Raw genomic sequence first — 57,671 nt, 5'->3', positions numbered from 1 at the left:
ACATTAATTCTGCTGGTTTTACCCGGATCAAATATCGCGCTGCGTATGGGTGAAGGGTGAAGTTCATAACCCGAGACCCGATGCTCATCAATTAACCCATCCGGTCTGACAACGACCCACTCAATATTCGGGTTGTCCTGGCCTACCTGCTTTCGAAGAAAGTTTGCCGCTGCTTCATTATCCGCATGCGGAGGCAGAAGTAGCCTTAGAAGAGTAACTATCGCTTTCTGTGCTATAGAAATCTGCTCATTCAAATCCGTGTTGCGACATCCCGTGGAATTCATCAACACAAACTTACGAACGCCATTGGGTTCCAGAGTCTGAATCTCACGACAGACACGTTCAACACTGTCTTTCACCAAGCGCCGAGGCTCACCGTACATGCCTTGCCAGCTGACGTTATGGCCTAAACAGCTGATCACAGAGGTTGCTTCTTTCACTAAATAGCCAATCTCAGAGGTATTTAATTCGGTGACACTCACCTCAACCACATGCAGTAAGGCATGAGACAATAGCTCTACAGGTAAGGAATCTTTTGATCGAACGACTGCAATAACACTGATATCTTTTTGCAGTAACGCTTCGACAACTAAACGTCCGGTCTGTCCATTGGCTCCTAATACTAACGTTGTCATTGCTATCCCTATCTCCTTGACGAGGACTTAAGGAACCTCTGAACAAGTCCGCTCTAGCTCAGCGGGCGCTAGAAGCCTTGTCAGCCCGAAAACGCTAGAACAAGGCGAGCTTCGTAGAGAATGTCTAGACCTTCAGTCCGAGACCTTTTCAAGAAGTTCAACACATAACGTGGTTACCAGTTATAACGTTTTTAAAGCACCGCCCTTCGGGGCCTTAAGAGAAATGCCTCTTTTTTGTTGCGGCTTTTTGACGTAACCCTTCGGGTCGAACCCGTTATGCCTTCAAAACCGCGCCTCAAATAGCCATTTCTCTTATAGGCCTGAGCAGAGAGGGACTTATTCAGAGGTTCCTTAGATCTGGTTACTTATTTAAAGATTGAGTGTAACCCATGAATTAAGGAGAAAATGTAACAACTTGAAACGGCACAACTTCATTAATTGCGCGAAGAAAAGCTATAATCCTGTGGCCTGGGAACCAAAAGGTATCGAATCAGACTATGTAATCTACTGATTAAATTTGTAATCAATTTTATGTCTGGTCTTGAATGGGAAAATGTCGGAAAGACAACGGAAGATCCTGCAACAGATAATGGAAATCATGGACGATATTATTAACACAGTGCAAGACGCACAAACTCACAGAAACGTAACGACCTCCAAGAAGCGGCTCGTCACCCCGTCTCTGTTTTCAGTGCCCTTTCCTTTTCTCACACGATTTCTATTTATCACGTCATTGCTCATCTCCTCTTTTAGTTGGTCAAATGGCTGGTCCAATAACTGTACATCGCTTAGCGTCGCCGGTTCTGATCAGTGGATACCGTTTGCCTATGCAGATAGCCAAAAGCCCGACCACCCAATTGGGATTGCGTTTGATGTGGTTCGTCTGCTTACGGAAGATTTAGGTCTGGAGCTCACTTTTCAGGCCCGCCAGCCCTGGAAACGCATTGAACAGAAAATGAATACCGGCCACGTGGACATTTTGGCAGGCAACTACTGGAACGAAGAAAGAGCTCAGAAGTGGGCAATAACAGATGCTATTTCAAAAGACGAGGTTCGGGTATTCGTGCATCGTCAAAACGAATTCCCGTTTCATGAACTCAAAGACCTTAAAGACCGTCATGGTCTGATTCCCAGCGGCGTGAGCTTTGGTCAGGCATTTGATCATTACAAAAGCTTGCTGAATATTAAGGAAGTCAAAACCCACTCACAAATGATGGCCATGCTGAGTCTGCAACGTACGGATTACATCGTCCTACCCTATTTCAACACACAACGAAAAATTCATGCTCTGGGTTATCAAGATAAAATCGTAGCACTCCCAACACCTTTGGACGTCAATAATGTCCATCTGTCCCTGTCGAAACAGTCGCCATGCTACTCCACCGAGTTGCTTCAACGATTTAATGAATCAATCCGGCGCTTGAAACAGGCGGGGTCGATACAAAAGATTGAAGCAAACTATCTCAATTCCTCCGCCGAAGCCAAGATCCCGCTAGAAAGCTAAAGCCGATTCTATTTACTCTATTCCTTTACGCCGGGTTCAGTCTCAACGCCCTTGGTGATTGGCCGGCAAGCGCTTTTATGGCTCTTGAAAACGAACTGAGCTCGGTGTACCCCATGAGCAGTGCGATCTCATGAATACTCGCCTCAGACGCCTCCAACAACCGGGTCGTTTCTTTGAGAATCACTTGCTCTTGTATGCCTCTAAAGCCGGTTCCGGTTTGACTCAGCTTTCGCTGCAATGTTCTGACGGATAATTCCAGTGCAGAAGCCACCGCTTGTATATCAGCACGGGCATACCCCAGATCAGCCACGGCTTCTGCGACACTGGCATGAAGTTGTTCGACATCCAGTAAACGAGATAACCGATCTTCCGCCAATGCTTTATTGATGCGATAGAGGGTTTGATCAGCACCGGTAACCGATTCATTCAAAAACGAACTCGATAGTTCAATGCTGGCAAACACGCTGCTATCAAAGGAATGTGGTTGACTGCTGCTCGAAGAAATCTGATTTCCAGGAGGAGGATCACTATAAAGAACAGGACATCGATAAAAATCTTCATACAGCCTAATATCGTCACGTTCCGGCCCCGGAATACGAACACACTGTAATTCGATATCTTCGCTAATAAACAAACGTAACGCCTTAACAAACCCGGCCATCACAGAATCGACCTGAGAATAATGCAGCGGCACATGTGAGGGTGCAGGCTGGTATCGGGCCTGGATTATACCTTTAGACATTACCTGCCTGAACTGGCCACTTTGCGACAATAATTGCTGATAACGCATAGCATTTTGGACCGCTTCTAATCTCGAAGGGCTGTGACTCAACACCGGAGCCAATACGTTGAAGGCACGAATCGACAACTGACTTCCTACTTTGAAGCCAATAGATCGATCCTGACTTGCACGAAACGCATTATGCCAGAGGGTTCGGGCAACGCCGACTTCAATCCAACTGCTGGTTTGTGGGCTGTCTGTCCGTAAACCAGGTAAGTCCGAGGTTAGTTCATCAATGTCTAACCCCAGACAAGACAGTACCTGGAGGGTTTCTTTTAGCCAATAGGAGTAAACGGTTTTATGCTGCTTCATAGCCAATCATTATCAATAACTGCCAGAAATAAAAATACAGTATGGCAGCAACTGATAAATTAATGACAGAAAGTGCAAACGATTTTCATCCCCGCATCTCAGATACTGAATTCAACAGACGCACTCATAGCAAGAATGCAGTCATAGCAAGAATAATGACGAAAAGAGTTTATAAGGGGGAATCATGACAACTGATCAAACAACGGAACGATTCAGGGCGAACTATCGCGCTAACATAAGTAGATTGTACAACGGGTACCTTCACATGGGGTTTGTTGCGCTGGTAGGCGTGACGTTTATCTATCATCAATTCAGCCGTGTTGAGTCCTTCAATTGGCAACATGGCTTAGGATTGATAGGCACCTTGATGCTATGGAATTTCATTGAATATTTTGTCCACATCCAACTGGGGCACAAAAAGAAAAAGCTCTCGGCAATGTTCTATAAGAGACACACAGGTGATCACCACACCTTCTTTACTGAACAATTGCTTGTGCCACAAAGCCATAAAGACTGGCGTGTGACCTTATTTCCCGCCTGGCTGGTCTTAGTCACCGGACTAATCTCAGTGGGTATCGGCCACATTATTGCTCTGTTCTCAGCGCCTGAATGGGGGTATGTATTTTCCGCTGGCTTGATGATGGGATATCTAGCTTATGAGTTTTTCCACTTCTGTGATCATCTGCCGGATAATCACTTGCTAGTTCAGCTGCCTTGGATTGGGCACATGAGACAATTACACAGACTCCACCACCGTAGGGAGCTCATGCAGACAAAGAACTTTAATTTGACATTTCCGTTGGCGGATTGGGTCATGGGCACCTTTTACTGGGAGTCACCAAAAACTTACACAAAAGAAGCTATGCAAAATAAATACAGTGCCAAATAAGTACAAAGCCAAAGAACTGCTAATAGATCACAGGATTAATTGTTTAAAGGATTAGGGTTAAGGGTTAATGTACTAAAGAGTTCCTATGACTCTGTTTGTGTGGCTGGCTGTTTTTCAGGAACGTCTTCTTTAGAGGGCGTCTCTTTCCAGCGAGTCATGATCTCTATAATTGCGGGTAATCGTTCAACGAACAGATCAATCAGGGTCGGATCAAAGTGCGTTCCCGCAGACTCGGTTAAGTACTTCAGTGCTTCCTCAACGGACCAGGCCTTTTTATAGGGCCGTTCGGTTGTTAATGCATCAAACACATCAGCAATAGCAACAATACGCCCGACCAAAGGTATTTCTTCCCCTTTTAAGCCTTTAGGGTACCCGGAGCCATCCCATTTTTCGTGGTGGGTCAGTGCTATTTCTTTCGCCATGTCTAACAAGGGCGAACCATGATCACCCACAATATCCGCCCCGATTTGGGGATGCTGCTTCATGATCTCCCATTCTTCGTCGGTTAACTTCCCAGGCTTTAACAAAATATTATCGGGAATGCCTATTTTACCGACATCATGCATTGGCGCAGCATTGAGGAGTAAATCCAGAGTGGCTTCATTCAGCCCATACGCCCGGCCTAGTTCTACAGAATAATGACTCATCCGAATCACATGCAGCCCGGTTTCATTGTCTTTATATTCTGACGCCCGCCCTAACCGGCGAACAATCTGCAATTGCGTATCCACCAATTCGCTAACGCGCACCAAGGACAAATGGGTCTTAACCCTAGCGCGAACAATCGCAGGGCTGATAGGCTTGGTAATGTAATCCACCGCCCCAACCTCAAAGCCTTTAAATTCACTTTCAACCTCAGACATGGCGGTTACGAAAATGATGGGGATATGCTCAGTCTTAGGCATGGATTTAAGCCTTCGACAGACTTCAAACCCATCCATCTCAGGCATCATCACATCCAGTAATATAAGGTGCGGTGATCGTTCCAGGGCCAACTCAATAGCTCTTTGACCATTTTTCGCAAACATTAGATGATATTGACCATCAAGTACCTGTTTCAGCACCTGAAGGTTATTTGGTTCATCATCAACGAGAAGTATTTTTGGGCTGCAATCGATCTGATTCATGGTGCCCCTCCTCACTCAGAAAAGAATGTATTTCCTCCAATACATGTCCTGCTGATTCGAATTCAAAGTCGTCGACCGCCCTGCAAAACGCATCGACCTTTTCCTGTGGAACTTTCAGTAGTGAAAACTGAGCAACAATTTGCTTGAACAAGTTTTCATCTAACTCGCCACCCGCGAGTTGCTGCCTTAGCACCATCACTTGTTCAAGCACTTCGGACTGAGATAAATACACCTCTGATTCATAGATAGAATGGTGTTTGTTCCTGGATTCAAGGTTATTAATTGCCGCCATCGTCGACTCAAAACAACTGCGAAGGTTGTCTAATTTCAGTCGTAATGAATAAATTCCCTTTTCATGGAGCTCTGCAGACGTTTGCTGCAAGGTTTCATACAAGTGCACCAATCCCAAGTTTCCGGTTACACCACGGTATGCGTGTAGCAGTTCATGCAATTCATCTTCCTGATTGTGTTCTATGGCAAATTCAAACTGAGATAACTTTTCATTGCAGGTCACCGAAAACTGTTTGAGGTTTTCGATAAAGGTGTTGGTATCTCCCCAGGTAGCAATGCCTTGCTTAAAGTCGATCAGAGGCGAATCCGTTATACCTTCAATGTTGTCTACTTTTGGGGTTTCTCTGTCAGGAACTTCAAACCCTTCGTGCAGCACTCGCGCCATTTCTTCAAATAGCTCATTGAAAACAATCGGTTTCTTAACAAAACCATCCATTCCTGCTTCCGTACATGCGTGCCTGTCTTCATGCATCACACTTGCTGTTAATGCGATGATGGGTATGCTCTTACCTTGTTTTAACTGTCGGATTTTTCGCGTGGCTTCCAGCCCATCCATTTCGGGCATTTGAATGTCCATTAAGATCAAATCAAAGGCTTGTTTCTGAACCTGTTCAACCGCTCTGGCTCCGTTCACAGCATGAGTCATCCTGTGCCCCAAAGACTCCAGACGAATTCGCAATAAATCCGCGTTTTGCTGCATGTCTTCCGCAACCAAAACTTCTAAAGAATCCGAAGAATGCCAACGCGCGGGTGTGAAATCATGCTCTTGAACATGATCAGGTTGCTCCGTCTCCTGTAGACAAACGGTAAAGTAGAACGAACTGCCAACACCTTCCTGGCTTTCAACCCAGATTTTCCCGCCCATTAATTCAACAAGCTGTTTAGAAATAGTGGTCCCTAAGCCGGTCCCTCCGTATTTTCGATTGGTTGAGGCATCCGCCTGACTAAAACTGTCGAAGATATGGTCGACTTTATCCTTTGGAATACCGATGCCTGTATCTCGTACCAGGAACCTCAATTCACCGGTTTCCAAAACATCCACTGCGACCATGATGGACCCCATTTCGGTGAACTTAATGGCATTGCCAATCAGGTTCATCAGAACTTGATTAAGACGCAAGGAATCCCCGAGAAAATACTCAGGCACCCCATCTGAAATCCGTTCAATCATTTGAAGGCCCTTATCCGTCGCTTTAAAGTGCAGGGTTTTCATCACATGACTGACAACATTACGGACAGAGAATGGCAGCTGTTCCAACTCCAGCTTACCTTCTTCCATTTTGGCCACATCAAGAATTTCATTCAGTAAATTATGCAGATCTTTGGCCGATTGGCGCACAGTACTTAGGTGTTTACGCTGGGTTTCCGTCAGATCATGTTCCAACACTACGTCCACAAACCCGATGATGGCATTCATTGGGGTTCGGATCTCATGACTCATATTGGCCAGGAACATGCTCTTCGCCCGGTTGGCTTGCTCCGCCTGATTTCTCATGGAAATCAATTCTTGCTCTGTCTGCTTGCGAACAGAAATTTCATCTTCTAACGAACGATTCAGCGAAAGAATGGATTCCTGCTTTGACAGCTCGGCCAGCATATTATTTAGGTTGTCTGTCAATCGACCAATCTCATCATCACTGTGTTTGATGGCTCTGGCATCAAAGCTCTTGGTAGAACAGACTTCCGAAGCCCATTCAGACAGAGAGCGAACGGGTAACGTCACATGTTTGCGTAACCAATGAGACGTGAGATAAGCCAACCCAAGAATCGACACCAAAAGACCACTAATTACGTACACCATATTTTCCCAGAAACTCTCCAGCTTAATCAGCTGGGATTTCATAACTAATGTACCTAAGGTTTTTCCATTCACCTGAATTAACTGGTTCGAGTAGTAATAAGGCGCTTCGTACCAAACAGTCGAGGTGTTCTTCATCAGCGGAAGTGGTTCAGCATCATCCGGGAAAACCGAAAAGACTTCCTGATTTCTGTAAATGGTGGCAGACAGAACATTTGGGTTATCTTTTAAAGCAGATAAAATTCGGGTGGCTGATTCAGGATCATTAAAGGTAACCGCTGCCTGACTATTCCCTGCGAGCACGCTGGCCAGAATGCTGATTTCATTCAGTGTGCTGTTATGAAATTGACGATTTGCCGACCAGGCAAAGGTAATCCCGGTCACTAAAATCACCATCAAAGAGAAGAAAGACACACTGTATTGAATCTTTTGCCGAATAGATAATTGAAATCGCCCTGTTGAGGCATTATTCGAAGGAGTAGTCATGAGCCCTCCACACCTAGAGATAATAGTTGAGCCGCCACCCTGAACTGGGTATTCCCTGCCAACTCACTGTTTATTCTGAACCGAACACTGTCATTTTCTATATATAGTTCAATAAAACCACCCAGCTCGGTAAATGAAGGAAACTCCCCAATAGTAAGCACTTTGGTATTATCGACATCATTCAAAACCCGAACCGCCAGCGATTTTTTCATACCTACAATATATACCACCTGACACTGTTCGACCGTTTTCTTCTTGTTATAGTGGGTCATGGAAATCATTCGAATCACCCCTTGAGGGGTCGTTTCGCCATCCAACACAGAGATGGATGCGCCAAATCGGTTTTCGCCAATAATACAAACATTCAAATAGGATTCTGAACGATCGGGCTGCTCTACTAACTGAACAAACTGCAGGAAGTTATAGAGATAAGACGCTTTAATCTGATAAACGATATCCTCACTGACTGCGTTAATACTGAATAACAAACTTATGAGGAACAGGAATCGTCGCATTACGGCATCTCCCATTTAAGAGAAAGGCCATACTCGTCATCGACAGGTACGCCGGAAGTCCACTCTTCATGACTTCCATCTCCGATATTTTTCCCTGTTAAATTTGCGGTGAGTGAGTCATTGATTTTCCAGACCAGAGAAAGGTCACCAACCATATAACTTTCTATGTTGTTGGTTTCAATCGAATCCACATAACGAAGATATGCATTTAATTGCCAGTCCTCCGCGATATCCAACAGCGAAGAAAGCTGAGCCATGTTCTGTGGCATACCATCTTCTTGAGATTCTGAGTCGGAAAAATCGAAACTGTCATGATCTGCATCCAAATCCATTTCCGCATGAGACATATTGATACGCAGCAACCATTCTTTCATGGGTTGGATACTTGCACTGATCTCAACACCACGAGTTCGACCAGCGAGCTTATTACGGATGCCATCCAGTTCAAGCGACAACAGGCTGTCGTAGTCTGATTGGTATAGGGTGATGTCAGTTTGCAACATAGTTGACCAACGCTTGCGCCAACCAAACTCATACACCGTTGCTTCTTCGGAAGTAAACTTATCGCCATTCAGACCGGGAATGGTGATATCCGTTTCCAGCCGGGTCGGAACCCTCACCGCTTTTGACCATGACGTCCAGAGCAAAGAATCCCAAACAAAGTAAGACAAACGAACATTAGGTTGCCATTCACTCCCGGTATAATCGTTGTCTTCGTATTTTGTTCCAAAGATGAAATGAAGATCTTTCATCAAAGCAAGATCATTTTGGAAAAACGCATTAAAGGTTTCATTGGTACGATGTTCGGGGGAAATAAACATGGTATCAACATCATCTCGGACCCGACGATACCCTGCTCCAACAACCAATTCATTCTGCGACCAGTTTTGCTGAACCTGATAGGACACATCCAAGGTATTACGTCGATCCTGAAGCCCGGTGACCTCAAGATCTGTGGCATCATAAAACGCTTGAAAACCATGTCGCCGATCAGATGTGGCGGAATGTGACCAATTCATCAGAAAGTTACCGCCGTGTTGCTTCTGTCCGGCAGGTTGTTCGGTGGTATTCATGGAGCCTATCTCACCCCGATAAATATCGCCTTGTAGGGTAAGACTCGTCTTTGGATCAAAGTTATGATCAAAACGGAAACCGGCCTGACGATGGAGACTGTCGTCGTTGGTAACATCATGCCCGGTATCGGAACGTTCTCTTTGCTTCACATAGAACCTGAGGTAAGAATCTGTAGAAACTTTCCAACCCTGCCTCGCCTGGATCATGCCATTTTGTTCAGAGGTGACCTTTCCCTCCACCAAAGTGCCGACCGTTTTACTGCTGTTTTTGGAAATAATATTGATGATGCCATTAACGGCATTTGCTCCCCAGACAGCGCCACCTGGCCCTCGAATTACCTCAATCCGATCGACATCAGCTAACACAACATCCTTTTCTTCCCAAAGTACGCCTGAAAAGAACGGGCTATAGATACTTCGTCCATCAATCATCACCAAAAGCTTATTCGATGCACGAGACGTAAACCCTCGGATACCGATTGCCCACCGACTGGAGTCCACCTTTGCAACTTCAACACCCGGTACAAATCGCAGAGCTTCCGCGATATGCGTAACTCCCATGCGTTGAATCTCATCACTAGAGAGCACATAGACTGCCGCCGGAGCACGATTTAACTGTTGCTTTTTCTTCGATAAAGACGTGATTTTGAGTGACATCAATTCGGACAAACTGGTGCCTTTAATATCAAAGGGAGTATTGGTCTCTCCTTGAGCAGTATTTACGAGCGCTGTCATCATTAATACTGCTGAAAACCTTTTCATAGAAAGTTATCCCTTCGCTATTTACCCCGCATTTTTTTGAGTATAGAACACGAAATTTAAAAATTAGGTGGAACACTTTTAACCACAAAACACAGGGATATTAAGCAATAGATAACAATCACCTAGCTGAGAAACACTTACGAAATCACGATAAACGGTAGGTAAATTCCATGCTTTTGAGTTCTGCTCGTTCCAGACACTGATCGGGTCTACCCCCGAGATCCAAGCCTTAATATTTAGTAACGCACCCTATGTCTGGGCTCTTTTGTTAATTTTTTATGTAGAGGTTGCAATCCTGACTAACTGGGTTATTATCCGAAGAATGAACAGATTAAATGCAATGACTTCAAACAGCCTTATTACCCGTACCACTAATGGATGCGGTATTTTTGCTGTAAGTGTAAAAAGTGCTTCTTCTGTAAAAAGCGTTAAGAATGTTGTTGCGTATTGGTGCTCCTCAGAGTTTTTCTTTGGCTATTACTTTAGCCAAATGCTGGGCACCCGCTGAGATAAGACAAAAATCACAGGCAGCCCGGCAAACTCCAGCCGACTGCCAAGAAACCCCGATTAGCAGTCAGCTGATCGGGGTTTTTTTATGGTTATTCAGAATGTTGATTTTGAACCACTGTAAACGCCTAACAAGTTTTGGGGAAGAATGAAAATCTAAAGGAATAACCACAATGACTACTCGACTAGACAAACAAGAATCCGCATTAAGTGATGACTGCTGCTCAACAGCGACAGACAATCAGAATCTGGATAGCACTCATCAGCCTCCTGATAACAGCGCAGCCAACGATGCCAATCAACCTCTGGAAAAGAGTCTCGCGGTCAGACCGCTGGAAACCCCCAGAGCATTGAAACATCGACTTCCTCTGGCGGATCAACTGGCTCTTCAAGTTGATAAGCACCGCCAACAAATTTCAGACCTCCTCTCCGACACGCCTAACGAATCTCAAAAGCTTCTGGTCATTACCGGCCCTTGCTCCCTCCACGATGAAAAAGCCGCATTAGATTACGGTCGCCGACTTGCCGCATTAAATGAACAACTGTCCGATCGTTTGTTGATCGTGATGCGTGCTTACGTTGAAAAACCTCGTACCACCACGGGCTGGAAAGGTCTGGCGTACGATCCTGAACGCAACGATAAAGGCGACATTCAACTTGGTTTGACGCGCTCAAGAGCATTGCTGTTGAACCTGGTGGAAATGGGCTTACCGCTAGCCATTGAAGCTCTGAATCCAATGACTATGCTGTACCTGGACGATTTAATCAGCTGGACCGCCATTGGTGCTCGCACCTCGGAATCACAAATCCACCGTGAAATGATCAGCCACTTAGGAATGCCGGTGGGTATCAAAAACGGAACTGACGGCACGGTACAAAATGCTATTAATGCGATGATCTCAGCCAGCCGAAGCCATCACTGCTTAGGTATGGACATCGATGGACAGATTGCCATGTTGGACACACCAGGAAACCCGGATACTCACATCGTACTTCGTGGTGGCCGAGGCATTACCAACTACGATGAGGTGAGTATTCGAGCCACACTTGAGCAACTTGAAAAAGCGGCACAAGACAATCAATTACATCCGAAAGTGATTGTGGACTGCAGCCATGACAACTCTCAAAAACAACACGAGCGCCAAATCCCTATTGCTATGGACGTTGTAAAACTGCGACAAGGAATCAACGGTCATAAACAGATTTCAGGCATTGCGGGTGTCATGCTTGAAAGCTTCATTGAACCCGGAAATCAAGGAATGAAGGGCCCTGAAAACGATGGCAACCTTACCTACGGTTTATCAATCACCGATGCGTGTATCAGCTGGAATCAAACTGAAACGCTATTGCGTGAGTTGCATGAATTGATGGGATAAAAGTTGGTACGTTATATAAACATCCACCTTGGACTCAGTGTAATACAATGAGTCCAAGGTGGATGCTGACTTTTATTACATCGAAAGGAAGTGATTAGCGAGGTTCAAGTTCTAATATCTCCGGAAAAGTCCCGTTACCTTCTTCCGCGCTTTCATCCCCCTTATTCTCACCAGCACCCTCATCAACTGTAATCTGATCCTTATCAGAATGGGCAGCGTAGCTACCGACATACAGGCCACCCCGATCCGTCACAGAATAATGTCCCGCCCAGGTAAGATAAGCATTTCCGCGATTATTCATCGCAAATTTCAAGTCATAGCTGTAATCATGACTTCCTTGACCCGGACTATACGGTTCATCAAAACTGACAGTACTCCAAGTACCCTCACGGAATTCTTTCAAGAAAATCATTTCAGTAGTACCGGATAAATCTACGCCATGAGCAGCTACAGTAAGATAGCCATCATTGCGCCCGGAAATAACAGGGTAACTGCTTACCCCTTTGTTTAACTCAAAGAAATAATCGATTTCAGAAACAGGCAGAACCCAATGACCTTCCTTGTATTGGGCCATCAAGATGCCTGTATTTTGGCTCCAGACAACGGAAATATTTCCTGAGTCATCCATAAAACCATGCAGGTTCTGACTCTCCGGATTAAGAGCATCAACGTCACTTAATGCATCAGCCACACTGTTTGGAAGTTGCCAAATCGTATTAGTTCGATGAGCAACAAAAGCGCCGTGTTCAGACGTTGTCCAACCAATGACAGCATCGCCTTGGTCATTGAGTAGCGTCATCACATCATTGTTGGTCTCAGTTTCATCCACGGCCAATCCGTCTACGAGATAATTGACATGGTGGCTCCATTGGCCGTTCCGGTATTCGCTGTAAAAAATATCTTTTGTCGAACCTAACGCCCGTCCCTGCTGAGCAAACGCGATTAGCGTCTCACCAAATTGGTTCATCACAACATTGGGGGCATAACTGGAAACCTGAGTTAAGGTATCGGTTATGGTGTCATTTATTGATTCCGGGTGCTGCCAAATACCTGCACGCCTTTCAGACACATAATTTTTTAGTTCGCTATTCCAGGTAAACACAACATCATTGTTATCCGCTGACGCGATACTCGACTTACTCAGCCAAATAGTCGAGAAATTCTGAAATACGGTATCCGCTCGTGATTCAGGGTGAGACCAAGTACTACCAATACGTTCATGCAAATACAAACGGTAAGCTGTATCACCTATCGTCACACGACTGATCTGAACATTGGCTTCGTCTTTATCAACGCAAATCAGAGCTACGTTTTGGTTATTATTGATGGTGACAGCAAAGGAAACGATACGGGAATTGAACGATGTTTCGCTCACAGCACCTGATGCACAATTGTTATGACCGATGCGATAATCCTCGCCCCATTGGCCTTCAGTCAGATCTCTGGCCCAAAGCTCTGAGCTTCCATCGGTTAAGTGATTCATCAACCAAACTAAAATACCGTTGTTATTGTCATTGATGACCATCTGAACATTAGCCACCTGATACTCACCAAAGGTCTCTGCATCAGCAAACGTCAATGACTGCCAATGACGTTCATTACAATCAACCGATAAACGATTGAAGTCCTTCTGTTCGAACACAGCCTGACACTGCAAGTCATTTGGCTGAGATACAACCCGAACATCCACCTCTGAGTTAATGGCCTGAACCCCGTCAACGGAAACATCCCCATTTTCTGATACGGAAAGTGTTTCACCCCCTATAGATAACACCAGCTCACCATTCAACCCAGACACCGTTCCAGAGACAGAAACCTCTGAAATTTCAGGCTGTTCAAGTGTGACATCACCATTAGTCCCACTCGATTTTGATGAACCGCCACCACAGGCTGTCACCAAACTGCTGGCAATGATGACGCCCAGTACTTGTTTATATGTTCGCTTATACGCTCGTTTCACTAATTTCTCCTGGCTTTCCAACCTTCAAGTTTTTGTTATGTTCGTTAAACGGCGCCATTATCTTTGGTTCAAATTCACCCAACAACAATTGATAATGCAATCATCTGGTGCAACAATGCACCAATGAAATGGGAAACACTTCAAATCATCAATGCCGTAGCCTCTCATGGGTCATTAAGAAGAGCATCAGAGATTCTTGGAATTAGTCATTCCACAGCGTCCAGGCAGCTTCGCGCCTTCGAAAAATCACTTGGCACCCAGATTTTTGAACGCACGACGAAAGGATTTATACTCACTCAAGCTGGAGAAGATCTGGTTGCCACCAGCCTCCATGTGGAAGACCTCATCAAAGATGTCGAAAGGAAGCTGCAAGGCTACGATGAGAAATTAGAAGGAAGTATCAGCGTCACTATGCCTGAAGCGCTGTATCCCTTGATCATTAAAGACATCAAAGAGTTTTGCGCCATTTATCCGGAGATAGAGATATCGCTATCGACCTCTACAGCATTCGTTAACCTGCTAAGACGCGAAGCCGATGTCGCTATCAGATTCACTAACACGCCAGATCTTGAATTAGTTGGTCGTTCCGTAGGCAAAGTCCGCGTCGCGATATACGGTGCAAAAAATTATCTCAAATCCCGATCACTCGGCTCACAATCGTTGACCTCACAATCATTGACCCCGCAATCATTAGATCAGCACCATTGGATTGATTGGGAAGATCAAAACACCGTCTTTTCTCAGTGGCTAAAAGCACATGTGCCGGAAGCTAAAATTGCGTGTAAGGTCACTAACAGCTGGATGTTTAGAGATGCGATTGAGCAAGGCTTCGGCTTGGCAGTAGTGCCCTGTTTAACTGGCGATCGGGAACCCAATTGGGAGCGCCTTGAGATAATACAAGACATTCAACCCGATTTGTGGGTACTGTCGCATAAAGACTTACGAACCACCGCAAGAGTTAAGAAGTTTCGTGAATACATTTATAAGGTACTTTTGGATAAAAAGTCGCTGATTGAAGCCTCCGAAACAAACTAAACACCCTAAGCCACCAACAGACAACTCTCAAGCAAGCATAACAGTCTATACTTCCCTTACAGCGTTCAAACGCGCTCATCAATCAACACAAATACCCCACCAATAAAGTCGGTTATTAGCGCAAGGATGAACTACACTTTAAATGGGTTTAACTCATACACAGCTCGTCAAAAAGGTGGCCGAGATGAGCAAAAGTTACTTTGGAAAGTTGAGTACCCGGTTGTTTTCCCCACTCGTACTCATCTTAGTCGTTGTACTCATCGTTCTTTTTACCTACGTTCCTAATGTTACTAAACAACATGCAATTGCCGGGGCTATCTCATCAGCGGAAAGTACGGTTAAGCAATACAAAACCATTCGTGGCTATTACACAAAAAACATCATTAAGAAGGTCTTACCTGTAGATGGCATTCGCCCCCATTACGATCACAAAGATAAAGCTGGGGTTGTGCCACTGCCAGCGACCTTCATTCATGATCTCAGCAAAGAGTTCTCGAACAACAACATCATCACCTTGAAACTCTACAGTCCCTTCCCCTTCCCCAACCGAAAGAACCGTCAAATGGATGCCTTTGGTCAAGCGGCATGGGATGAGTTAAATAAAGATCCGAAGAAAACCTTCTCCACAGTAGAAACCATCAATGATAAAGAAGTGGTACGTGTCGCACTGGCTGACACTATGGTGGCTCAGGGCTGTGTGAATTGTCATAACTCCCACCCGGACACCCCGAAAACGGGTTGGCAGTTAAATGATGTACGAGGCATTCTCGAAGTTCAGGTGCCAATCGATGAGCAATTAGCTTATGCAACAAGCCTCAATACTCAAATTGCAGTGATCATTCTGATTGTCTTGGGCGGCACCATAGGCTTACTTTTCTTTATGTTCAGGAAACTGATTTCTGAACGGTTAAGGGAAGTAAAATCCGCCCTGTTAGATATCGCAGAAGGCGAAGGCAATTTGGATCAACGGCTGGTCAGTGAACCTCAGGATGAAATTGGCGACATCGCCAGTGCCTTTAATCATCTCATGAAACGCTTGGCGACTACGTTAAAAGACATCAATGAGCAGGTTAAAGAACTAACCCAAAGCACTGAAGACATGGAACGCATTACACAACAAACCCAAGCAGATGCAACCCATCAGCATGACGTTACCGAACGAGTGGCTCACTCAATGAATGAGATGGCCAACGCTACCACGGACATGAACAGCATTGCGTCTGAAACCGCACAAAGTTCCATTGAGACTCAAAAACAAACCGCAAGAGGCAGCAAAACCGTAGAAGACAACCTCAATTCAGTGCAAAATTTTGCGGAAGAAATGGAAGCCGTTGCGGAAGTCGTGGGTAATCTCGAAGCACATAGCCAAAACATTGGAGGTGTACTCGATGTGATTCGAGGCATTGCCGAACAAACTAATCTATTAGCACTGAATGCGGCAATTGAAGCTGCACGTGCCGGGGAACAGGGTCGTGGTTTTGCGGTAGTGGCGGACGAAGTAAGAACCTTAGCCAGTCGGACTCAAGAATCCACCGAAGAAATTAACAGGATGATTGAGCAACTACAGCAAGGCGCTATTAATGCTGTCAGTACCATCGACAAAGGCAAAGAAAGTCTCAACACCAGTAAAGAAAAAGCCATGGAAACCAATGAAATGATTGAGAGTGTCAGTCACGCCATTGAGAAAATCCAGGCTCAAAACATACAACTGTCTGAAGCGGCAGAAACGCAAGCGGGTATCAGCAATGAGATCAATTCAGGTATCGACAATATTCGGGACGTTTCCAGACAAACGACGGAAAATACCGAACGTTTGTTGGAGTTAGCGTTACGAATCAACCGCTCAGTCAATCAAATCAATACACAATTGCAGAAGTTCATCGAAAATTGATTAAGGGCACAAACGCTGAAACGACATCGAACCTCTTAACTAACTCGTCCTACCACAACTGTTTACAACTAAACGGGTAATTAAGAGGTTCAATGTTATTTGGAAGTCTGTTCTACCGTCTGTCGAATGATGCAGCCTTCTGAATGGTCATTGATTAATCCCATTGCTTGCATAAAAGCATACACTGTCGTCGGACCAACAAATTTCCACCCTCGTTTCTTCAGTGCTTTAGATAAGGCGATGGACTCTTCCGAGGTAGAAACCGTTTGTGGTGCATTCACAATCGTTTGAGGCTCATATTGCCAAAAGAAGTCAGCCAACGACCCTTCCTGCGCCACCATTTCCACTGCACGTTTGGCATTATTAATAGCCGCCTCAATCTTGCCTCGATGACGAACAATGCCTGCATCTTGCAATAAACGTTCAACGTCTTGCTCGGTGAACTCAGCCACCTGATAAAAATCGAACTGCTTGAATGCCTGTCTGAAATTCTCTCGTTTGGTCAGTATCGTCCGCCAGCTCAACCCCGACTGAAAGCTTTCCAGACAGATTTTTTCAAATAAGTGCTGATCATCCCTGACAGGAAATCCCCATTCGTTGTCGTGGTAAGCAAGAAACTCCGGTGCACCCCCGCACCACTTACACCTGGGTTGCCCATCCGGGCCTTGAAACAACTCAGCCATGATTCAGCCTTTAACCCTGAGGCAATAGAAATGAAAGGCGCTCATCTGCACGGTTAGGTAGGAACTCCATAATGTCGGCGGTCACCACCTGTTCAGCCACAAAAGGGTCATCCTTAACTCGCTGTTCAAGCTCATCACGGGAAACATTATGTGCAATGATGCCTCCACCAATGTCCGGCAAACTGCCCACCAGCGCAAAAACACCATCTTTGATTCCTTGCTCAATCCAGGCTTTATGACCTTCCATGAATTGAGGCGCATTGCTTTTATTGACAGAAAATTTCAATGTCACGATATACATTTTCCCTCTCCCTTTCTTCAGGACTTATCGTTCAAGGCTTAAAGTTTAAGACTTGGTTCAAAACTTTATTCAAAGCTGTAGATTTAACGGCTGGCCAGCTGCTGCTCCAACCACAGGTTTAAGGTTGCGACTTCTTCATTAATGAAAGTTTCATCCTTGAAAGCACTGGCAAGCGTTGCTATGCCCTGACTTCTAGCCAGCACATGCATGGCTAAAGCGTCTGATCGATCTGAAAAGCCCAAGGCATCAAACTGACGAGCTAGCCATTCACGAAATAAGCTAAATACGGCACCAGCCTTATCCAACGAAGCGTGATCCAGCTTCGCCAGTTCAGAGGTCAACGTACCCACGGGACAACCATACATAACAATTTTGGACATATTACGAATCAGAATATGAATGAAACAACGAATTCGGGCCTCAGGTGTATCCCCTTCCTGATCCCACTCATCCAGCATGGTCTGAGTCTTTGACAGCCGAAAATCAATCACGGCATCCAGAATCTCATCCTTGCTTTTGAAGTGGTGGTAAAAGTTCCCACGAGAGATGTTTACATCTTTCGCAATATGAGCAAATGAAGTGTGATCAAACCCTTTTTGATAGAAGAGTTCATCGGCACGTTCAATAATCAGCGCTCTCGTAGAGGTCTTCATTTCGCCTTACCTGTGTAATAAATCGCTGTGTAATAAGTCCTTGTGTCATAAATTCTTGTATGTGTTAGCGCAAAAAACATCACTAGGACAGTTGACCTAAACAAAAATAGGACAACTGACCTAGATCGTCAAGAAATAATTTACTCAGATAAAGAACTTAATAACCAAACCCGCTCCGTGGCATCCACCTGCCCGCGAATACATCCCTCCATCTCGCGGCTTTCAAGTAAGGTGATTGTTAGTGAGTCAGCATAATGCTGGCGAATTTCCTCTCTGCTGATAGAGAACGGCGGGCCATCAAAGATCGATTGGTCATACTCATAACACACCAACAACTGTGGGGCGCAGGCAGTAATACTCAACAACAGCTTTGTGTATTGCTTACGCATCTCCAAAGGTAGCGCCACCAAAGCCGCACGATCGTAGACACCGGCCACCTGACCGATGATAGAAGGAGTCATGTCGAAGATGTCTCCCACATACACATCCAGATTTTCAGAATGATAATGAAGGTATTGATCTACCTTAGTGATGGTTGGTTGAACTCCGAGTTCTTCAAACAATTCCTTCACCGCAATCTCACTCAGCTCAACGCCGACTACCGAGTATCCCTGAGCTAACAACCAGGCAATGTCCCGGGTTTTACCACACAAAGGCAAAAAGACCCGATCACCAGGGGTTAATGACAATGAATCAAACCAATGTAATAACAGCGAATTAACCTCTCCTTCATGAAAGCCAATCTCTTTCATAGCCCATCGTTCATGCCAGAATTGTGCGTCCATAAATCCTCCTTTTAAGATTTTTGATTGCCTTATGCGAGGCACACAACTAGCATACGACTTAAAGTCAACTTTAGGTCAAGTCTTTATGTCGCAATCAATTAAACAAGATGCCCTGGATATTGGTGATGTATCAAAGAAAACAGGTTTGCCCGCCTCCACCCTTCGCTACTACGAAGAAAAGGGCTTAATAAAATCCAATGGAAGAAATGGCTTACGCAGGCTCTTTCCACCTAATACGATACAACGCTTAGCCCTGATTTCTCTGGGCAGAACAGCGGGTTTGTCTCTGGAAGAAATTGGAACCATGTTTACGCCGGACGGCCCCGAGATCGATCGAGAGTTACTCCTCCATAAAGCAGATGAGATTGATCAGAAAATTGAGGAATTAAAGCTAATGAGCAAAGGCCTACGCCATACCGCAGCATGTAAAGCACCAAGTCACTTTGAATGCCCGACCTTCTTGAAGCTGTTGGACAGTGCAGGAAAGAAAGCACCACAAAGCCCTCATAAGTTTGGAAAATAATGTTCAACAAAAATGGTGAAAAAATCCTGCGCTTACAAGCATATAAAACTCATCTTTGCTGGTTTTTCATGGTAAATTATTGCCTTTTTCGGCGGGGTCTTCGTCAACCCCCTTCCCTAAGATAATGTATAGGATAACTACTCATGCCAAAGGCAAGTGAAATTAAGAAGAATCAGGCTATCGAATTCAACGGCCGTGTACTTATTGTCAAAGACATCGAGCGCTCAGTGCCACAAGGCCGTGCAGGTGGCAGCATTTATCGTATGCGTATGTACGATGTAGTTACTGGTGGTAAGGTTGACGAAACGTTCAAAGACTCTGAAATGCTAAACCTGGCTGACCTAATCAAGCGTCCTGCAAACTTCTCTTACATCGATGGTGAAGAGTATGTGTTCATGGACAGCGAAGATTACACACCTTATAACCTGAACAAAGAGTCTATCGAAGACGAAGTTCTGTTCATTACAGAAGAAACCAACGGTATCTATATTGTTGTGGTTGATGGTTCAGCCGTGGGTCTTGAACTGCCACCTAGCGTTGATTTGGTGATTGAAGAAACCGACCCGTCAATCAAAGGCGCGTCTGCAACCTCTCGTACTAAACCGGCCAAGCTAACCACCGGCCTTGTAGTTCAGGTGCCTGAGCACATTTCTACTGGCGACCGCATCAAGATCAATACTGAAGAACGTAAGTTCATGGGTCGTGTTGACTCGAAGTAAGTCTTGATCAGGTAGATTCAAAGCGAACTGCAACCGTTTGTCTTTGAATCTATCTCTTGTCGATTATATTTTTTAATTCCCTCCTCCACAAAGTCACATAAATACAAACCTCCCGGCTAACATATCTCAACACATTCCAGCTTTTATTCACTTTCTTCCTGTCGGACTTAATAGGTCATAGACCTACTCTTGCCTAAAAAATCTAAGTCTAAAGCCCGAGAAAATAGCTCCATTTATTCGAAATCCACTATTTTCTGTCTCCAAATCGCAACCGGTGACATATTTTCTAACTCAAACAAATCACCGACAGCCCAGTAATCTCGGGCAGTTCAACATCTGAGCATTCATTCCTGAACTCGTTATAACAAACTCGTTATAGACCCTATAACCGCCTCGCCATTACATCGCCTCGCTCTCTTGCCAATAATGAATTCAACAACACAGGAAACAACAAATAATAAAACGAGAAATTTACAAAAGGAGAAACACCATGAAATGGATGACCTCAGCGGCCTTAGCACTAGCTTTAACCACGACCGGAGTTCAAGCCGCCGAAGTAGAAGTGAATCGTGTATTCGATGCTTCCATTAAAAAAGTTTGGAAAAAATTCGGGAAGTTCTGTGCGATTCAACGCTGGCAGAGCCTGGTTGATACCTGCGATGTATATGAGAACAAGCGCGGTATTCACCGAGCCATTGTGATGGACGACGGTGGTGTCTTCGTTGAGCGCTTACTTGAGTACTCTGATCTGAACCACAGCTTCACTTACAACATTTTAAGTGGCCCGGTTCCTGTGACCAATTACCTATCCACGTTGAAGTTTGAAGACATTGGCAATCGCCAAACCTTATTCACTTGGACAGCAACCTTCGATGTGGACTACGAAATCGAGCAAGACGTTGTCGACAACCTCTACACCCTTTTCGAAAACGGCGTAGATGGTATGGAAGACATCATTAATAAAACCAACAACCGTCAACCAACCCCTTATTACAACCGTTAATCAGCAATTAAAACACAAGGAGTGAAACCATGATTCTAGTAATCGGAGCGACCGGAAAAACAGGTTCAAAAGTATGTGAATACCTAAGCAACGCAGGTTTGGCATACAAAGCACTAACCAGAGATGCAGACAAAGCTAAAAGCGTATTGCCTGAATCCGCCCAAATTGTACAAGGTGATCTAAGTGACAAAAGTCACCTATACCGAGTACTCGAAGACGTTACCCATGTGTATATGGCTACTCCGCCAGATGAACACATGGTGGTCTACCAAAACAGCGTGATTGATGTTGCACGTGATTGCGGTGTTAAGCGCATCGTTAAACTTTCAGGACTTCGTCCATCGTTGAATTCTGAAGCTCGCCTGCCTCGCCTGCACGCACAAATTGAAGAGCATCTTAAAGAATCAGGCGTTGCTTACAGCATGATTCGTAGCAACCTATTCATGCAAGTGTTGTTTGGTGATGCAGAGTCCGTCAAAACTAACGGAAAAATCTATGCACCAGCGTCAAACGGCAAGATCAGCTTCACTGACATTCACAACATCGCCGAAGTTGCGCTGAAGTGTCTACAAGACAACAGTAGCGACAATCACATCATTACAGTGACCGGCGAAGGTGCAGAAAGCTACGAGCAGGTTGCAACCTACCTAACCCAAGCTACAGGCAAAGACGTGGAGTACATTCCGGTATCGTTTGAAGATGCTCGTCAGTCCATGATCGAAGCCGGTTACGGACACTGGTTATCAGACGCGTTAATCGAACTCTTCCAGATTTACTCCGCTAACGACGGATGCTTTGTCAGCGATGACTTCGAAACGCTTACAGGCAAACCAGCCAGTTCATTGGAAAGCTTTATTCAAATGAACAAACAGGCATTTTGCTAATACGTACGGTGGCTAATACGTACAGTGGCTAATGCATAGGTTTGCTAATGCACAGATTTGCTAATGAACGGATTTTCTAAATCATTGAGGAGAGCTGCTTTACCGGCTCTCCTCCACAAAATCACCACAGTAATACCGCAGTTTAGAAAGACAAAGAGCAGTTAAAAAATAATAAGTAAGTAGCAATAGCAGTGGAAAACGAAGGGACATTGAAGTTTTACACCTAACAAAAAATGGAGAAACACTATGCATAACCAAACCGTAATCGTAGTAGGCGACGCTTTCACAGACTTCGCAAAACAGGAAAACGTAGCGACCTATTCAGACACCATGACCATGATTAAAGAACACAAGTTCGAAGGTCTACTGACCGTCATCCCAGGTCAAGGTATTCATCGTGAGAAAATTGATGATCTGGTGCGCTTAATCGCGACCACAAGAAATGTTGTTCTAGCCACTTCCGCCGAAAAACTGGCTGATGTTGCAGGTAAAGAACTCTGCCACAAAGTTAAACAAGAAAATGCTCTGGTTGGAAAACCTGAACGACTCAGCGACAACGTATTCCATTTAGATCTGCTTGTGGATGATCGTTGTGAAATCATGTCGGATCACATTACCGGCTTGCATTTACAAGGCATGCTCGTCATTGAAGCAGCACGCCAAAGTCTTCTGGCAGTAACTGAAACCTATTACTGTGACAGCGACACAAAATACTATTTTGTGATCAACCGAATGGACACCCACTTCCATAAATTCTGCTTCCCGGTTGGTGCAGATATTCGTTACACCATTCGCAATCTGGAAATTAAATCTAACGGAAAAATTAACGGTGAAGCAACCGTGGAGTTCTTCCAGGGAGATCAAGAACCGCTAAGCGTTTGCGAACTGTCTTACTCAGCACTGCAGGCCGAATACCTCTCCACAAAAGAAAGAGAGATTGCACAGCAAACCGTCTCAAATCTGTTAGCCAATTACAGTGAGCCTGAGGAGGAATTACCTCTTACAGCGTAACGCTATCCATCAGTCTCAGGCGCCTGAATGGATTGCATTAACACACTCTTTATTCGGTTTCTTAGCCAACGATGTGCCGGGTCATTATCGAAACGCTTTAGCCAAACCAGAAAGAAAGTATGAGTGTGATTCCGAATAGGCAAAGAGTGGATATCAAGCGGCAAAGAATGCTGGAAGTAACGAGCAAACTGTCGAGGCAAAGTACATAACAGCTCACTGGTGGACGTAATCAAAGGTGCACTGGAAAAGAAAGGCAAACGAACACGAACTTTACGTTGTTTCCCTATCTTAGCCAATTCGTCATCCACCCAACCACTTTGAGCGTTGTTGTAGGTAATAAGGATGTGCTCCAGCTCGACAAAGCGTTCCAGGGACAGACCATCCTCTAAGCGGGAATGACCTTGTCTAGAGATAGTAACGTAGTCGTCCTGAAACACGGGTTCATAGGAGTAGCGAGAACTGTTGCTGTAGTGAGAAATAACGGCCACATCAACTTTGTTCTTATCGATTGAATCCAGGGCATCCAGGTAGTTGGCATTAACAAAAGAAAGATCAATGCCGGGAGCTTCACTGAGTATGTGATCAATCATGGGTTGGGCATAGAGACTCAAGATCAAATCATTGAGCCCTATGCGGTAATTCATCTTGGTATTAGCAAGTTGGAATTCGCTGAAACAGTTCACACAGAACTGAAGGTTTTCCAAGGTTGCTTTCACATATTCAGACATGGCAACTGCCTTAGCCGTAGGCACCATGCGAGAGTCCTGACGTGTAAACAGAGGGTCGTTTAACGTCAGGCGCAGTTTAGCAAGACTACGACTGACCGCTGGCTGACTGGAATCCAAAACATTAGCAGCCGCAGACAGGTTTTGAGTTTTATAAATCGCATCAAAGAGTAGTAAGGACTTTATATCCAGTTTGCTGATATCCATATGACAAACATAGAACCTTATTAAAAGCAGTTTTGATTAAGAAAGAACATTGCGAAGCAAAGGAATCTTCCATGAAAAAGAACAACACAGTAAATAAACCATCATCCACCTTGTCTGGTGATTCGGCAGAACAAAAACGCGTCCTCGTGGTTGGAGCTGGTCCTGTGGGGCTAGCTATGGCTGCAAGTCTTAAACAACATGACATCCAGTGTGATGTTGTTGAACAGAATGATGGGCCAACCGAGCTCTCCAAAGCCATTGGAATTCATGCTATCACATTAGAATTGGCAAATACGTTGAACCTATCACACGACTTTAACAAGGCCGGTAAAGCCCATAAAGTCGCTCGATTGAATTCCGGTGGAAAAACCGTCCTGTCTATCAATTTTGACAAAGTCGAATCCGAGTTTTCACAAGTATTGGCATTACCTCAATGCTCCACTGAGGCACTGCTCTTAAAACGCCTTAAAGAATTTGGCGGCGATGTAAACTGGGGCGTTGCGCTTGAAAGCATTGACGCACTGGACGATGGACGCTGCAAAGTACAGCTATGCCAGAACGGAGAACGTACAGAAACCATTTATGACTGGGTATTAGGGTGTGATGGAACACACAGCTTGGTCCGTGAACAAATGGGCGTTGATTTTGCTGGCGGAGAATACGACAAAGCCTTCTTACTGGGTGACGTAAAGATCGACTGGGATTCTCCTCAGAAAGACGATCTTCAATTCTTCCTTTCCGGAAAAGGTTATCTACTCATGGTGCCTCTACCAGATGGCATGCACCGAATGATTTGTCAGACCTCTAACGATTTCATTGATGATGGTCAGGGCGGTCGCCGTCAAGTGGCACTGGAAGACCTTCAAGCCATCGTAGATGAAAAAGGACCTGGCGGAATTACCGTCCATAGCCCTCAATGGCTGACCTGTGCCCCCTTCTACCACCGTATGGCATCGAGTGCCATCAAAGGAAACATGGCACTGCTTGGCGATGCACTGCACCTATACAGCCCTCTGGGCGGCCAAGGTCTAAATACTGGTTTTCAGGATGTCTTCAACTTGGCCTGGAAACTGGCATACCACTTAAAAGGGTATGCCGACCGAAGCCTGGTGGAAAGCTATGCATTCGAGCGTTTACAAGTTGCTCAACGCGTTCAGGACGTCACCGCGAAAACCACTTCATTTATTACAGGAACCGCACCTTGGTTGTGCTTTGCCCGAACGCACCTTTTGCCTTGGTACGGGAAGCGTGCGAGCGTTCAGGATACCCTACCTTGGTTGTATTCCGGTCTGAAGCAATGCTACCTGGACTCTCCTTTGAACGGGAATTCACAGCATAACGCTCTGATTCCAGGACAACGCTTACCCCATATCCAGGTTAAAACCAGTGACGGATCGGAACAGGCCATCTCAAGTTTGGTTCACGGAACAGAATTCTCTCTTCTATTGGTTAGCCACCAAGGGCAAGTTTTACCGGACAACAATGGGATAGAGCAAGCCATCAGTGTCTGTGAACAACTACCAGTCAATCTGATTAGCCTGAATCAGCCATTGGCAGAAGCAGCCAACCTAGCCATTAAATCGTTGGGGCTTAAACGCTGGATAAGTAAGAAAGAACAACTCTGGTGTCTTGTTCGTCCAGACGGACATGTCGCAATCACTGCGGGAATCAAAGACTTCCACACCATAGAAACTTATCTAAAAAGTGTCTTCCAAAACAGCGAAATCAACACTGCTACAAGGATCGCCGCATGACACCAGAACTTTGCTTTTTCGACGTAGATGAAACCCTCATCACTGTGAAATCTATGTTGAGCTTTCAGTCTTTCTATTACCAGTTTTTGAAAGACAAGGGCCTCGAGCCAGAAGAAGGTTTCATCCGCTTTGAAGACTTTAAGCAAAGCTTCGAACTGCTCTCTCGGACACTTCCGAGAGAGGAAGTAAACAGAGCTTACTATCGAAGCTTCGAAGGACGTTCTGTTGAGCTTGTCGAAGCTGCCTGTGAAGCCTGGTTTGAATGGGCACAAACAGAATATGGCAATGACTTATGGCAACCCGATGGCATGGACTTGCTCCGAGATTACCAACAACAAGGAAGTCGGATCTTTCTTGTCTCTGGTTCCTTCAAAGAGCTATTGGCTCCTCTGGCACAACAACTGGGGGTTACCGGAGTCATCGCCACCGAGTTAGTCCGAAATGGCGACAACTACACCGGTGACATCATAGGCCAGCCGTGTATCGGAGAAGGAAAAGCCAGTCGTATTCGGGAGTATTGCGAAGCGCGTGAAGTGTCTCTGAGTGACTGCTGTGCTGTGGGCGATCATATCTCTGACTCCGCCATGCTTGAAGTAGTTGGTAGAGGCCATGTGATAGCAGGTAATGCAGAACTGGAAGCGCTAGCGCTCGAACGTCAATGGCTAATACACGGTGAACACCGCTCAACGATGTCTTCAGCCATCAACATGTAGCATGCAAATACAAGATGTAACGTGTAACACGAGTTAATGGCTGATTAACAAGAGCCTTTAACTCAACTAATAAAACCCATAGTTCAACAAGCAACACCATTAACTAAAAATACAAAACAAACAATAACGACTCACAGAAATAAGGAGTGAAGTCATGATCAAAAAACTATTAACTTCAGCACTCGTTCTTGCAAGCTTAACCGGCCCAGCTGTTTCAGCTGAAGCCCCTCAAACAGTGGGCACATTTACGGCCTCCGAGAAAGGTTTCTTCGCCAATACGTTTTGGCTGGAAGGTGAATCAGGACTGATTCTGATTGACGTCCAATTTCTAAATAGCGAAGCGAGTAATCTGATCGCGGCTATTGAGAAAACCGGTAAGAAGCCAAGTGCAGTAATGATTACCCACCCTCACCCGGATCACTACAATGGTCTGACAACACTTACCAAGCGCTATGGCAAATTGCCTGTTTATGCGACACAGGCAACAATCGACGGAATCAAAGCAACAACCGAGAAAAAGCGAGAGTTCTGGTTACCGACTTACGGAAAGGATTACCCAAGCACCACTATCTTTCCGGATCAGGTACTGCCTGAGAAAGGAAACGTAACCATTGATGGTATCGAATTTGTAGTTGATGAGTTGGGCGCAGGTGAGGCATCCAGCATCACAGTCTTCTTCCAACCACAAAGCCAAAAGCTGTTTGTAGGCGACCTAAGCTACCCTCACATGCACCCTTGGTTAGCAGAAGGCCGTTCGAATCAGTGGATGGGCCAGTTGGCTTACGTATTACGTGAATATGCGGATACCAAAGTTGTTTACCCAGGTCACGGTAAAGCTGGCTCATTGAAGCAATTGAACAATCAACTTAGCTATATCAATACGTTCCAAACACTGGTTCGTGATAGACATGCTTCGAAAGGCTTGACCACAGACGACAAAAACACATTAAACAGCAAGATGAAGACTATGTTCCCTGGCTATCAATTGGATGGCTTAATCGGTTGGAACTCTGACGCGGTTGCGACAGAACTGGCGACGTCAGAAGCACACTAACAGGCGGGTATAGAAACACCATACCGTCCAGGTTAGAAATCCAATATGAAAGCCGGCGCTTAAATCTATCAGTTCAAACCAAGCGTCGGTTTTCTATCAATCAAACTAACCCCTTTTATTCCTTCTTACACGCCGTCTCCTCTTCTCTAAAACGTTTATAGCCAGAAGCCATTCAAGGACAGCTTCAAACATTGGTTAATTAGTACTCCATTGACATTCCAATTTCGTAAAAGTTAACATGTGTTAACTTAATCAATATTCAGCACCTTACCCATGACATCAGAATCGACAAGTAACAGTACAAAAGACATCATTTTGGAACGCGCTCTAGAGCAATACATGGAGGTGGGCTACAAAGGCCTGTCCATGCGAAACATTGCGCAGAAAGTGGGGATTTCAGCGACTGCGATTTATCGTCACTACAGCAACAAAGAGGCTTTGTTCCACCAGATAATTAAGACGGGCTTTGGAACCTACACAAAGTATTTAATGCCAGCACTCGAAGCAGATACCGCTGAAAAGCGTTTCCGCCAAACCCTGGAAAACGCTCTGAACTTTGTCTTAGATCACCCGAAATATTTCGAGCTGATCTTTGTAAAATCCGACACCAAAGACGAGTTGGCAAATCACGACGATTTAAGAAAAGACTCAAAGATCTCCTTCGATTTTTACAGCGCTCGCATCCATGAATGCATCAAAGAAGGTGTCTTCAAAGAGGATCACCCAGGTGAAGTATCGGTGCTATTACTCGCTTCATTTACCGGCTTTTTCTCACTCTACATTGGCGGTCTGCTACCGCGTTCTGAAGACGAAGTTAGAGCGCTTTACTGGCGAACCGTAAACCGAATTCTTAATGGTATTTCCATTACCTAAACAAACGCTTCAACCCCAAAAGAGGACTAATTATGCCAGTGATTACTTACTACAGTGTTGAAAATGCATTAACTGAAGATCAAAAAGAGCAACTCATCCAGGCATTAACCAATGCCGTTGGCGATGTACTTGGTGACAAGATCAAAGCCAATGCTTGGGTGATTTTGAATGAATCTCCCGAAGGTAACTTCGCCATCGGCGGCAATCAGATTACCGCCAAGATGCTCAAAAGCATGCAACGGAAAAGTGGGGAATAACCATGATCCGCGCATTCGCAGCCTTCGAACCCAAAGGCGAACGCCAACCGTTTGAATTCGATCCCGGAGCGCTCAAAGCATCCGAGATTGAGATTAACGTCGAATACTGCGGCATCTGCCACAGTGACCTCAGTATGCTGAATAACGAATGGGGTATGACCAGCTACCCTTTTGTTCCCGGTCATGAAGTGATTGGGACGATTTCAGCCGTAGGCAGTCAAGTGTCCCAGTTTGCCGAAGGCGATTGGGTTGGCTTAGGCTGGCACTCGGATTATTGTCACGACTGCCGGAGCTGCAATACCGGGGATCACAATCTTTGTTCTGACGCACAAGGCACAATTATCGGAAGACATGGCGGCTTTGCAGACAAAGTACGCGCAGATGCTTCGAGTGTCGTCGCCTTACCAAGCCATATCGACAAAGCCATTGCCGGCCCACTCTTCTGCGCTGGCATCACCGTTTTCAATCCACTCGTGCAATTCGATATTAAACCGACGGACAAAGTCGCGGTGATTGGTATCGGCGGGCTGGGTCATCTCGCCCTTCAATTCTTAAATGCCTGGGGGTGTGAAGTAACCGCCTTTACGTCGTCGGAAGCGAAGACAAAAGAAGCACTGGAATTAGGCGCTCATTCGGTCATCAACTCCCGAGATAAGAACGCCATCTCTGCTGCGAAAAATCAGTTTGATCTGATTATCTCTACGGTAGACGTAAAGCTTGATTGGAATCGTTACGTGAACACCTTGGCGCCCAAAGGCCGTCTTCATTTCGTGGGGGCCACGTTAGAGCCTTTGGACATCAGCGTCTTTGGATTAATGGGCGCGCAACGTTCAGTTTCCAGCTCCCCAGTTGGCAGCCCTTCTACCATCGCAACCATGCTCGACTTTGCGGGTCGGCATAAGATCAAACCTATCATCGAGGAGTTTCGCTTTGATCAAGTCAATGAGGCGATGAAACGGCTGGAAAGCGGTGATGCCCGTTATCGCATTGTCCTAAAGCGCTAATACAAAAAGCGCTCATTCAAAAAGTACTAAGACAAAGAAATCACAAATAAAAACAAGACAATTAACTGACAGACAACTCGACGAGGTGAAATATGATGTTTACCGGCTTACTTGTAATCAATGCCATCTGGTTTACGATGGCCTTCTACACCTTCTCCATCAAACACCGTAATTTTGCAAAAGTGGTGACACCACGAGATCAGCGAAATCATCATTTATTCGATGTTTTGGCTGAATCCGGTCGATTTTTGGGTGGGATGAACTTCGCCTTTGCCCTCTGCAACATCATGCTGTTGTTGAATCTGGATCTTTTCCCGAGCGATGCTCAAAGAGCTTTCCTACTCTTCATCTTCGGCATTGCTCATGGCTCCCAGTTCATTTTCAACGTCCCGGTGGCGCTAGAAAACCGAAAAGGCGGTGGTGTCTGGCAGGTGTTCAAAATGCCAATGCTGTTCATCTTTGTGACGGACTTTGTCACGATGGCGTTGAATTTGGCTGGATCAGCGCTTTTGATTCTCTAAACGTAGCGATCCAAACATTACATTAAAACTGCCGCAATCGTTGTATGTCCTTTTGCGGCGGTAAACCAAATAAACGACTGTATTCACGACTAAATTGCGACGCACTTTCATAGCCAACAAAACTACTGGCCTGGCTCGCATCCAAACCATTCATCAACATTTGATCCCTGGCTTCCTGAAGGCGTAATGTCTTCAGGTACTGTAACGGGCTAGCCCCCGTTAAGGCCTTGAAGTGCTGGCGGAACGTAGAAGAGCTCATGTGCGTTTGCTCAGCCAAAGTTTCGATACCAATTGACTGGGTGAAATTCTGTTTCAGCCAAGCCACAACTTTTAAAATTTGACTGCTCGGCGAGCCTGCAGACGCCAAATGGCGTAAGTGCATGCCATGAGGGCTATCCATCAGGCGGATAATGATTTCTTTCTCGATCAACGGTGCCAAGCTAGGTAGAAACTTTTCTTGTTGTTGAAGTCGAAACAGTCGACTCATCGCATCACATAATTCCATGTCAAACTCATGAATTGATATCGGTTGATACCTCATATCACGAGACGGTTTCGATAAATTAAGCTCGGCACATACCTGCATTATCAATGAATAATCCAGCTTCAATACCAAGGCAATGAACGGGTGATGCCTACTTGCTTCAGTGACATGCGAAACAACCGGCAAGTCAAACGTAGTCAACATTGACTGACCAGCTACGCAAGGCAATTGTTCGTTATGAATCGAAAGCTGTTTACCGCCTTGTAATACCATGGCCAAACTGAGCGTATAAATACAATGCAAAGGTTCAGTAGGTGCGTTTCTGATATGAGCGGTTAACCCAGAAATACCGGTGTTGTGATCCCCTTCTCTTTTACTGTAGGCAAATACTGTATTGGCTAATGCCTGGATCTGACTATTTGCATTTGTTGTTAACATACAATGTTACTCTTCTATTCCAAACCGTGGCGGTAATCACTGCTGATCGTACTTTTCTAGCATCTGAGCTGTTGTCAGCTGATTTCCCATTCGACCACGTTTTACATATTTATGCGTAAAAGAAACAGCACCTTGAGCCTTAACCAGCTCAGCAAAATCATCAATAAAACTTTGTTCGAACTTACTGTTAAAACTATTAACCAACACCACGTGTTTACCCGTTAAATCATTATCTTTAACAAACTGCCAAATCGGTGGCGCTGGACTATACAACCAAATCGGCGAACCCAAATAGACGGTCTTATATTGCGAAAGATCAATCTGTGAAGGCGTGATATCAGCGACATTACTACGTGCGTCTTTCAGCGCACTGATCCAGCCTGGGATTCCCAATTGGTACGTGTCAGCCGTTATTTCATAAAGATCGCCACTCGTTTTATTTGCAATATGATCAGCCAGGACACCGGTATTACCTGACCGAGAGAAAACAACCACCGCAGTCGTTGAATCAGTTGCTTGGTTCATTGGCTCATAAAGCAAAAGCTGTTTGTTAGCTAAACTTTGGGCGTTTTCTATACGCGTGACTAAAAAGGCTAAAGCGAACGCACCAAGGATAACGACACTCAAAACCAAATATAGCCATTTCATGCTACGTTTTCCTTCCAGATAGATGTACTACAACGGTGGTTAAAATACGGCGCTCGCACAAATCAAGCGCCATTTAACTTAGCTCATGTGTTGAGCTAGGAAGGGAATAATCTTTTCCATTGCCAAACCAACAGCCGTTGGATTGTCATAGAGGTCATAGTGAGACCAGTCTTGTAATTCAACTAATTGACGATCTTTCGATGCAACCGACTTCCCGTATATATCCAGACCATCTCGATATGCTCCAAATGCACCAACTTTTTGTCCAACAACGGCCATTACAGGTTGCGTCATCAACGTTTCGGCGAACGCAAAGGCATCCCAACTCAGAGTTTTCTGAGCATGAGAGAACAGCATTCTGGTTGCTCCGCCTTCCGTCTGACCACGAGCAGTTTTGTAGTAATCCGTCGCTTCAAAAACGTCTCGCTCGATCAAGCCATTTTCCTTCGCGAATTCAATACTCGGTGGCAATAATTCATTTACCTGTAATTCACCACCTTGTGCTTCAAGCGTGCGCTGTGCGGCCATACCTTCCAGTGCTTCAATAGGGTTAAATTCACTAAAGCCTTCACGGAATAGACGACCAACATTGACCGGAGTAATACCAACCACTGCTTTTAGGCGCTTTTCAGTGAGTGCAGCGTTTATTACATAACCGCCACCGCCACAAATGCCCAGCCCACCGATACGAGCGACATCGACATAAGGCAAGGTTGCGGCATAATCAATCACCCTACTGATATCTTCCACTCGCTGACTAGGGTCTTCAATATAACGAGGCGTACCACCTGATTCGCCCTGAAAACTGGCGTCATAGGCAATCACGACATAGCCAGCTTCAGCTAGCGCTTTACCATAGACAGTGCTTGATGTTTGTTCTTTGCAGCTACCGAAAGGATGTACGCTAACCATAGCTGGATAACGTTTTTTCTCATCAAAATCACTTGGAAGAAGTATTAAGGCAGATATATCCCAAGCCATATCTGGATTTCTGAATGTAATTTTCTGCGTGTTCATGTCAGGTCTCCAAAATCTATTCAAAGCGCGAAATAGCGCCCCTTATGGAGCGCGTAACACTGCCTAATTACAAAGTGCGTGCAAAGAACGGAGTAAGCACACTGAGAGCCTCAGCAATGTCAGATTCGCCATCGTATAGACTCATGTGGTTAGCCCCATTCACAATGTGCATCTGCTTATCACTGCTTGCTGCTCGTTCCATTAGATCGTCGCTCATCCACTTACTGCCCGCATCACTTCCAACTACCATCAATAATGGTTGAGTTAAAAAGGCTTCTGATTTGAAGAATGCATCGTAAGTAATGATCTGATTCAAGCTACGAGCGGTTGCAAAACCAGGAGCTGTACAATAAGCAGCGCGATCCGTGTGGTAGTATTCCCAAGCCTGACGAAGCTCTTCATTTGGAGCATCTTCTTCATTGAGTGGCGCCATAGGCATGGTGGCAATCTCAGCACCGCTCGCATCCGAAGTTCTAGCGCCAGAACCCGCTTCTATGTATGGAATAGCATCACTGTCTTTAACATTGTTATCCCATCCATTTCTGAACATCTGACCAATGTTCACCATGCTCACAGTACCTACAGCCTTGATGCGACGATCATTGATTGCAGCATTTGCGGTGTAACCGGCACCGGCACAAATGCCCATTGCGCCAATACGTTCATTGTCTACATAGTTGAGTGTCGTAAGGTAATCAATGACTGCACTGATATCTTCAGTACGAACATGAGGGTTCTCAAGCTGACGCGGCTGCCCCGTGCTTTCACCCTGATAAGACGCATCATAAGCAATAGCAACAAACCCATGTTCCGCTAGCTTCTTAGCGTAAGTTCCAGCCGTTTGCTCTTTGACTCCACCACCAGGGTGAGAAACAACGATTGCAGGATATGCCCCATTTTCATCAAAGTTCTCTGGGAAGTTAATCAAACCAGCCAGGGTGATATCCAAGCCATTAGTATTTGGGAAGGTAACTTTGTTCATGCTCTCTAACTCCTAATTCTCTTGATGATGCTCAAAGATGCATGGCTTATTGAATGAAGCCCTGTGCCCTTTAAATTGAAATCAAGTATAGAAATCGAGAGGGAGTAATGTTTGCCTAAAATGATGAGGTGTTTGCCTAAAACACCTTTCTTTATTCAAACAGATTAAAACTATTAACGGGTTGAATTTGCTCGGTGCTCGTTACTATAGCCTGCAGGTTGAACTGAGCTAACCATCTTTTTCAGCAGCTGGATCAATTGTGCTTGTTCTTGCTCATCCAAGACACTAAGAAGCTCTTGATTCACTGCCACCGGTATGGGCAATAGCGTATCCTTAAGAGCTTTGCCCTTTTCGGTTAAATAAATTCGAAAGGATCGTCGACTGGCTGGATCGGGTCGACGTTCAACTAACGCCAGTTTTTCCAACTTATCAAGTGTTCTGGTCGTAGTTGAGTTTTCAACCTTAGACTTGATTGCGATATCCCGCTGAGTCACGCCTTCCTCTTCCCATAAACACATTAGAGTTGGCCATAGCGCTATTGTTAATCCATGCTTTTTTAACTCGGTATCAAACATTTTTGAAGCCTGCCCGGCCATGACATTAATCAGCCAGCCAAAGCTGCTTTGACGATCAAACTCAACACTCATTTAATTCACTCTCACATTATTGAAGGCGCAATAATTGCCATAGTAACGAATAGTGAAACAACTAGCATCAAAAGTGCTCTGGTATTGGATGCAATAACCACTTCTCTTCTTGCATTGCCTTTCTTAAACAAGATATTCGCTTTCTGATACCCAACAATCATCGCCCATACCAAGGGTTTCTTATCGAGTTTATAGAAAGCGATCGCTATCAAGTGCACTAAGACCAATCCGATCAACAGGTAGGCCAAAAAGAAATGTGCATCTTCAAACCAACTTAATGTAGTGTCACTGATCAACAGCTCGGGTAGCAAAGCTAAATCAATTACCCCTGAAATCAAAAGCCCTAAACAACATTGAAGCAATAAGACAGTGATCATAAGCACCACCATCCAACCACCCGCAGGGTTGTGCCCTATGCTGTGTCTTGCATGTGGTGAGCCCTCTCCTTTGAGGTAGATAACAACCGCTTTAGGTGATTTTACAAATTGCCTAAAGCGGCTGGTTTCACTCCCAACAAATCCCCAGCTGATACGCCACATAATCAATATAAACAGACTGATTCCCAGAACACTATGCATATCCTCCTTCGAAAAACCGCTAGCCAGTAACCCTACGAACAAGACTGCCTGAACCCAGTGATAGAGCCGTGTTGGTAAATCCCAAACTTTCATACCTTCCCCCATAAGTAACTTTGATTCAAAACTTAACAAATAATTTACACCGCAATAGTTGCATACGCAACTATTGCGGTGTAAATTTCATCCAACTCAACTTTCGGAGATAAAAAATCATGAATAAATCGCTGTTAATAATCGCCCTAGTATTAGGATCGTCAGAGCTCAATGCCCAGGAGTTCAATCAGGAGATTGAAACCCGACAAAAGCTGTTCACCGAGATCGAAGAGAAATCCGACTGGGTAGAAGACGAGTTAGAAGAAGACGCACCCAACTGGCAAGACATTGAAAACGTATCAGAAACGTTAATTAAAAATACACAACAGCTAGAGACGCTATTCGTCACAGGCAGTCACGAAAACAGCCGGGCCAAGGTATCAATTTGGGAAAACCACCAAGAATTCAAAGCCGCCTTAAACGATATGTTGATTGGTTTTGAATCGCTGCACTACGCAAGCAAACTACAGAAGTTAACAGCCGCGGAATCAGGTCTGGAGCAAGCTCAAGATACCTGCAACGGCTGTCACCGTCGATATCGTTCTTTATGGTAGGGGCAAATACTATGGCTAAGCATAAAATCATGACAAGACAGAAAATCGTAACAATACATGCCACCACCTCTACCTTGGCGTTACTACTGATTCTGAGCTTTTTCCTCAGCACTACTATCTCTGAACTTATAGGCAATCAAGAACTGATAACCCAGGTCAAAACACTTATTTTCTATGCAATTTGGGCGCTACTTCCCTGCATGGCAATAGCGGGTATCACAGGCAACAAGTTAGCGGGGAAAGCCACCAAAGGGCTAATTGGAAACAAGAAAAAGCGCATGCCTATCATTGCAGCCAATGGCATTCTGATATTGATTCCTGCGGCTATTTACTTAAAGACGCTAGCCATCAGCGGCACTTTCGATACCAGCTTTTATCTAGTACAGGGATTAGAGCTTTTCGCCGGCTTTACTAATCTGGTGCTAATGAGCCTGAATCTCGGAGATGGATTAAAGATAAAACGTTCAAAACTAAAAAGAGGTCCGTCTCAAGAAATAAATGCCTAAGGAACCTCAGAACCACCAATTAAAAAACGCCCATTCGGGCGTTTTTTAGTGATACTAATTTAGTGTTATTAATGCTGCTCAATGCACGAGTAGCTATAAATCGTTTCTGCCGAAATACGAGTTTCGTCTACTAATCCCATATATTTAGCATCAGGGCCAAATTCTTCTTTACACGCTCGATTAAAGAAGGCGATGACTTCTTTTTCTGGTTCAATTTTCAGAATGGTGAAACTTCCATCCAGATTCTCTCTCATGACTTGAACCACATCCAAAGACCGATTCTGCTGATCATGAATGACGGTTGGTTTCTTTATCACTACCGTCGAAGCTTCACTCGCCAAGCTCACCGTCGACATCGAAGCAACGGCCAAAACGACTAACATCTTAATTTTCATTACACACTCCTTGTATTCAAAGCATTAACGAAATCAGTGTAGTGAACAAAGTTAACTTTGACTTAATCGCTTACCTGCACCTTTTAAAAGCGCCTTGCTATAGGCCACATGCAAACCTGTTGTCGCATGAAAAAGAAAACCAAATTCACCCGGCCCATTCTTTGTTTGCGGGGGAACGACCACCGACCCGAAATACAGTCGTGTCTTGGCTTGCTGGTCATCACTGATGTCCTCTGCTTTTAACCAAGAGCGTGTCTTATGCATGAAGTCGCTCAATAGAATTTGTTGTTCTTCTCTGTCTTCCACATGCCAGGAAGAGAACTTGGAGACGTCGCCCTGCGCTAAAGCTTTTGCTTCTTGATCTGTCGATGGTTTTCGAACTAACAAAGCAAGAATTTTGCGCTCTAACTTGAACAAGGGTGTGGTGTAGAAAGCCTCTACATAGGCTTCAAACGAGATCTTCTGCGGTAAATCGAGATAGAAACAATCGGTGTAGGCACCCTTTGCTTCATAGTGTTTAGACAATGCGCTATCCGGTAGCGTCGAACGTTGAACCTGACTCATGTTGAAACTCCCTGTTCACAATTAAGTTGAAGAAGTGAATCGATCACAAGTTAATACTATTTACCTACTTATAAGCATTAACTCGATAATACTCCGGCCCTTTCCTGATCGGTTATTAGGCATCCTGACCAGCTTTGACCAACATATCAGGAATCTTATTAACTAAGTAGTCAAAAAAGCATTGAGAAGCACTAAAGTTGAAAACATACTGGCCGTTATGGTTAGTATTCGTTTATTAGACTTAGTTCAGCGCATTTAATGTTCACGGAAGGACAGTTTTATGACAAACACTATCAATACGTCTCCGCTTCAACGGTCAGTCAACGGCCAGGATTTGAAAGAAGGCGTTGCGCCTAACGTAACGATGTCGGAAGAAACCAAAGCCAAAATGCAGACAAGTATTGCTGAATCCAAAGCACAGCAGCCTTCCAAACCCGTTGAGTTGCCATCCGTAACCGTAGAAATCTCGACTGCGCCCTTTAAGCACGCACCTAAGATTGAATTTGAAAGCGGCGTACTACGTTATACCCCCGAAGGTGATCCAGAATATCTTCACCGAAATGAACTACTCGCCGCTGAACTGGAAGCCCAAACCAACAGAAAAGAATTCAATCCAACGAGCTACCTTGCCAATATTACAGAACTGGATCTATCGAAAGGTTCGTACAAAGACGGCGTTCGCAATTATGCGGGGTTCCTTCCGTATGATATGGATGGCAACCGACTCACGGCCGATTACAAAGGCTTTAACAAAGCACCGGTAGTTGCCTCCTTCAGCCTGGATATCGAAACCAAAGACGGCGACAAAGTTACCATTACTATCAACAAGGAAGAAGGCGGTACCCGCTTTGCTGGTGGCAGTTTTGCGGGGATCAAAGGGTCTTCCTTTGAATTCGATTTTGAAGGTGATTTGGATGAAGACGAACTTGAAGCCATTCAAACTTTGGCGATGGATTTAAGCCAATCTGCCGGTGCCTTCTTCAATGGCCAAGGCATGGCACAGCTGAATGGCCTTGAAAGCTTCGATAAGAACGAGCTTTCCGGTTTTGATCTATCACTATATAGCCAGCGTCATATGAACAGTGAAGCTGAATTCCACTTTGAAATTGATAAATACTCTGGTAACCAAACCTTAGAAGCCTCTCAGTTTGGTTTGGAATACAGCATCACTGTAGATAAGAATAACCAGTTGGTAGACAAAGACGCCAACCAAAGTCTTCAATTCCAATCCTACTTAGCGATGATTGATCACATGGCTGAATCCTACAAAATACCCGGTTTAAGAACGTCCGAGGTTGCCTCTTTCTTTAAAGATGGTTTTTCTACGGCACTGGGCTTTAGCCTAGGTGAAGACTACGAAAGAGAAGAAAACGATAAAACGGCATTGAATGATCACCAACTAAAAGTCGCACAATCATCACTCAGCGGTTTACCGGACTTTGAAGCCAGCTTCTTTGGTACTGGTGTTGCAGGCGTAACCCCAAACCTTGAAAAGCCTACTGAACGATCCTTTATGTCGTTAGAAATCCAACAAGAAACCAGTGTTCAAAAAGGGCTCAACAGCAAAGGTCGCCATGCTGAGATTACTCAAGCTTCCACTTATGAGTTAGATGTCAGACAACATAAGCCACTGCTCGGTCTTGACCTGGTGGACTTCAAAAACCAAACCTACCGTTATGAAACCATGAAAGAAGAAGGTGCCCTTCTCCGTTCCATCAATGTTCAAGACGATGGCAAGATCAATTCAGGAAAAGTAACGCAAGCGCAATCCAAAGAAGAGACTATGATCGAATACCAAAACGGTGACGTTACTGACCAAAAAGAGTCAAAAGAACAATTTGCTCAATCGCTTGATACGACTGAGCTCGACGTATTAAAAGACGACAAGTTGAATCGTCAGCTGGGGCTTTACAAGACCATTAACACCCTGTTGGACAACTAATCTCAGGATCAACAGGCCCATACAAGAACGGGACGTTACTTTGGATAAAAGCTTAGTTTACATAGAAATCCAGAATCTCTTGTAACATCCCCTTCTTTTTGTGTTTTCGAAGGCCCTGATTCACCCGACCGACCATGGCCCCACCTCTAGGTAAACTTCTTGATAGGATAGCGTATACTCAACTACGCTTTTGGATGATAAACCTCGGACACCAGAATCTCAGGTGGCGCAATTGCAATATCATCCAATGCATTACCAAGCTTTTCTCCCAAAATTTCGCCAGCAGACTCCGCATCATCCTTGGTAGACCACATAGTGAAGGACAAATACCGCTTCTCGTCTTCCGAGACTAAATAATGGGCGCTTATGAATCCATTTAATGTTTTGGTGAACTTGAACATAGTATCAGCCAACGCTTCGATGGCTGGTCGTTTATCAGGCGTAGACTGAAATGAAAATTCACGAACATACATGATGAAACTCCTCTCATTAGTGAATTTAACGAAGAACCTTACTCACGAGTAAGTCTAGATCATCGTGCAGATTCCACGGGTCAGGACATGACCGCATGTCTGTTAAATGAGCCTGATGCATACAGCAATTCACCTAGAGAAATTTGGCATAAACACTACACACCGACTTTATCTTCAGGGTTGTATGGAGCTTTGGTTTGATAGAGTGATCTACTCATCTCACCTTTCTACGAACTCATTAATACTTACACTTTGGCGAATTCAACAACTCCGGCCCAAACCGGAATTGTTCTTTCATCGACAGAATGTGTTCCAATATAGCTTCCAAACGCTTGGGTTTATTCAGGCCTGAGCGATACACCAGATAGATAGGCATAGGCACCGCATGCCACTCAGGTAAAATCCGTACCAGCTTTCCTTCGCCCCATTCACACACCAATTCATTCGCAGGAATTTGTGCAATGCCCAAACCAGCAAACGCAGCACTTTTTAAGCCCTGCATGTTAGAACAGGAAAAGTTGCTACTCACACCAACAGATACCGTTTTTTCTTCAGACACTAACGTCCAAGGCGTATTCTCGGTATTTCCCTGGAATCGAAGGCAATTATGATGAACTAGGTCCGAGGGCAGAGAGGGATAACCATGCGCTTCAAGATACGCAGAGCTGGCAACTAAAACCCGAGTTGAATAGCCAATTTCCTTAGCCACCAAACGATCATCAGCCACTTGCCCCACTCGTAAGGCAAGATCAATACCTTGGGAAAACAAATCATCAAAGTCATAAGACAACTCCAAAGATACCTTGATCTTTGGCCACTGTTTCATAAAAGGCGACAAGACATAGTTCGTGAAAAAGCCGCCCAACGTTGGAGGAGCAGAAATCCGCAGCATCCCCTGCACTTGCTGCTCCATTTCCTGAACGTCTTGAGTCAGCGCCTTAAACTCATTCACCAGCTGAGCCGCCCGATTGAAAACGATTTGCCCGGCTTCGGTGATCTGGATTTTACGGGTTGATCGCTCCAGTAATTTAACTTCTAAATGATCCTCAAGTTTAGTAATTGCCTTACTGACCGTTGATTTGGGTAGGCCCATTAATTCAGCACACTGAGTTAGGTTCATTTGCTGACAGGTCGTTACAAATACCGATAAGGTTCTAAAATCAATAGTTTCCAAATTACGAACAATCACTTTCCAATTACCCAATTGTTTCACATTAAGACAGACCTTACTCTACCCCCATCAATGACTCAAGCGTTTACTCATTAATTTTCTGGAGCTTTCCATGTCCGATGTTCATAACATTTTTTCTGAAATCCAACTGGGTGATATCAAGCTAAAGAACCGAGCTTTGATGGCACCATTAACTCGTGCACGTGCAGTTGATCATGTACCAACTGACATGATGGCCGAGTATTACGCACAACGAGCAGGCGCAGGCCTGATCATTGCCGAAGCCACGATGGTGATGGAGGGAAACTCTGCATTTGTTAATGAACCAGGTGTCTACTCTCAAGAACAAATTGAAGGCTGGCGAAAAGTCACTGACGCTGTACACGCCAAGGGCGGTAAGATTGTTCTTCAACTCTGGCATGGAGGTCGAGCTTGCCACCCGGATCTTAACGAAGGCAACACTCCAGTTGCAGCAAGCCCCATTGCCATCACTGATTCAGAAGTTCACACCCCGAACGGAAAAAAGGCATACACAGTGCCTCGCGCATTAGAAACCAGCGAAATTCCAACCATCGTAGCAGGCTTCAAACAAGCCGCAATAAATGCCAAAGAAGCCGGTTTTGACGGTGTCGAAGTTCACGGTGCGAACGGTTATCTCCTGGATAACTTCCTTCGTGATGGAACGAATCAGCGCGACGATCAATACGGTGGTTCTATTGAGAATCGTGCGCGCTTGCTGTTTGAAGTACTGGAAGCCGTGATCGATGTATGGGGCTCAGGCAAAGTGGGATTACGTACTTCTCCGCTTAACAGCTTCAACAGCATGAAAGACAGTGACCCTGTTGCCTTAACCACTTGGTTGGCGGAATACTTAAACCAGTTCGACCTAGCCTTCTGGGATCTAATGCGTACCGATTTCTACGGCCAGCAAACCGGCGATGTAATAACACCAGCACGCAAGCTGTACAAGGGAAATCTGGTCGGAAACATGGGCTACAGTCATGAAGAAGCCTCTGCTGCCATCGGTGACAATCAACTAGACGCCGTCGCCTTTGGTGTACCTTTCATCTCAAACCCGGATTTGGTTGAACGCTTTGCTGCCAATGCCGACCTTAACCAGGCTGACCCAAATACCTTCTATATGGGTGGTGCGGAAGGTTATATTGACTATCCGACAATGAACTAGTCATACGCTAAAACCAAGAAACGAGACCCTGTTGAGCATATTCAGGGTCTCGTTTTATGCTTAGCAAGAAATGCTCTGTTTAGATCATCTAGACATTTCACCGCTTCAACACAAACGTTGACTGTTATGGCGTAACAACTCAACCCCGTCAGAAACTCAAGACGAGCAATAGTATAATTTCGCCCAAATGCGTTTGTGATAGCGTGAAAAACACCACACTTCCTTAACACTTACGTTTACTCCATCCCGAAAAATTGATTAGAATTGCTCCGCCCCTCTCCATATAAAAAAAATAAAGAGCAAAAGGACAGCCAAATGAAATCAATTAAATTACTGCTTACAGCCCTTACTTTCATATTTCTCTATGGGTGTAGTAGTTACTCCGGGGATAGCAATAAAGAATCTGTTATTGATGAATTAGATTTAGCAGGCACTTGGCAACACCCTCAAGATATTGTTTTCTCTGTAAACGCTGACACAGTGATCAGACATAAAGGCTATGAAAGAATGGTTTTCTTACAGACGGATAACATTATCGACGTCATGACCTGTAATATTCTTCTGCCCTTTGTGACCTATGACCGTGAAGATAAGATCTTAAAATCTCGCGGTATTCCAATAACCGACACAGATGAGACTATCTCGTTCATCGACTATAAAATTTTTGACTCTCAAACATTATTTTCTCTAGATGACGCTGACAGATTTGACAAAATTTCTGATGAGTTGGCAATTAATAGTAGCGACTTAAAGCTTGAAGTTGTTGGATTAAAAGAGTTGGAAGAACAACAAACTACCTGTATTCAGGCGTATTTTACCGTATTGGATGATGAGGTCTACCGAACTCTTGAGATCCGAGTTGATACCGAAGAATCCATCTACACCGTTTCAATTGCATATCCTATGGAGATGGAAACAGGTACCTATGAGGTGGATGCTTCAAAACTAACGCCTGAAGGCGATAATGTTGTCGTAGTAATTTCAACAGATGACAACGAAATCGTAGAACAATTCGGGCCTTTTATTGAAGACGCTGAACTCTCAATACTGGTTCCTGCATCGACCTCGGATCCCAATGTGACTTCTCCACAGACTTTAGAGTTCACACAGTTAGATGAGAAACAGATGGGAGGGACATTTGATCTCTGGTTCTACGATAAAGAAGGAAATTTAACTAACATTACCGCCGAATTCGATTTTAATTTTTTGTTTTAGTTACATAAAAAAATGAGACTTTGTTGAACATATCCAAAGTCTCGTTTGTTACCTCAGCTAGAAACTCTCTGATCAGTTCACATAAGCATTTGACCAAATCAACATGTCATCATACACACGGTTTCTCACGGCTTCTTTAGATAGCGTCAGGTCATGAACACCACCTTCCACACGAATTTCAGTCACGTGATTACCAAGTACATCTGAAATACGGTTGATGTCTTTCACATCCAGAATCACATCCGTTTCCTGAAACTCATCGCGCCAGAAATTAAAGAACGGCGTGGAAGACTTGGTTGAATACATCACCAGAACAGGCACCTGAATATCCAAACCTTTCTGAAGACGTTGCTGAGCATCAATCACGCCTTTCAACCATCCCCAATAAATCGGAAAACTATAGATAGGTTTCAGGTTCAGATCGTAATCCCACTCGCCTCGTTCAGACACATGAAGCGACTCGCCATACTGAACAGGAATGGTCATGCCTGTTGCACCAAACGGGTTGATTGAAGCAATCGACTTCAATACCTCAGGCAATAGGTAGTAGGAGTTGATGTTCAAGAACGCATCGTTGATATCGAAAAATGGCCCGTTATAAACAATGGCGTCAAAAGGCTTACTGTTCTGACGGTCCACAGTATAAAGCGCAGTAATCAGGCCACCCGTTGAATGAGCATTAAGCAGAAGTTTATCGTTACCTTCGTCATTTCGAATGATCGAAACAGCGGCATCAAGCTCTTCGTAAAACTCTGACACATCAAACATAAAATTCGGATGCTGATGATCCATTAAAGAACGACCATGCTTTCTCAAATCCAAAGCATAGAAGTTATAGCCTTGCTCGTTGTATCTCTGAGCCAATTCTTCCTGAAAGAAGTAATCAACAAAACCATGAACATACAACACCGCTTTATTAGAGTTACCTTGAGCCAATTTACGAACCAAGTGCGCCGTTACGGCACCATCGTAATCATCTGGGAAGTACAGAGTCTTGTCATCAAACCCATAAAGGCGATCCGCCTCCCAATCCGACTGAGATACCAATTCCGCCTGGGCGAAACAAGACAACATTAAAAAGCTAATAAAGGTTATTACTATTCGCATTGTTCAATCCTTAGTTATTAATCACAGGACAAGCTTCTAAGAGCCTTTTTGTCCCAGTATTACCAATTTACCTATCCAAAGGCGGCGCGATTAAACCAAGGCACAACAATAAGTTCCCCACCCATATGGGTAGGTCAATAAGATTTAACAACAGATTTGAGGACTGGTTTGCAAAGCACTCAAACGAAATATTAAGACCTGTATAGGCTTGACCCTTCCCAAGAGCTTGTCGCACTGTTGAATCGCGGATAATTTTAGAGGGAAACAACTACCTATCAGTATGTTTCTGACTTAAAAACGAGTGAAAACCTAACTGGAATGAGCCTCACAATCTGACTCAAGCAAGGCGAAATCTTTGAAAAATATGAAATTTTGATTGGAAAAGATACAAAACTTGTGCTGTTATTAGCGTATTAAGGAACAGAGTAACCTTAATATTGGCCAATATTAACTTTTAGATTTAAGGAAAAAAAATGAAAAAGTTAGTTTTTTCAATCTTTGCAGCAATGTTAGCCCTTTCAACAGCGTCTTTCGCTGAGTCAGGTAGTGCAGGTGCAGGTGCTAGCGCTTCAAGTAGTGCTGGGGCAGGTGCTGGTGCTGCAGGTGGTGCTGGTGGTGCAGGCGCTGCTGCTGGTGCAGGCGCTGCTGCTGGTGCTGCTGGTGCTGGTGCTGCTGCTGTAGGTGCTGCTGCCGCTGCGGTTGGTGCTTCAGTTGCTGCTGCATCAAACTCTGATTCAACTACAATCACTACCTCTACTAACTAATTCTGTTTCCTAGCTAGAAACAGAAAGTAGATGTTGGTGTTGTATTGAACACGTAGCATGAAATAACCCCGCTCATTGAGCGGGGTTATTTTTTGGCAACGATATATTTCTCTGATAGCCTCTTCCAGTTGTATCCCATTCTCACGGTGGCTTCTTGGATGCATCTTATGGATTGGTCGTTGCCTATGCCCACGGTCCTGAACATTTCGTCATGCGCTATGAAGAACCAAGCGTTAAAGGTACCGAAACTCTTGGTGATAACCCTTGGATCGACTTCAGCGGTGATGCGCCAAAACTATTAGATTAATCCTCTTGTGGACTGATCGACTAAAACACCCAGGCAAACATGCCTGGGCGTTTCTGCTTGACCTTAAAGTGGCCTTTAACCTTATTATCTTCCGAGTATTTCATACCGAACATGACAGGCTGAGCATTTCATCCCGAACACATGCATGGCGAACAAGTGGTATGCGGCATAGACTAAATTAAGGTCATTGGAGTTAGAGCACATGAAAATCGGAGAGCTATCCAAAATCACAGGACTTGCATCCTCTCGTATTCGTTTCTACGAAAGCATTGGGCTGCTACAAGTTGTAAAGAGACAAGCCAACGGTTATCGAGACTACCCACCCGAAGCCATCACTGTGCTAAACCTGATCGACGTTGCTCAACAGGCAGGTTTCACGTTGGATGAACTTCGTGCCCTGCTGCCACCGGATTTAACACAATGGGATCATGAATTTCTCGTAAAAGCGCTACACCAAAAACTGGAAGACATTGAGCTACTTCAAAAAAAACTGGCCGAGAACAAATCTAAACTACTCGAAGTGCTCAAAGAAGTAGAAGCAAAACCCGAAGACATGGACTGCGACGACAACGCTCGACGAGTCCTGTCTCAATTCAATATTGGGTGAGTTAAGTTCGGCTAACACACAATAATCGTATTTAATTAAGTCACATTAACTACCAACATGCTCTCTCAAAATGGCGACCAGTCCATCCTGAAATGTTGTCACCTCAAAGTCAGGGAAACGTGTTTTAAACTTATCCGACACAAAAATGTTATCTGTCTTATATCGCGGCAACAGCTCAGTGGCATCCCTTAACGTTTGATTAAATAGACCCGCAAAACTTAACTGCCATTGTTTTAGCACTGTGTAGTTAGCTTCTGTACCGAAGGTCAGTGCGGCCAACTCAACAAATTTTTTGTAAGTAAGTCGATTATCATCGCATGGCAGATGCCAGGTCTGTGAGTAGGCATCGGGCGTGTTCCCCAGTAACGCCATAGCGCGGCTGGCATCAGGCGTATAAATTAAGGTTCGCAACGTATCATCACGCAAGAACACTTTGGCTTTTTTACCAGACAACAGAGGTTCAATAACTGTAGTATTGGTGATGCTCTGAGTCTGGCCAGGGCCGTAAAATTCCGGCGCGCGACACACCAATGCCTCCAATTTTCCTTTAGACATGTTAATCAGCAGATCCTGAACGATTTCCGCCCGCACCTTCCCTTTCTCACCGTTCGGCTCAAAGTGACTGTCTTCAGTTTGAGGCGCATCCGTCTGTGGGTACATGTAGGTGTTATCGAAATACACTAATCGCGCACCATGAGTCAGGCAGGCATCAATCACGTTACGCATCATGGTAGGCCAACACTCAACCCACATTTTGGTGTCCATCGGAAGCCCAGCAGTCAAATAGACGATCTCTGAACCCTCTACGGCTCGGATGGTTTGATCCCTATCCATCAAATCTGCCCGAACCAAGGCGTCTGTATCATTCACTTTCTGCGGATTCCGGCTGACCAATCGAAGATCACTGGTAAAATCTCGTTTTAAGCTTAAGGCCAACTCCCGGCCAATTTGTCCGTTTGCTCCCAAAATTGTCTGCATGGTTAATTTCTCCGAATAAAGGCTTGTCTAAATAAGAGCCTGTCTCTGCGACGCTAATGAACGATGCGAATACCCACTGTGTTAGCCGATCGCGTATTACCTTAGGAGCACATCATAAGTTTAAAGTTAGCTTGAAGGTCAATACCTCTCATCATCTCTTTCTGAAGATTAGATAGTTTTCAAAAACTATGTACTAAATGCTTGACCTTAAAGTTTGCTTCAAGGTTAGCCTCTGACTCATACACCAGAGATTACTCGGTGACATTCATCATTAATGCAGAGGTATACAAAGATGAAGATCAAACTTATTTCACTCATAACCGGTGTCGTACTGAACGCTATAATATTCTCTTCGTGGGCTGGAACAGCAACCAATGCAGAAGAAAACACGCAAGCGGTTAATACAGATAACAATGTAACTACAAGCAGCTCAATCATTGATATTGCAGGCTACCAAGTGCCAGTCGTTGCAGGTGGCTTGTACGACAGATACCGCTCAAACCCACCATTACACGTGATTCAATCCGAAGCTCCCAATGTAGATTTAAGTTGGTTCAAACAACTCAGAAAAACCAAAGTGGACATCGGCTTTGAATCCTACTCGCCCAACTTCTATTACAAAAACAGTAAAGTAACTGCGGTGTTTACTGCGGATATTGATCGCCTCAGAGAATTGATGCCTTCGGAAGTTCTAGAGCAAGTTCAGCCCCTTCAAATCTGGCCAGGTCGAGGGCTAGTCGCCTTTACTGCTTACGCCTATCACTACTGCGATAACGACAGTTATAACGAAATTGCCTTGTCGATCATTACCAACGAACCAGGTAGCTCCAACCTAGGCCCGCTGACACTGGTTGGTCAGTCAATGTCAAAAGACTTCTGGGGTTACGTGCTTAAGCTTCCTGTAGATACGGAACTTGCAAGAGTCCGTGGGATTGTTGGCTACAACCTGCCGAAATGGCTCACCAGAATCAACCTAAGCGAGAACGATCAAACGGTAACCTATGAAATCTATGACAGTAAGACAGGTAAAGTAGACGTCACTTTTGAGGCGCAAAAGCTGGAAGACCTATCTATGGACGCAGCATTGGTAACCAACAGCTTCACAAACATAAATGCGAAAGGCCAGCTCACCACAGGCTATGCGGTATCAAGACAACTAAGCTATGGCTCCAACTCAGACAACGACTCAGTGAATCTGAAATTGAACGATGGAGAACTGTCTCAGTACATCAAGTCGTTAAAGCTGGGGGATATGGTGAAATACGAGTACGTACCTGAATTCCAAAGTGCGCTGTATGCACCTGAGTTGCTGACGCAGAACTAACAAAGCTTCTATACGATACATACTAAAAACTGATCCAGCCACTTTGATGAGCAGCCTTAATGAGCCACTTACTTTTGGATAAGAAGTGGCTGGATTACCCTATGCCTAACGGGCCTAAGTCAAGCCAGCGCTTCCATTATAAATTCGTCCTGACCTTGCCCAAAATAACGAGCCTAAATAGTCTTTGTACCACGTATATCCGGCTATAACCGATTTTCCGCTACAAACGTGCTATAACTATCACCTACTAGAAATACGCCCGATTGCAGCCAGGAAAATAGATGAAAGTTTCCCTATCAAATAAGCAATTATCTAATGTGCAAACCTATAAAGAATGGCTATCACTGCATGAATCAGCCAAGCAATCGGATAGCGTCACAAGTGATGATAGCTTCGAGTCTTCCCGGTCTTTCTTAACCAATCATACTGAACGTATGAAAAGCTTAATCCACCACTCGCGGTTAGTAGATCTCAGTAGTTTTCTGGATGAATCCTTGCATCAAATGGTTGGGGAACTGAATAACGCCAGACTTCATCAACTCTGTAACAGCGAAGTGGAAGCCTATCTCGACACAGTCACCGAAGGTATCCAGCTTCTTGCCAAAACGGCTCTGCCAAACATGACACAGGAAGCCAAGCTGGAGCGCTTTAGTCAGGTAGAAAAGAATTTTGGTCGCCCGGCTCTGATGTTAAGCGGTGGCGGCACATTCGGGATTGCTCACATTGGCGTGGTTAAATCGTTATTTGATCAACACCTACTGCCAGACATTGTTTCGGGAACGAGTATGGGCTCAATTGCGGCAGGTATTATCGCAACGCACACCGATGAAGAACTGGCCGAGTTATTTAATACCCCTGAGAAAGCCCACTACCAACCATTGAAGCCTCTGCCTTTGAAGCAAAAAATCAAACAAGGCTCGTGGATGGATGAAACACAATTAAAGTCATGTATTGAAAGCAATATAAAACCCTACACCTTTGCCGAGGCGTATCAGAAAACAGGGCGAAGCGTTAGCATCACCGTCTCCCCTACTCGACCGGGTCAGAAACCAAGAATATTGAATCATCTGACGGCACCTGATGTGTTGATTACTACGGCTTCGAAGGCATCGTGTTCCGTTCCGGGGCTTTTCCCTCCTGCGTCACTTAAAGCCAAAAGATCAGGTACTAATGAAGCAGAACAGGATTACCTCCCTTCAGAAACGTGGTGTGACGGAGCCATTGCATCCGATATCCCAAGGCAACGAATCAGCCGTTTATTCAACGTTAATTACTTTATCGTGAGTCAGGCCAACCCCCACATTTTGCCTTTCGTAACTCAACGACAAAAGCCAGGAATATCAGCCCTTATAAAAGATGCGGCCATCTCATCTTTGGTAAGCCAAGGCAATGCCATGATCAAGCTCGCCCAGCGCCGAATCACCAGACAACCGTTCAACGCAAGCCTCAGCTATGCCGAACTCTTACTGGATCAAGATTACTTGGGCGATATCACAATCCACCCTGAATTCCCCATTGGCTGGTATAAGAAGTTTATGATTAACCCGAATGAGGAAGAACTGAAATTCCTTATTTTGAAAGGCGAACAAGCCACATGGCCCCACCTACAAATGATCAGAAACCAAACGCGGATTAGTAATACGCTTAGGGCTTGTATTCAGGAGATGAAGAAAGACTAATTTACGGAATATTAAATTGTAGTACAATCCTACACAATTTTATTGTAGTAATTCAGTGGTATCATGAAAAAAAGACTTTCCGAGCTATTCTCTCGCCTAACTTCCGTTAACGAAGCTGTTGCACAAAAACACGGAACAAATCTCATAAATGCCATCGAAGACCATCAGAAATCCAGTTTTTATAATAGGCACTTCCCCTTAACCAAAGATCCTCAAGAACAGCAGCTGTTGGCCTTTTACTCAGAGATTGTTAATCAGGGACTGGATTCTAACGCCGTACTCAAAACCAGTAAGAAAATAGAGTTGGTTGAAAAAACGCTCACTGATAAAACCCCAATTCTGATTCCCTTAGAACTTCATGTATTGATATCCGAACTCAATGTATCCATTGCTCAAGAAATGACATTAACAGTACAAGAAGGCTCTTCACCAGAACGTTATAAGCCTATAAATATGCCTGCCGACTACATTGAAAAGCATGGAGAAATACTTAAGTTATTCGATGAGTTATCTCAATACATCATTCAGTTGTTGAATGACCAAAGTAAGATTAAGTTTCTCAAAAAAAGCCGTCTCGTCTTTAAGACCCTTGGCTTAGGCTACTTCCATCGCTTTATTTCTGATTATCTTGCACTGGTCGAAAACATTACCGATGTTTCAGCCTTAAACAGAGCCATCATCACCAATGAACTTAAGTATTTGGAAAGTATCAGAGTGCCTATTCAGAGGAACGCCTGTTGATAGAAGGCGAGCTAATAACACACTAAGGGCTGACAGCTTCAGCGAGAACATTAGTTTTCAACAACGTTGCGTGATTAACTTGTAGTAGTTCAGTCGTGATCTGACAGTTATCGACTTTTTAGAAGCCCTCTGTCAGATCAGACTCTAATAACGAATTACTCCACCAGAAAAATGACTGAGTATTTCAGAACGCTTCCTGCAAATCTCATTTTTCATATTATTTGCTTCACACTTCCAACAGCCAATACTTGAAAGACTGCATGTATTCACTTTGAATCCGGGAATGAATACAAACTATCAGCTTGGCACGCAAATAATTAGCGCGACCTTAAAAACCATCAACTTACTTCTCTGCACCCTCAACATCGTTTTTGGCATTCTGTTGTTATTTAGCATGAATGCCCGACTCTTTTTTGAAGCCGTCACTGAAGTCTATTACCCAAGCCAACCACTGCTGGGCTCTTATATACTGAACGTATTACTTCATGGAGCCACGGCTTTGGTTTACTCAGTAATACTCACAGCTATCATTCTTAAAGAATTCTCCCCGCTCCAAATTCGCCAAATACTCTTATTGAATACTTGTTTCTTGATTGTTCAGCTGGGTTTGGTTTTTCTCATTGGAACAAAGCTATACGTTATTGTCTGAACAAGCCTCTGTTTAAAATAAGACAACTACGCCAGTAAATAGGAATACATAGATTATGAAGAAAATAGCCTTACTGATGTCATTAACACTCTATATCAGTGTGGCGGCTAGCTCCGAAACACAGCCTGATTGCCCTATGAACATCCAGCCACTAAACCTCAGCGGGAAAGCAGCTTCGTATGAAAATTTTGATCACGAAAAAGCCGAGCACCTTGTCAGGTTTGATAACGGCGACTTACTGCTTGTCCGGTATAACTCAGTTTGCGAGCTTGGAATCGATATCACCTTTTTGAGCGAAAAAGGGTTGAATGACAGAGAAAGCCGTAAGAACACAGCAGCTTGGTTGATCTCACTGTTTAGAAATTATGAAGAATTTAACCAGTACATTGATCAAGCACTTCAAAACAGCCCTGTGCTTGAGAACCAAAGCTTCTTGTTATCTATTCCTGACGAATACAGCGATGAAGAACACATCGTTAGTTTGACAGACATCTCCGTCTCCGACGGCTTCCAATCTGCATTGTTTAAGCATGTGATGACATATAGTTGGTTGCCGCCGTCCGATGGATAGTTATGCTCTGCCCCTACTCGGAGAACATATGAACAATCAATCCTCGAATCCATGCTTTATCAGAATTGACTGATATTCGCCTGACGCCTTCAGTTCTCTAAGCCCAGCATTAAAGTCAACTAGACGTTGTTCATGGCCTTTGGAGCGTTTTGAAAAGACTAGGTATTGGTATTTAGTTTCTAAAGGCGGCTCCAACCATTCCAACGTTCGCTCTAGGTGCGGAAACTTACTGCGAATCAAGTATTGGGCTACCCACTTGTCGATGAGAGCCAAATCAAAGCGCTCAGCATCTAACTTCAGTAAATTTTGATCATCTACCCCCGCTGCCTCAATCTGTAGGTTTGCTTCTTTAAAGCCAGGAGGATTGGAGTAACCTCTCACAGTGCCAATGGTGTAAGGAGTCAAATCAGAAAGCGTTTTAAAGCGGATATGTTTGTTTTTCTTCTTATAAAGCCCAATCAGATTTGGAGGAAGGGGATCAGAAAAAACAAACAATTGTTCACGCTGCTGCGTATGCCAAAGAGCGATAATGCCATCAATACTACCCAACTGCCCTTCCTTAAGAGTCCTCGCGAACGGCATAAATGTCACGGTGGTTGTATACCCAACCTTTTTAAAAGCCTCCACGACAATTTCAGTTGTTACTCCGCCACTCGGAAGGTGTTCACTAAAAAACGGTGGGTACTCAGATGACCCTAGCACCACATTTTTCTCTACCGATATCGCTGGCGCAGCAAAAACCAACATTAGGCATGCCAAACACCATGCTCTCGATTTACGAATCATCTTCCTCACCTGCTCTTTTGACTAGTTGAAGCTTTGAACAATTCACTCTGAAAGCAGAACAAAGTAACTATAGCTGAGATGGCAAGAGTGGCTTTTTTAGTGTGCGGGGATTATGAGGGTTTGGGCCAACCAGACTTCTAACCCATTGATTTAAAAATTCTATGACAACACATTGGCTGCTGTATAAAGGAATGTATACAAAAAAACCAAGATCGCTACGACGAACAGTTGTATCGCATCCTTTTTAGGCTCATAGAAAAATGCAAAGATACTCAATACCACTGAAATAAAAGATACGAACACCCCCCAAAAAACTACGTTTCTAAAATATCCAGATGCAACTATCAACGCTGAAAAATTACCAAAATACTTTACATAAGAGGCGTACATTACTGCGGTAACAACACATAAGGACCAAATTAAAAGCAAGAAAAAACCGAACAACGCCACGTTGTTATGCTTTGTTGATTTCACGATATATCCCTTAAGAACAATAGCAACCTATATGCACATTTATAGTGTCAAAATAAGCCAGTAAATAATTGAAAGGAAAGCCAAATCAGTTTCTATCTACTCTGACCCCGTTGATTCTAATGAGATTTAAGCTTTACGTGGTTTGGGCATGAGATTGGCCTTGGTTAGTTACAAATACTATCGGCCGATCTTCTTAGGATGGATGTCCGAGGTTTTTTTCATAACTGCTTTGCTAAACCCCATCCAAAACACGAACCCTCAATATTTCACGCTCATCAAAGTGCTGAGCTCTTAATTCTTCGATCAATCGCGATTTTTCTACATCCGAATACGACCCCGCTTGCAGATGTTTCAACTCTAATCGGTAGTCATCCAGGCGTGTTTGCCATACTTTTCTTTCTTCATCGAGCGCTTTTAACCGTTCAGCCACTTCCTGTCCCAGTTGCTGCTCCCGATATAAGTTCACATCGTCTTCACTCAAACCTTCGGCTCGCATAGCTTTAATTTTGGTACGAACCTCTGACAACTGATTGGCTTCACTGTACGATTGAACTACTTCAAAAGATGTATTTTGATTCAGCATCTCCAGCTGTTGAGATTTCATCTCTTCAGACAGCGAGCTATCTTGAAGTATCTCGACTTTACTGATCATATAATCGTCGTACTGGTCCTCTTTAGAATAAAATGCAGCAATGACCTCTTCAGAAAAATAGTCCGATCTTGAATCCCGAACAGCTTGTTTAATTTCTTTGATTAACGACATATCAGTCGAACCGGATACAGCCACTCGATCGGCGTATTGATTCTTAATTACACCTATATTGTTTCTGTATTGAAGATAGTTTTCTAATAAAGCCATTCCTTGATGGTAAGCCGTGTCGCCCAGCTGGGATTTAAACTCATATTCAATACGAGCAATGATATTCTCGATAGGTTCTTCACCCATAGCCATTAAATAAAACTCAATGACACGCTTTACTCTCTGATCAACGACCAGGTTACCATCTTGATCTTCCTCCAATGCGGCTGGTTTTGGCGCACCTATAAGTGAACCTGGTAAGTTTTCATAAAATGCAACATCAGGCTTTTCGCTCTGCTGGCTACCATCCACTAATGCACTTATAAATGCAGGATCAACCGTTTGCTCTTTGATTACTCTCTTTAATTTTGGCTCTTCGTTGCTTACATCTTCTACCTCGGATACGTTGTAAGGTAATGAGTCATCTTCGCCCAATAAGAAAACGACACCGGCCAACACAAAAAAGCACAGAATAAGCGCAGAAGAAATAACCTGATAAAAACGATTCATAAGTTACACCTTAATAGGCTTATAAATTCAGACAAAGTGAGGCACAAGTATGTGCCTCAATTTGTCTACCCCAATAAAACTGTCGAGCCATTAAAGTCCGGCAGACTTTAGTCGACGAGCCTGAGAAGAATAAATTGGTAACGGCGCTGATGACCAAAGGCCACCCAATCCAAAGAAACCGTTAATTTCGTCACCATGGTTCAAAGTGTAATCGTCACGAATTACATCCCCCATGTGCGATGAACAACGTTCAACCAAACCATCGTTCGCTTGACCACTGTGTAATGCATTGGCCAGTGCCAACACACCGTCTAACGGGTCCAGTACATTCGAATCCACAATCGCATTGTAAGTACCACTCCAAGAATAATAACGAACCCCATTAACCTGATGTTGACCGTCATTCACAGAGTAATCTTTAACCCAGTTTGGCCACCACCATGAGCCAGCATTATAAGATGGCGTATCCTTACATGAACCAGAACGGACACCTTGTGGGTATTTGGCGGTATACTCTGACGCGCCCTCTTCATTCAAAGCTTTGATTGCACCAATAGCATTAGACTCTTGACTCGGATCACCAGACACTAACGCAATCATGCTGCCGATGGCGTTTCCTATGGCTATCGCAGGGCCTTCCAGAACAGTCTCATTAAACAGATTCCCTACTTTACTTCCATAATGAGGGCTGCCAATAGACGTCACCGACGCGACCAAATCAGGTCTTACCGCAGCAACGTATCGTGAAGTTGTCCCACCTTGCGAATGGCCCATAAGGTTCACTTTTTCGGCACCTGTCGCCGCCAAAACGTCTTGAATGTACGCTAAAAGTTCTTCACCTCTCGCTTCATCACTGTCCCAGCCCGTAATCTGAGGTGTGTAAACCTGTGTTGCCCCCACACCACTCAATTCACCTTTGACGCCATAAAAGTAGTCCCCTAGAACAGAATCAAAGCCTGAAAGACCATGAACGAGCACAATAGGATACTTAACTGCTCCGGAAGAATCAGCCATCGCTGTCGTACTGGTTACTGTTGAGCCAAAAGCTGCGCCCACCAAAGAAAGAGACACCATGAGTTTTTTTATTTTTGTTTTCATAAATTGTTTACCTTAAATAAGGATATTGCTAGTGATGAGGTAATTTCCTCAAAATGGCAGGTTCTAATCTTGAAATAACAACAACAGAAGTTATAAAACATCAATTAAAACAACCACCTACCTGACCTAGTGCATTTATTATTGTTTTTACACCAAGTGCCGAGTTACACAGAACGCTGTTTAAGGTTTATTCAATCCAGAGTTAATTAGATTAGTGACGTTGAAAGCCATTAACACTGACACATCAGGCCACACAGGAACAAATAAAGACAATCGACAAAAGGGTCATCTGCTGACCCCACCTAAATGGGTAGGAAACAGGAGTCAATCAAAGACAGCCACTTTAAGAAAATACCCAGACCATCACGTAAGAACTCACAGACCTTTGCAACAAATATCAATACAGACTGCTAATAACCAGAAACTCTCGTCAAAACGCAGATCACAGACACAACAAAACCTCAATCATCGCCGAGTAGATAAGTTTTTGAGTTTATTAAATCAGGTCGTTCTGACGCGTTGATATCCAAGCAGCTGACCGACCAACTTTATCCTGTCAGAGTCGCCAGCAAAGGTTTTGTACGACGTTTCAAAGCTCTGAGATAGTCTCAGCCATTCTTGTTGATCAAGACTGAGTCGATCGAGTATTGGTGGCAGTGTATTTGATAAAGCCCCGCATTTATCCTCCCTCACAATTCGACCAGTCCAATCAACCAGTGCAAGATAATCCGTTAGCGGAACAGGCAGACCTTTCTTTTGCTCGTTATTTGGATAACCCGTAAACGGCAGCAATTCTTTCACCTGATTTTTAGACGGGTTTGGTTCTTGGGTTTTGACTGCTGTTTGGTAGCGTTTCTTAATAGAAGTATGATCGGAATGCTCCGGCGTTCTAGCTATCTTAGCTCGCACAGGGTTGAGATCCACATACGCCATGCAAGCCAAGAGTGCTTTTTCATCGAGTAATGCTTGGGATTTGAAGCGACCTTCCCAGAATCGGCCACTGCATTGATCTTCCCTATTCGCTTCTCTGGCAATGGCTTCGTTCAACACCCGCATGAACCAGCTGATATCTTGCAAGCGTTCACGCCACTTAGTGATTTGGAGACCCAGCGTGATCTTTTCGCCCTCAGTTAATTCCTGATGCTTTAGAAATTTCGTAGAAACAAGCGAGCCACGAAACAACTTATGCCACCGCTCTGCCACCTCATAATCCGTCCAGTTCTTAGCCTGCTCTGCATCCACATACAACACCACGTGATAATGGTTAGACATGATGGCGTAGGCGGCAATATCAATGGCAAAGATGGCTGGAAGTGAGAGTAACTTGTTCTCTAGCCAGCCTCGGCGATGCTCGTAACTCTTGCCAGTTAAGTCATCCAGGCCGCAAAGAAAGGCTCGTCGAACGCAGCGTGAAACACAATGATAGTAAGGCGTGGCATCTAGCGATATTTGGGCTTTGCGTGGCTTAGGCATGAGATTGGCCTTGGATAGTGAAGACGAACAAACTGTATATAAATACAGTTTAAGATACTATCGGCCAATCTTCTTACGTTGGATGTCCGAGGTTTTCCGTGAAGATGAACAAACTGTATATAAATACAGCATCGAGTACTATCGGCCAATCTTCTTAGGGTGGATGTCCGAGGTTTTCTGCAGTCGGCAAGTGACACAATGAAAGATTACATCTTTTACACAGTATTTTTGATCACTTGGGTGCAAGGAAACTTTTTAATGTATAAAGTTGAAAGTTTGAAAAAAAAATTAAATCTAAA

At 44.4% G+C, this 57,671-nt stretch carries 58 protein-coding genes (1 of these 58 only partly in view); 30 read left to right on the top strand and 28 right to left on the bottom strand.

All coding sequences use genetic code 11. The features are described 5' to 3' along the window. On the bottom strand, positions 1–635 hold the 5' portion of the coding sequence (locus QQL66_RS04590; protein WP_284379290.1) for an NAD(P)-dependent oxidoreductase. The gene continues 91 nt to the left of window position 1, outside the view; 635 of the gene's 726 nt are visible here — the first part of the coding sequence; the start codon lies at positions 633–635; its stop codon lies off the left edge, out of view. A 598-nt stretch (positions 636–1,233) separates the two neighbouring features. Here QQL66_RS04590 and QQL66_RS04585 point away from each other — a divergent pair. After that, positions 1,234–2,139 (top strand): substrate-binding periplasmic protein, encoded by a 906-nt coding sequence (locus QQL66_RS04585; RefSeq protein WP_284379288.1) that lies wholly within the window; start codon positions 1,234–1,236, stop codon positions 2,137–2,139. 25 nt (positions 2,140–2,164) lie between these two features. Here the strand turns inward: QQL66_RS04585 and QQL66_RS04580 are convergent, their stop codons facing one another. Next, entirely contained in the window at positions 2,165–3,232 is a 1,068-nt protein-coding gene (locus QQL66_RS04580) for an AraC family transcriptional regulator (RefSeq protein ID WP_284379286.1), read from the bottom strand. Positions 3,233–3,416: 184 nt separating this feature from the next. Between QQL66_RS04580 and QQL66_RS04575 the strand changes: the two genes are divergently transcribed. Then, positions 3,417–4,121, top strand: a complete 705-nt coding sequence (locus tag QQL66_RS04575; protein WP_284379284.1) for a sterol desaturase family protein — start codon at positions 3,417–3,419, stop codon at positions 4,119–4,121. Positions 4,122–4,204: 83 nt separating this feature from the next. Here QQL66_RS04575 and QQL66_RS04570 read toward each other — a convergent pair whose 3' ends face one another. From QQL66_RS04570 to QQL66_RS04555, 4 genes are read right to left on the bottom strand one after another with little or no spacing between them, the layout of a single operon-like run. After that, positions 4,205–5,248 carry a response regulator gene (locus QQL66_RS04570; RefSeq protein ID WP_284379282.1) on the bottom strand — a complete coding sequence of 348 codons (1,044 nt, stop codon included), beginning with the start codon at positions 5,246–5,248 and terminating at the stop codon, positions 4,205–4,207. Then, positions 5,208–7,823, bottom strand: a complete 2,616-nt coding sequence (locus QQL66_RS04565) for an ATP-binding protein (protein ID WP_284379280.1) — start codon at positions 7,821–7,823, stop codon at positions 5,208–5,210. The genes QQL66_RS04570 and QQL66_RS04565 overlap by 41 nt, the downstream gene beginning before the upstream one ends. Continuing rightward, positions 7,820–8,338 carry a YfiR family protein gene (locus QQL66_RS04560; protein ID WP_284379277.1) on the bottom strand — a complete coding sequence of 173 codons (519 nt, stop codon included), beginning with the start codon at positions 8,336–8,338 and terminating at the stop codon, positions 7,820–7,822. The genes QQL66_RS04565 and QQL66_RS04560 overlap by 4 nt, the downstream gene beginning before the upstream one ends. Continuing rightward, on the bottom strand, positions 8,338–10,173 hold the full coding sequence (locus tag QQL66_RS04555) for a TonB-dependent receptor plug domain-containing protein (RefSeq protein ID WP_284379275.1): 1,836 nt from the start codon (positions 10,171–10,173) through the stop codon (positions 8,338–8,340). The genes QQL66_RS04560 and QQL66_RS04555 overlap by 1 nt, the downstream gene beginning before the upstream one ends. Before the next feature lie 680 nt (positions 10,174–10,853). On the opposite strand from QQL66_RS04555, the gene QQL66_RS04550 reads away from it, so the two are divergent. After that, a complete protein-coding gene (locus QQL66_RS04550) occupies positions 10,854–12,056 on the top strand; it encodes a 3-deoxy-7-phosphoheptulonate synthase (protein WP_284379273.1) in 1,203 nt (400 codons plus the stop codon). Between the two features lie 94 nt (positions 12,057–12,150). Here QQL66_RS04550 and QQL66_RS04545 read toward each other — a convergent pair whose 3' ends face one another. Continuing rightward, entirely contained in the window at positions 12,151–14,016 is a 1,866-nt protein-coding gene (locus QQL66_RS04545) for a hypothetical protein (protein WP_284379272.1), read from the bottom strand. Positions 14,017–14,139: 123 nt separating this feature from the next. Here QQL66_RS04545 and QQL66_RS04540 point away from each other — a divergent pair, with 123 nt between their 5' ends. After that, positions 14,140–15,051, top strand: coding sequence for a LysR family transcriptional regulator (locus QQL66_RS04540; RefSeq protein ID WP_284379269.1), 912 nt, complete (start codon positions 14,140–14,142; stop codon positions 15,049–15,051). 184 nt (positions 15,052–15,235) lie between these two features. Continuing rightward, on the top strand, positions 15,236–16,942 hold the full coding sequence (locus tag QQL66_RS04535; protein WP_284379267.1) for a methyl-accepting chemotaxis protein: 1,707 nt from the start codon (positions 15,236–15,238) through the stop codon (positions 16,940–16,942). A gap of 95 nt (positions 16,943–17,037) precedes the next feature. Here QQL66_RS04535 and QQL66_RS04530 read toward each other — a convergent pair whose 3' ends face one another. The 4 genes from QQL66_RS04530 to tmpT all read right to left on the bottom strand — a co-directional run bounded on the left by QQL66_RS04530 (position 17,038) and on the right by tmpT (position 19,364). Then, complete coding sequence (locus tag QQL66_RS04530; protein WP_284379266.1) at positions 17,038–17,625, bottom strand: DNA-3-methyladenine glycosylase I; 588 nt, start codon at positions 17,623–17,625, stop codon at positions 17,038–17,040. A gap of 10 nt (positions 17,626–17,635) precedes the next feature. Beyond that, positions 17,636–17,926 (bottom strand): YciI family protein, encoded by a 291-nt coding sequence (locus QQL66_RS04525; protein ID WP_284379264.1) that lies wholly within the window; start codon positions 17,924–17,926, stop codon positions 17,636–17,638. Positions 17,927–18,009: 83 nt separating this feature from the next. Then, a complete protein-coding gene (locus tag QQL66_RS04520) occupies positions 18,010–18,579 on the bottom strand; it encodes a TetR/AcrR family transcriptional regulator (protein WP_284379262.1) in 570 nt (189 codons plus the stop codon). A 140-nt stretch (positions 18,580–18,719) separates the two neighbouring features. Then, the gene (tmpT, locus tag QQL66_RS04515; protein WP_284379260.1) at positions 18,720–19,364 is read right to left on the bottom strand and encodes a thiopurine S-methyltransferase; all 645 of its coding nucleotides are present in this window, start codon (positions 19,362–19,364) and stop codon (positions 18,720–18,722) included. An 85-nt stretch (positions 19,365–19,449) separates the two neighbouring features. Here tmpT and QQL66_RS04510 point away from each other — a divergent pair, with 85 nt between their 5' ends. The 5 genes from QQL66_RS04510 to QQL66_RS04490 all read left to right on the top strand — a co-directional run bounded on the left by QQL66_RS04510 (position 19,450) and on the right by QQL66_RS04490 (position 23,504). Beyond that, a complete protein-coding gene (locus tag QQL66_RS04510; RefSeq protein WP_348524832.1) occupies positions 19,450–19,887 on the top strand; it encodes a helix-turn-helix domain-containing protein in 438 nt (145 codons plus the stop codon). Positions 19,888–20,030: 143 nt separating this feature from the next. Further along, the gene (gene efpL, locus QQL66_RS04505; RefSeq protein ID WP_284379258.1) at positions 20,031–20,606 is read left to right on the top strand and encodes an elongation factor P-like protein EfpL; all 576 of its coding nucleotides are present in this window, start codon (positions 20,031–20,033) and stop codon (positions 20,604–20,606) included. A 490-nt stretch (positions 20,607–21,096) separates the two neighbouring features. Continuing rightward, on the top strand, positions 21,097–21,609 hold the full coding sequence (locus QQL66_RS04500; RefSeq protein ID WP_284379256.1) for an SRPBCC family protein: 513 nt from the start codon (positions 21,097–21,099) through the stop codon (positions 21,607–21,609). Positions 21,610–21,638: 29 nt separating this feature from the next. Then, on the top strand, positions 21,639–22,493 hold the full coding sequence (locus tag QQL66_RS04495; protein ID WP_284379253.1) for an SDR family oxidoreductase: 855 nt from the start codon (positions 21,639–21,641) through the stop codon (positions 22,491–22,493). 246 nt (positions 22,494–22,739) lie between these two features. Next, positions 22,740–23,504 (top strand): AfsA-related hotdog domain-containing protein, encoded by a 765-nt coding sequence (locus tag QQL66_RS04490; protein ID WP_284379251.1) that lies wholly within the window; start codon positions 22,740–22,742, stop codon positions 23,502–23,504. Between the two features lie 2 nt (positions 23,505–23,506). On the opposite strand, the gene QQL66_RS04485 is transcribed toward QQL66_RS04490, so the two are convergent. Next, complete coding sequence (locus QQL66_RS04485; protein ID WP_284379250.1) at positions 23,507–24,436, bottom strand: LysR family transcriptional regulator; 930 nt, start codon at positions 24,434–24,436, stop codon at positions 23,507–23,509. A gap of 71 nt (positions 24,437–24,507) precedes the next feature. Between QQL66_RS04485 and QQL66_RS04480 the strand changes: the two genes are divergently transcribed. The 7 genes from QQL66_RS04480 (at position 24,508) to QQL66_RS04450 (ending at position 30,612) form a co-directional block, all read left to right on the top strand. Beyond that, entirely contained in the window at positions 24,508–26,190 is a 1,683-nt protein-coding gene (locus tag QQL66_RS04480; protein ID WP_284379249.1) for an FAD-dependent oxidoreductase, read from the top strand. Continuing rightward, the gene (locus QQL66_RS04475) at positions 26,187–26,903 is read left to right on the top strand and encodes an HAD family hydrolase (RefSeq protein WP_284379247.1); all 717 of its coding nucleotides are present in this window, start codon (positions 26,187–26,189) and stop codon (positions 26,901–26,903) included. The genes QQL66_RS04480 and QQL66_RS04475 overlap by 4 nt, the downstream gene beginning before the upstream one ends. A 154-nt stretch (positions 26,904–27,057) precedes the next feature. Next, entirely contained in the window at positions 27,058–27,957 is a 900-nt protein-coding gene (locus QQL66_RS04470) for an MBL fold metallo-hydrolase (RefSeq protein ID WP_284379246.1), read from the top strand. 273 nt (positions 27,958–28,230) lie between these two features. Then, on the top strand, positions 28,231–28,830 hold the full coding sequence (locus QQL66_RS04465; RefSeq protein ID WP_284379245.1) for a TetR/AcrR family transcriptional regulator: 600 nt from the start codon (positions 28,231–28,233) through the stop codon (positions 28,828–28,830). Between the two features lie 32 nt (positions 28,831–28,862). Next, the gene (locus QQL66_RS04460; RefSeq protein ID WP_284379244.1) at positions 28,863–29,087 is read left to right on the top strand and encodes a tautomerase family protein; all 225 of its coding nucleotides are present in this window, start codon (positions 28,863–28,865) and stop codon (positions 29,085–29,087) included. A 2-nt stretch (positions 29,088–29,089) separates the two neighbouring features. Continuing rightward, the gene (ahr, locus tag QQL66_RS04455; protein ID WP_284379243.1) at positions 29,090–30,091 is read left to right on the top strand and encodes an NADPH-dependent aldehyde reductase Ahr; all 1,002 of its coding nucleotides are present in this window, start codon (positions 29,090–29,092) and stop codon (positions 30,089–30,091) included. 92 nt (positions 30,092–30,183) lie between these two features. After that, positions 30,184–30,612 (top strand): hypothetical protein, encoded by a 429-nt coding sequence (locus tag QQL66_RS04450; protein WP_284379242.1) that lies wholly within the window; start codon positions 30,184–30,186, stop codon positions 30,610–30,612. A 22-nt stretch (positions 30,613–30,634) separates the two neighbouring features. Here QQL66_RS04450 and QQL66_RS04445 read toward each other — a convergent pair whose 3' ends face one another. The 6 genes from QQL66_RS04445 to QQL66_RS04420 form a co-directional block, all read right to left on the bottom strand. Further along, the gene (locus QQL66_RS04445; protein WP_284379240.1) at positions 30,635–31,534 is read right to left on the bottom strand and encodes an AraC family transcriptional regulator; all 900 of its coding nucleotides are present in this window, start codon (positions 31,532–31,534) and stop codon (positions 30,635–30,637) included. Between the two features lie 36 nt (positions 31,535–31,570). Continuing rightward, positions 31,571–32,182, bottom strand: a complete 612-nt coding sequence (locus QQL66_RS04440) for a flavodoxin family protein (protein ID WP_284379238.1) — start codon at positions 32,180–32,182, stop codon at positions 31,571–31,573. A gap of 78 nt (positions 32,183–32,260) precedes the next feature. Beyond that, positions 32,261–33,199, bottom strand: coding sequence for an alpha/beta hydrolase (locus QQL66_RS04435; RefSeq protein ID WP_284379236.1), 939 nt, complete (start codon positions 33,197–33,199; stop codon positions 32,261–32,263). A gap of 67 nt (positions 33,200–33,266) precedes the next feature. Further along, entirely contained in the window at positions 33,267–34,181 is a 915-nt protein-coding gene (locus QQL66_RS04430) for an alpha/beta hydrolase (RefSeq protein WP_284379234.1), read from the bottom strand. A gap of 173 nt (positions 34,182–34,354) precedes the next feature. Continuing rightward, a complete protein-coding gene (locus QQL66_RS04425) occupies positions 34,355–34,828 on the bottom strand; it encodes a MarR family winged helix-turn-helix transcriptional regulator (RefSeq protein ID WP_284379232.1) in 474 nt (157 codons plus the stop codon). A gap of 11 nt (positions 34,829–34,839) precedes the next feature. Continuing rightward, positions 34,840–35,499 carry a cytochrome b/b6 domain-containing protein gene (locus QQL66_RS04420; RefSeq protein ID WP_284379230.1) on the bottom strand — a complete coding sequence of 220 codons (660 nt, stop codon included), beginning with the start codon at positions 35,497–35,499 and terminating at the stop codon, positions 34,840–34,842. Between the two features lie 119 nt (positions 35,500–35,618). Here QQL66_RS04420 and QQL66_RS04415 point away from each other — a divergent pair, with 119 nt between their 5' ends. Beyond that, complete coding sequence (locus tag QQL66_RS04415; protein WP_284379229.1) at positions 35,619–36,053, top strand: cytochrome c; 435 nt, start codon at positions 35,619–35,621, stop codon at positions 36,051–36,053. Positions 36,054–36,064: 11 nt separating this feature from the next. Further along, on the top strand, positions 36,065–36,559 hold the full coding sequence (locus QQL66_RS04410) for a hypothetical protein (RefSeq protein WP_284379227.1): 495 nt from the start codon (positions 36,065–36,067) through the stop codon (positions 36,557–36,559). 68 nt (positions 36,560–36,627) lie between these two features. Here QQL66_RS04410 and QQL66_RS04405 read toward each other — a convergent pair whose 3' ends face one another. Next, entirely contained in the window at positions 36,628–36,954 is a 327-nt protein-coding gene (locus QQL66_RS04405) for a hypothetical protein (RefSeq protein WP_284379224.1), read from the bottom strand. A gap of 51 nt (positions 36,955–37,005) precedes the next feature. Beyond that, positions 37,006–37,518: a hypothetical protein gene (locus tag QQL66_RS04400; RefSeq protein ID WP_284379220.1), complete on the bottom strand. Its 513-nt coding sequence runs from the start codon at positions 37,516–37,518 to the stop codon at positions 37,006–37,008. Positions 37,519–37,798: 280 nt separating this feature from the next. Between QQL66_RS04400 and QQL66_RS04395 the strand changes: the two genes are divergently transcribed. Continuing rightward, a complete protein-coding gene (locus tag QQL66_RS04395) occupies positions 37,799–39,460 on the top strand; it encodes a hypothetical protein (protein ID WP_284379219.1) in 1,662 nt (553 codons plus the stop codon). A 182-nt stretch (positions 39,461–39,642) separates the two neighbouring features. On the opposite strand, the gene QQL66_RS04390 is transcribed toward QQL66_RS04395, so the two are convergent. Together QQL66_RS04390 and QQL66_RS04385 are read right to left on the bottom strand one after the other, a co-directional pair. Beyond that, complete coding sequence (locus QQL66_RS04390) at positions 39,643–39,933, bottom strand: antibiotic biosynthesis monooxygenase family protein (protein WP_284379217.1); 291 nt, start codon at positions 39,931–39,933, stop codon at positions 39,643–39,645. Between the two features lie 238 nt (positions 39,934–40,171). Continuing rightward, positions 40,172–41,146, bottom strand: a complete 975-nt coding sequence (locus QQL66_RS04385; RefSeq protein ID WP_284379215.1) for a LysR family transcriptional regulator — start codon at positions 41,144–41,146, stop codon at positions 40,172–40,174. Positions 41,147–41,216: 70 nt separating this feature from the next. Between QQL66_RS04385 and QQL66_RS04380 the strand changes: the two genes are divergently transcribed. Both QQL66_RS04380 and QQL66_RS04375 read left to right on the top strand, forming a co-directional pair. Continuing rightward, positions 41,217–42,290 (top strand): alkene reductase, encoded by a 1,074-nt coding sequence (locus QQL66_RS04380; protein WP_284379213.1) that lies wholly within the window; start codon positions 41,217–41,219, stop codon positions 42,288–42,290. Positions 42,291–42,605: 315 nt separating this feature from the next. After that, complete coding sequence (locus QQL66_RS04375) at positions 42,606–43,505, top strand: hypothetical protein (RefSeq protein ID WP_284379212.1); 900 nt, start codon at positions 42,606–42,608, stop codon at positions 43,503–43,505. A gap of 72 nt (positions 43,506–43,577) precedes the next feature. Here the strand turns inward: QQL66_RS04375 and QQL66_RS04370 are convergent, their stop codons facing one another. Beyond that, positions 43,578–44,612 carry an alpha/beta hydrolase gene (locus QQL66_RS04370; protein ID WP_284379210.1) on the bottom strand — a complete coding sequence of 345 codons (1,035 nt, stop codon included), beginning with the start codon at positions 44,610–44,612 and terminating at the stop codon, positions 43,578–43,580. A 473-nt stretch (positions 44,613–45,085) separates the two neighbouring features. Here QQL66_RS04370 and QQL66_RS04365 point away from each other — a divergent pair, with 473 nt between their 5' ends. The 3 genes from QQL66_RS04365 (at position 45,086) to QQL66_RS04355 (ending at position 46,290) form a co-directional block, all read left to right on the top strand. Next, on the top strand, positions 45,086–45,376 hold the full coding sequence (locus tag QQL66_RS04365) for a hypothetical protein (RefSeq protein ID WP_284379207.1): 291 nt from the start codon (positions 45,086–45,088) through the stop codon (positions 45,374–45,376). 154 nt (positions 45,377–45,530) lie between these two features. Continuing rightward, positions 45,531–45,683, top strand: a complete 153-nt coding sequence (locus QQL66_RS04360) for a hypothetical protein (RefSeq protein WP_284379202.1) — start codon at positions 45,531–45,533, stop codon at positions 45,681–45,683. A gap of 202 nt (positions 45,684–45,885) precedes the next feature. Beyond that, complete coding sequence (locus QQL66_RS04355) at positions 45,886–46,290, top strand: MerR family transcriptional regulator (RefSeq protein ID WP_284379199.1); 405 nt, start codon at positions 45,886–45,888, stop codon at positions 46,288–46,290. A gap of 45 nt (positions 46,291–46,335) precedes the next feature. Here the strand turns inward: QQL66_RS04355 and QQL66_RS04350 are convergent, their stop codons facing one another. Further along, positions 46,336–47,268: an NAD-dependent epimerase/dehydratase family protein gene (locus QQL66_RS04350; protein WP_284379196.1), complete on the bottom strand. Its 933-nt coding sequence runs from the start codon at positions 47,266–47,268 to the stop codon at positions 46,336–46,338. 292 nt (positions 47,269–47,560) lie between these two features. Between QQL66_RS04350 and QQL66_RS04345 the strand changes: the two genes are divergently transcribed. The 5 genes from QQL66_RS04345 (at position 47,561) to QQL66_RS04325 (ending at position 52,232) form a co-directional block, all read left to right on the top strand. After that, positions 47,561–48,592: an acetoacetate decarboxylase family protein gene (locus tag QQL66_RS04345; protein WP_284379193.1), complete on the top strand. Its 1,032-nt coding sequence runs from the start codon at positions 47,561–47,563 to the stop codon at positions 48,590–48,592. Positions 48,593–48,873: 281 nt separating this feature from the next. Next, positions 48,874–50,271 carry a DUF3336 domain-containing protein gene (locus tag QQL66_RS04340; protein WP_284379190.1) on the top strand — a complete coding sequence of 466 codons (1,398 nt, stop codon included), beginning with the start codon at positions 48,874–48,876 and terminating at the stop codon, positions 50,269–50,271. A gap of 63 nt (positions 50,272–50,334) precedes the next feature. Continuing rightward, a complete protein-coding gene (locus QQL66_RS04335) occupies positions 50,335–51,012 on the top strand; it encodes a hypothetical protein (RefSeq protein WP_284379187.1) in 678 nt (225 codons plus the stop codon). 283 nt (positions 51,013–51,295) lie between these two features. Further along, positions 51,296–51,661: a hypothetical protein gene (locus tag QQL66_RS04330; protein ID WP_284379184.1), complete on the top strand. Its 366-nt coding sequence runs from the start codon at positions 51,296–51,298 to the stop codon at positions 51,659–51,661. 55 nt (positions 51,662–51,716) lie between these two features. Beyond that, positions 51,717–52,232, top strand: coding sequence for a hypothetical protein (locus QQL66_RS04325; protein ID WP_284379182.1), 516 nt, complete (start codon positions 51,717–51,719; stop codon positions 52,230–52,232). A 36-nt stretch (positions 52,233–52,268) separates the two neighbouring features. Here QQL66_RS04325 and QQL66_RS04320 read toward each other — a convergent pair whose 3' ends face one another. The 4 genes from QQL66_RS04320 to QQL66_RS04305 all read right to left on the bottom strand — a co-directional run bounded on the left by QQL66_RS04320 (position 52,269) and on the right by QQL66_RS04305 (position 57,372). Next, on the bottom strand, positions 52,269–52,979 hold the full coding sequence (locus tag QQL66_RS04320) for a substrate-binding periplasmic protein (RefSeq protein ID WP_284379179.1): 711 nt from the start codon (positions 52,977–52,979) through the stop codon (positions 52,269–52,271). A gap of 745 nt (positions 52,980–53,724) precedes the next feature. Then, a complete protein-coding gene (locus QQL66_RS04315) occupies positions 53,725–54,801 on the bottom strand; it encodes a lipase secretion chaperone (protein WP_284379175.1) in 1,077 nt (358 codons plus the stop codon). Positions 54,802–54,891: 90 nt separating this feature from the next. After that, complete coding sequence (locus tag QQL66_RS04310; RefSeq protein WP_284379173.1) at positions 54,892–55,899, bottom strand: esterase/lipase family protein; 1,008 nt, start codon at positions 55,897–55,899, stop codon at positions 54,892–54,894. A gap of 501 nt (positions 55,900–56,400) precedes the next feature. Next, entirely contained in the window at positions 56,401–57,372 is a 972-nt protein-coding gene (locus QQL66_RS04305) for a transposase (protein WP_284379171.1), read from the bottom strand. Between the last annotated feature and the right edge of the window lie 299 nt (positions 57,373–57,671).

The organism is Litoribrevibacter albus (assembly GCF_030159995.1).
GTDB lineage: Bacteria > Pseudomonadota > Gammaproteobacteria > Pseudomonadales > Litoribrevibacteraceae > Litoribrevibacter > Litoribrevibacter albus.
The sequence above is the reverse complement of the archived record's forward strand: the minus strand, read 5'-3'. Positions and strand labels throughout refer to the sequence as shown.

What these genes read in the sequence shown, in the direction of transcription:
- QQL66_RS04585 (WP_284379288.1), top strand. Translation starts at nt 1,234, where the DNA reads ATGGACGATATTATTAACACAGTGCAAGACGCACAAACTCACAGAAAC.
- QQL66_RS04580 (WP_284379286.1), bottom strand. Translation starts at nt 3,232, where the DNA reads ATGAAGCAGCATAAAACCGTTTACTCCTATTGGCTAAAAGAAACCCTC.
- QQL66_RS04575 (WP_284379284.1), top strand. Translation starts at nt 3,417, where the DNA reads ATGACAACTGATCAAACAACGGAACGATTCAGGGCGAACTATCGCGCT.
- QQL66_RS04570 (WP_284379282.1), bottom strand. Translation starts at nt 5,248, where the DNA reads ATGAATCAGATCGATTGCAGCCCAAAAATACTTCTCGTTGATGATGAA.
- QQL66_RS04565 (WP_284379280.1), bottom strand. Translation starts at nt 7,823, where the DNA reads ATGACTACTCCTTCGAATAATGCCTCAACAGGGCGATTTCAATTATCT.
- QQL66_RS04560 (WP_284379277.1), bottom strand. Translation starts at nt 8,338, where the DNA reads ATGCGACGATTCCTGTTCCTCATAAGTTTGTTATTCAGTATTAACGCA.
- QQL66_RS04555 (WP_284379275.1), bottom strand. Translation starts at nt 10,173, where the DNA reads ATGAAAAGGTTTTCAGCAGTATTAATGATGACAGCGCTCGTAAATACT.
- QQL66_RS04550 (WP_284379273.1), top strand. Translation starts at nt 10,854, where the DNA reads ATGACTACTCGACTAGACAAACAAGAATCCGCATTAAGTGATGACTGC.
- QQL66_RS04540 (WP_284379269.1), top strand. Translation starts at nt 14,140, where the DNA reads ATGAAATGGGAAACACTTCAAATCATCAATGCCGTAGCCTCTCATGGG.
- QQL66_RS04535 (WP_284379267.1), top strand. Translation starts at nt 15,236, where the DNA reads ATGAGCAAAAGTTACTTTGGAAAGTTGAGTACCCGGTTGTTTTCCCCA.
- QQL66_RS04530 (WP_284379266.1), bottom strand. Translation starts at nt 17,625, where the DNA reads ATGGCTGAGTTGTTTCAAGGCCCGGATGGGCAACCCAGGTGTAAGTGG.
- QQL66_RS04525 (WP_284379264.1), bottom strand. Translation starts at nt 17,926, where the DNA reads ATGTATATCGTGACATTGAAATTTTCTGTCAATAAAAGCAATGCGCCT.
- QQL66_RS04520 (WP_284379262.1), bottom strand. Translation starts at nt 18,579, where the DNA reads ATGAAGACCTCTACGAGAGCGCTGATTATTGAACGTGCCGATGAACTC.
- tmpT (WP_284379260.1), bottom strand. Translation starts at nt 19,364, where the DNA reads ATGGACGCACAATTCTGGCATGAACGATGGGCTATGAAAGAGATTGGC.
- QQL66_RS04510 (WP_348524832.1), top strand. Translation starts at nt 19,450, where the DNA reads ATGTCGCAATCAATTAAACAAGATGCCCTGGATATTGGTGATGTATCA.
- efpL (WP_284379258.1), top strand. Translation starts at nt 20,031, where the DNA reads ATGCCAAAGGCAAGTGAAATTAAGAAGAATCAGGCTATCGAATTCAAC.
- QQL66_RS04500 (WP_284379256.1), top strand. Translation starts at nt 21,097, where the DNA reads ATGAAATGGATGACCTCAGCGGCCTTAGCACTAGCTTTAACCACGACC.
- QQL66_RS04495 (WP_284379253.1), top strand. Translation starts at nt 21,639, where the DNA reads ATGATTCTAGTAATCGGAGCGACCGGAAAAACAGGTTCAAAAGTATGT.
- QQL66_RS04490 (WP_284379251.1), top strand. Translation starts at nt 22,740, where the DNA reads ATGCATAACCAAACCGTAATCGTAGTAGGCGACGCTTTCACAGACTTC.
- QQL66_RS04485 (WP_284379250.1), bottom strand. Translation starts at nt 24,436, where the DNA reads ATGGATATCAGCAAACTGGATATAAAGTCCTTACTACTCTTTGATGCG.
- QQL66_RS04480 (WP_284379249.1), top strand. Translation starts at nt 24,508, where the DNA reads ATGAAAAAGAACAACACAGTAAATAAACCATCATCCACCTTGTCTGGT.
- QQL66_RS04475 (WP_284379247.1), top strand. Translation starts at nt 26,187, where the DNA reads ATGACACCAGAACTTTGCTTTTTCGACGTAGATGAAACCCTCATCACT.
- QQL66_RS04470 (WP_284379246.1), top strand. Translation starts at nt 27,058, where the DNA reads ATGATCAAAAAACTATTAACTTCAGCACTCGTTCTTGCAAGCTTAACC.
- QQL66_RS04465 (WP_284379245.1), top strand. Translation starts at nt 28,231, where the DNA reads ATGACATCAGAATCGACAAGTAACAGTACAAAAGACATCATTTTGGAA.
- QQL66_RS04460 (WP_284379244.1), top strand. Translation starts at nt 28,863, where the DNA reads ATGCCAGTGATTACTTACTACAGTGTTGAAAATGCATTAACTGAAGAT.
- ahr (WP_284379243.1), top strand. Translation starts at nt 29,090, where the DNA reads ATGATCCGCGCATTCGCAGCCTTCGAACCCAAAGGCGAACGCCAACCG.
- QQL66_RS04450 (WP_284379242.1), top strand. Translation starts at nt 30,184, where the DNA reads ATGATGTTTACCGGCTTACTTGTAATCAATGCCATCTGGTTTACGATG.
- QQL66_RS04445 (WP_284379240.1), bottom strand. Translation starts at nt 31,534, where the DNA reads ATGTTAACAACAAATGCAAATAGTCAGATCCAGGCATTAGCCAATACA.
- QQL66_RS04440 (WP_284379238.1), bottom strand. Translation starts at nt 32,182, where the DNA reads ATGAAATGGCTATATTTGGTTTTGAGTGTCGTTATCCTTGGTGCGTTC.
- QQL66_RS04435 (WP_284379236.1), bottom strand. Translation starts at nt 33,199, where the DNA reads ATGAACACGCAGAAAATTACATTCAGAAATCCAGATATGGCTTGGGAT.
- QQL66_RS04430 (WP_284379234.1), bottom strand. Translation starts at nt 34,181, where the DNA reads ATGAACAAAGTTACCTTCCCAAATACTAATGGCTTGGATATCACCCTG.
- QQL66_RS04425 (WP_284379232.1), bottom strand. Translation starts at nt 34,828, where the DNA reads ATGAGTGTTGAGTTTGATCGTCAAAGCAGCTTTGGCTGGCTGATTAAT.
- QQL66_RS04420 (WP_284379230.1), bottom strand. Translation starts at nt 35,499, where the DNA reads ATGAAAGTTTGGGATTTACCAACACGGCTCTATCACTGGGTTCAGGCA.
- QQL66_RS04415 (WP_284379229.1), top strand. Translation starts at nt 35,619, where the DNA reads ATGAATAAATCGCTGTTAATAATCGCCCTAGTATTAGGATCGTCAGAG.
- QQL66_RS04410 (WP_284379227.1), top strand. Translation starts at nt 36,065, where the DNA reads ATGGCTAAGCATAAAATCATGACAAGACAGAAAATCGTAACAATACAT.
- QQL66_RS04405 (WP_284379224.1), bottom strand. Translation starts at nt 36,954, where the DNA reads ATGAAAATTAAGATGTTAGTCGTTTTGGCCGTTGCTTCGATGTCGACG.
- QQL66_RS04400 (WP_284379220.1), bottom strand. Translation starts at nt 37,518, where the DNA reads ATGAGTCAGGTTCAACGTTCGACGCTACCGGATAGCGCATTGTCTAAA.
- QQL66_RS04395 (WP_284379219.1), top strand. Translation starts at nt 37,799, where the DNA reads ATGACAAACACTATCAATACGTCTCCGCTTCAACGGTCAGTCAACGGC.
- QQL66_RS04390 (WP_284379217.1), bottom strand. Translation starts at nt 39,933, where the DNA reads ATGTATGTTCGTGAATTTTCATTTCAGTCTACGCCTGATAAACGACCA.
- QQL66_RS04380 (WP_284379213.1), top strand. Translation starts at nt 41,217, where the DNA reads ATGTCCGATGTTCATAACATTTTTTCTGAAATCCAACTGGGTGATATC.
- QQL66_RS04375 (WP_284379212.1), top strand. Translation starts at nt 42,606, where the DNA reads ATGAAATCAATTAAATTACTGCTTACAGCCCTTACTTTCATATTTCTC.
- QQL66_RS04370 (WP_284379210.1), bottom strand. Translation starts at nt 44,612, where the DNA reads ATGCGAATAGTAATAACCTTTATTAGCTTTTTAATGTTGTCTTGTTTC.
- QQL66_RS04365 (WP_284379207.1), top strand. Translation starts at nt 45,086, where the DNA reads ATGAAAAAGTTAGTTTTTTCAATCTTTGCAGCAATGTTAGCCCTTTCA.
- QQL66_RS04355 (WP_284379199.1), top strand. Translation starts at nt 45,886, where the DNA reads ATGAAAATCGGAGAGCTATCCAAAATCACAGGACTTGCATCCTCTCGT.
- QQL66_RS04350 (WP_284379196.1), bottom strand. Translation starts at nt 47,268, where the DNA reads ATGCAGACAATTTTGGGAGCAAACGGACAAATTGGCCGGGAGTTGGCC.
- QQL66_RS04345 (WP_284379193.1), top strand. Translation starts at nt 47,561, where the DNA reads ATGAAGATCAAACTTATTTCACTCATAACCGGTGTCGTACTGAACGCT.
- QQL66_RS04340 (WP_284379190.1), top strand. Translation starts at nt 48,874, where the DNA reads ATGAAAGTTTCCCTATCAAATAAGCAATTATCTAATGTGCAAACCTAT.
- QQL66_RS04335 (WP_284379187.1), top strand. Translation starts at nt 50,335, where the DNA reads ATGAAAAAAAGACTTTCCGAGCTATTCTCTCGCCTAACTTCCGTTAAC.
- QQL66_RS04330 (WP_284379184.1), top strand. Translation starts at nt 51,296, where the DNA reads ATGAATACAAACTATCAGCTTGGCACGCAAATAATTAGCGCGACCTTA.
- QQL66_RS04325 (WP_284379182.1), top strand. Translation starts at nt 51,717, where the DNA reads ATGAAGAAAATAGCCTTACTGATGTCATTAACACTCTATATCAGTGTG.
- QQL66_RS04320 (WP_284379179.1), bottom strand. Translation starts at nt 52,979, where the DNA reads ATGTTGGTTTTTGCTGCGCCAGCGATATCGGTAGAGAAAAATGTGGTG.
- QQL66_RS04315 (WP_284379175.1), bottom strand. Translation starts at nt 54,801, where the DNA reads ATGAATCGTTTTTATCAGGTTATTTCTTCTGCGCTTATTCTGTGCTTT.
- QQL66_RS04310 (WP_284379173.1), bottom strand. Translation starts at nt 55,899, where the DNA reads ATGAAAACAAAAATAAAAAAACTCATGGTGTCTCTTTCTTTGGTGGGC.
- QQL66_RS04305 (WP_284379171.1), bottom strand. Translation starts at nt 57,372, where the DNA reads ATGCCTAAGCCACGCAAAGCCCAAATATCGCTAGATGCCACGCCTTAC.